Source organism: Moraxella nonliquefaciens (genome assembly GCF_001679005.1).
Lineage (GTDB): Bacteria > Pseudomonadota > Gammaproteobacteria > Pseudomonadales > Moraxellaceae > Moraxella > Moraxella nonliquefaciens.
Genome location: NZ_LXTW01000035.1, coordinates 1 through 51,388, shown reverse-complemented (window position 1 = coordinate 51,388; position 51,388 = coordinate 1). Strand labels below are relative to the sequence as shown.

Sequence of the window (51,388 nt, the reverse complement as noted above, 5' to 3'; positions counted from 1 at the left end):
CAGAGATGGTAGGGGGTTTGATTTGGAATGTTAAAGTTACTGGCAAACAGATTTAATGCCATTACCAAACCTGTTATAATAGTACACACTTACCTAACAATTTGGGCTAAGGCTTTTTATCCTCCGTTGCCGTAAACCTGCGACTTTGGGCGGTGGATATAAGGCAATTGTTAAATGCGATAAGTTTTGCTATACTCATCTCACTATATTCAATGTCTTACATTCCACAGTTAAGTTAAGACTAAATTGCGAGTACGCAGTAACTTAACTGGTAAGACGTTTTTAAACACACACTTAAGCTAATTTGTGTCTATGACAATCCTAACAGTAGGATTAGCTTAAAATAAGAACCTAAGATGTACGGTGTGTCGTACGGGCGGTTGCCACTATCTTAGGCTTGCGGTCGGGCTTGACCGTCTTGTAGAAGAAATCCCCAAACGATAGGGCGGGGAGGAAGTCAAATTAACCAGTTATTAAGGAACTTAATATGTGCGGTATCGTCGGAGCGATTTGTACTCATGCCAATGTGGTAGATTTTTTAACAGATGGTCTAAAACGCCTAGAATATCGTGGCTATGATTCATCGGGCATTGCAGTGTATAGCGAGAGTGAGCAAAAAATTAAGCGGGTTCGCCGTGTGGGGCGTGTGGCTCTCATGGAAGAAGCGGTCAAACAACAAGCACTAACAGGTCATGTTGGTATCGGACATACCCGCTGGGCAACGCATGGCGGTGTTACCGAACCAAATGCCCACCCTCACATCTCAGGCGGTTTGATTTCAGTGGTGCATAATGGCATCATTGAAAACTTTGAAGTAGAACGTACCCGTCTAGAAGCATTGGGTTATGATTTTGAGTCTCAGACTGATACCGAGGTCATCGCTCACAGCATTCACCATGAATACGAAAATAACGGTAAGGATTTGTATCGTGCGGTACAAACAGCGTGCAGTCGTTTTCATGGGGCATTTGCCATTGCCGTCATATGTCAGGATGACCCTGCCCATATGGTTGTCTCTCGCATGGGTTGTCCACTGCTTGTGGCTTTTGGCGATGAAGAGGTGTTTATTGCATCCGATGTATCGGCGGTCATTGCCTTTACTCGCCGTGTTGCTTATTTAGAAGATGGTGATATTGCCTTATTGTCTGCCAATGGTATTGAAGTTTTGCTTGATAAAAATGGTAATCAAACCGACCGTGCCATAAAATTGTCCGAATTATCATTGGCAAGTTTGGAGCTGGGTGGGTATAGCCACTTTATGCAAAAAGAAATTTATGAACAGCCAAAAGCAGTGGCAGACACAGCAGAGATTTTTTTAGATGGTGGTTTTGTACCAGATAATTTTGGTCAAAATGCCCCAAATATTTTATCAAAAACCAAAAGCATCAAAATCCTAGCGTGTGGCACGTCTTATTATTCAGCACTTACAGGTAAATATTGGCTTGAATCTATTGCCAAAATTCGCACCGATGTGGAGATAGCCAGTGAGTATCGTTACCGTGATGTCATCGCTGATGCTGATGAGCTAATCATTGCCATCAGTCAGTCAGGTGAGACACTAGATACGATGGAGGCCTTAAAATATGCCCAAGCCCAAGGGCATAAGTATAGTCTGTCTATTTGCAATGTGTTAGAATCCGCCCTACCTAGAACCAGTACCCTTGCCATTTATACCAGAGCGGGGGCGGAGATTGGCGTAGCAAGCACCAAAGCCTTTACCACTCAGCTTGTCATTTTGTTTGGGCTGGCGGTAACACTTGGTAGGATGCGTGGACATGTATCCGATGATGAGCTAAGTGCCTATGCTGATGATTTGCGTCAACTGCCAGGGAGCATACAGCACGCACTTAACTTAGAACCACAACTTGCGGTATGGGCAAAAGAGTTTGCAACCAAGCCATCAGCGTTATATTTGGGTCGTGGCATTCATTATCCGATTGCGTTGGAGGGGGCATTAAAACTCAAAGAACTCACCTACATCCATGCTGAGGCTTATCCTGCTGGTGAGTTGAAGCATGGCCCTTTGGCACTGGTTGATGAAAACATGCCCGTGGTGGTCATCGCTCCCAATGACAAATTGCTTGATAAAGTCAAAGCCAATATGCAAGAAGTTGGTGCAAGAGGTGGAGAGTTATTTGTCTTATCCGACCTTGACAGTGATTTTACCGAGACAGATGGTGTGCACATCATTCGTACGCCACGTCATATTGGGGTATTATCACCGATTGTTCACACCATTGCCGTGCAACTGCTCTCATACCATGTTGCCTTGGTACGTGGCACGGACGTGGATAAGCCTCGCAATCTTGCCAAATCGGTAACGGTAGAATAACGCTTGATTTTTATTGGTCTTTTTATTATAATGGGCTGTTTTATGTGTCCGTGTGGCTCGGACATGGATTGAACTTTTCAATCTGATGATGATATGATATGCGACCTTTTAGCCATGTAAAAAGGTATGAGCCTATGTCATTTATTGGAGTATTCCATGAGTAACAAACACCCCCTAGTTCAACAAATTGAACAATCTCAACTAAAAGAACATCCTTCATTCGCCCCTGGCGACACTGTTGTGGTTAAAGTTCGTGTCCAAGAGGGCGATAAAGAGCGTCTGCAAGCCTTTGAAGGTGTAGTTATCGCCAAGCGTAACCGTGGTCTTAACTCATCTTTCACCGTACGTAAAATTTCAAGCGGTGTGGGTGTTGAACGTGCATTCCAATTACATTCACCAATCATCGGTAGTATTGAGGTGAAACGTCGTGGTGATGTCCGTCGTGCCAAACTTTACTACCTGCGTGAGCGTTCTGGTAAGTCTGCTCGTATCAAAGAAAAATTGGGTGTCAGAGGCGCAAAAAAAGACGCCTAATGCCTTAATGATAAAAACCCTGCTCATGTGGCAGGGTTTTTTATGTGGTTTTGATTTTTTCGTGTTGGGTGGATGGTAGTTGGGTGATGGTAGAGAGGTTTAAAATACACCCAATTTGCTTTAATATACCCAACTTATTTATTTGTGGTTGTAGATACGTTGGTAAACTGCTTTTGGATTTTATGGTCAATTTGGTAAGCCATAAAAAACACCCAATCAAAGTTGGGTGTCTGAAAATATGGTGGCGTGGGGCAGGATCGAACTGCCGACACACGGATTTTCAATCCGTTGCTCTCCCGACTGAGCTACCGCGCCGTGTCTAGCTTTATTGGCTAAGTGGTGCGTATTATATATGATTTTATAAACTTTGCAAGCATTTTTATATATTTTTTTAAAATTTTTTTAAAATTTATGATTTCTACCCAAAATTCATGCGTTTTGGGGTATGATAGCATTTTTGATATGGGGCGGACATGAACAGATTAAATATCAATGATTTAAACAGTATACAGCACTTTACCAAAACTTGGCTGATGGCAGATTTTGATGTGTTGTTTGACACTGCCAATTTGCCATCTCCTTTGGGTGAGGCATCTCGTTATGTCATTTCCAATGGCGGTAAACGGGTACGCCCTTTGCTTGTGCTTACGACCTTTTTGGCGGTTGGTGGGCGTGTTGATATGCCTGCCTTTGGGGCGGTACGCCGTGCCATGCTTGCCATAGAATGCGTACATGGCTATTCGCTTGTGCATGATGACCTGCCATCTATGGACGATGATGAACTACGCCGTGGCAAGCCGACTTGTCATGTCATTTATGGTGAGGATGTGGCGATACTGACAGGCGATGTATTGCAATCGCTTGCTTTTGATGTGTTGGGTGCAGATTATGAATTTGGAATGGTTAGCAGCGATGTCGTGGTTCAACTTCTTGACATACTTGCCCCCAGTGCCAGACGTATGGTGGTAGGGCAACAGGCAGATTTGAACGGTGAACAAAAAAAACTTACCCAAGACGAATTAGAAGCCATTCACAAGGATAAGACAGGGGCATTGATAGAAGCAAGCGTGCTTATGGGTGCGGTGTGTGGCGGTGTGTGTGATGAGCGTATGGCAAGGCTTGGCAAGTACGCACAGCTCATCGGTCTTGCCTATCAGGTACAAGATGATGTATTGGATGTGGTGGCGGACACCCAAACACTTGGCAAAATGGCAGGCAGTGATGAAAAATTAGACAAATCTACCTATGTCAAACTGCTTGGTGTGGACAATGCTCGTGCTTATGCTGATGAGTTATTTGATAAGGCAAGGGAGCAAGTGAGCGAATTTGGTGATGATAATCTTTTGCTACAAATGGTGGATTGGCTACAAAAAAGAGGATACTAAATCTATCCCAACAATTTCTCCATCGCCTTTGGTACGCCCAATCCATCATGGTCTTTTTGCCAGACAAAATCAGCACAGATGGCAGTTAGGGCATGATTGATGTTATTATAAAGCACATTATCAATATTGACATGAATTAATGACAAATGCCAGTGAAAGTGCGTAAGTGTGTGTTTAATGGTTTTGGAGCGGTTGATGGCGATATTTGGCAAATTATCCAAAACTTGATGCTCAGCAAGATTTGGGCTGTGGGCATGTTTGCGATTCATGGTTTTGGCGTGGCATAAATCATGTGGCAGATTGTCATGTGATGACCCAACCAGTTTATCATCTATCATCAGCATGGGCATAACAAACAATCCATCCCAAATGCCCATTCCTGTCTTGCTTTGGCGTTTTATCCATAAGAGTTTATCATCATACACTAAGGCAAAAACAAGCGAATGGCGGTGTGGTTTGACCGTCTTTTTGGCTTTGACAGGGTAGGCGGTGGGATTGCCATTTTTATGGGCAGTGCAATCATCTGATAGCGGACACATGCCACAAGCAGGACGAGTGCGAGTACAGATGGTTGCCCCCAAATCCATCATCGCTTGGGCGAACTTACCGCTATCATGTTTGGGGGTGAGTGTGTCGGCAAGCTCCCACAGCACTTTGTCGGTGGCGGATTTGGTGATGTCGCCATCTATCCTTGCCCAGCGTGTCAGCACTCGCTTAACGTTGCCATCGCATATTACGCCACGTCCACGTACTCCCATTGCCACAATTGCCCCAGCGGTGGAACGCCCTACGCCACGCACATTTTGCCACTCATCCATCGTTTGTGGGAAATGTCCATGTAGGGCGATGTAATCTGCCACTTGTTTTGCCCCTTGATGTAGGTTTCTTGCCCGAGCATAGTAGCCAAGCCCTGCCCAGCTAATCGCCACATCGTCCCATTGAGCATCTGCCAAATCTTGCACGGTGGGAAATTTTTCCATGAATCGTCTAAAATATCCCAAAACAGTCGCCACCTGCGTCTGTTGTAACATAATCTCCGAGAGCCACACCGCATAAATGTCTGATGTTTGTTCGTGGTGATACTGCCAAGGCAAATCATGACGACCGTGGACATTAAACCAGCTAAGCAAACGTGGAGCAAAAGTGATGATGTTCATGCCTAAGAAGATATCGGTTACCAAACTATAAACCAAAAATAATGAGGGTAACATGATAAATTTCTAGGTGATACGTTGATAAAAAGCACACCAAATGATGATTTGATGAATCTTTAACACCCTTGACCATCAAAATCGGCTATAATGATGAGGTTTTGCCATTAGAGCTTGTTATGTATTTATCCCCATCATCCTCATCAAGTTGCACCAAAAGATGGCTCATCTTGCCATTACTGCTGTTATGCTGTTTTGTCAGTATGGGGGCAACACATGGCGAGCAAGAGATTTTTTTGGGTCAAAGTAATCAGGCAAATGCCCAAAATCTTGCCAGCTGTTCTGAGCATTTTCATGCCAACACTGTCCCACAGTTGGTTGGCAGTAAGGGACAAAAACTGGCACGCCAAAGCCATGAACTGTGTTTTCATGGCTTTGCTGTGCTCTACTCAGGCGTCTCACGCACCCCCATCTATGCCGCCCAACATCTGACACGTGAACGCATTCATCAGGCACGTTCATTGACCCGAAAAGATAACTTTCATGAAGAGACACGCTTGCCTACACATGTGCAAGCAAAACTTAACGACTATCGCCGTTCAGGTTATGATAGAGGTCATCTTGCCCCCAATGGCGATATGGCGAATCTTTCACAACAATTTGACAGTTTTAGCCTTGCCAACATTGCCCCCCAAAATGGCACACACAACCGTGGATTATGGCAGCAAATAGAGCGTGATACACGCAACTTAGCATTAAAATACGGTGAATTATATGTTATAACAGGTGTGGCATTCCAAGGTCGTCAAATCGCCCAAATCGGAGATGGTGTGTTGGTACCAAGTCACTTTTTTAAGGTGGTCTATGTTCCCAGTATCAACCGTGCAGGCGTATACTATACGCCCAATGATGATTCGGGCACAATTGAGCATATCAGCCTTAGCGAACTGTCCACACGTACAGGCATTAACGCCATGCCATCATTATCGCCACAGGAGCAATCCACAGCTTTTAACATGCCTGCTTCATCTGACCCACAGCAGGCAAATAATGATGGTTGGGACAATGGTTGGATGAGACTGATTGTGATGATTTTAGAATTTTTAATTGGTCTGTTAAGATGACCTAAAAACAACCTAATAGGAGCGATGATGGATATCTTTGACAATGACAGCGAAGTGCTACAAATTGGGGCATTGACCATAGAAAATGGCATGGATGCTATCGTGATAAGTGGTGATGTAGAGATTAGCAAAACACAGGAGGGCAGAGTGCAAGCACAGGCGTTATTTGACTTTGCACAAGCACTTTGTGGGGCATTTGATGAGCCAGACAGTCAAGATTTGCCCGCCACAGCTGTTACAGAACCATCCAAAGTGATGATGATAAACAACCCTTTTGAGTAAATACAAATATTTTTACCATAAAATTACAAAAAAGCAAATGGCTTACAAAGTTAATGTTTGCAATTTAAAAAATCCCTGTTTATAATGGGTAAACATTTGTCAGTACGAATGTACAAGTACCAAATGGTTATCAGCTGTGATTACAAAATAATAGGAGTAAGCCATGAAATTGACCAAATTACTGACCATCGGTTTTAGTGTGGGTCTTAGTATGATGGCATCTGCCAGTGCATTGGCCGATGATGCCATCGTTGGTAACTGGAAAATGAGTGAAAAAGGCGAAGCCAAAGCCATTTTACAAATCAGCAAATCAGGTGATGGCTATCAAGCTGTGATGGTTCAAGGCTTGACTGAGAAAGCCAAAAAGCGTGAAGGCACGACCGTCATCAGACAAATCAAATCCCAAGGTGATGGCAAATATGCAGGCAAAGGCAAGCATCCAACTTTGCCCATCTCAGGCACTGCCAACATCACATTAAATGGTAATAACATCACCATCAAGAGCCGTGCTGGTACTCAAACGGGCGTCAGACAGTAAGCACAGATTGATGGTCAAGAACACAAAATCTCACTTTTGGTGAGATTTTTTATCCATCACCGCCGTAAACCTGCGACTTTGGGCGGTGGATATAAGGCGGTAAATCTAACTTTTTAATCTCTTGGCTTAATAAAATGGTACAATAAACCCATGAAAACACTCAAGCTGCGCATCAAAGATAAGCACGCCACACAGCTTAACCGCCTAAGCGGTTCGGTTAATTTCGTGTGGAATTATGTCAATGACTTGGGTTATAAATATTTACAGTGCACAGGTAAATTCTTATCTGCCTACGACCTAAACGAATATACCAAAGGTAGCGGTGAATTACTGGGCTTACATTCTCAAACCATTCAAGCCATCAATGAAACCCACACCAAAAGCCGAAAGCAGTTTAAAAAAGCCAAACTCAACTGGCGAACCAACAACCCAAATTCAAAACGTAAATCACTGGGCTGGATACCCTTTAAGAAATCAGCCATTAAACACCCAGCCACACGACAAAGCGGTAAAAAAGCACTGAAATCAACCTTGCAACTATCCCTAGCCAAAGGACAAAAACTAATCCTTGACCTATGGGACAGTTACAATCTTAGCCTATATCAAATCAACACTTGCGAGTTAGTACAAGGCAGCCGTAATCGATGGTATGCGTGTATCACTGTCAAGAACTATCCAAAACAAACTTGTGGCACAGGTTCGGTTGGCATTGGTTTGGGTTTAAAAGACAGTGCCACCACCTCAAACGGTAATAAACTACAAATCAAACAAACACTCAAATACGCCAAAGACTTAGCCATCGCCCAAAGAGCCAAAAACAAACAACGTGTCAAGGCAATCCATGCCAAAATCAAAAATACAAGGTTAGACTTAATCCATAAATTCACCACCCAATTAGTTAGGGATAATGCCTTAATTGTTGTTGGTGATGTTAAATCCAATCAATTTAACAGCAAAAAAGGCAAACTGGCTAAAAGCGTCTATGATGCTGGTTGGTTTGAATTAAAGCGACAACTGGAATACAAATGCAAGCATGCAGGTTGCCGTTTAGAAATCGTAAATGAACGATACACTACCCAAACTTGCTCATGTTGCCGTCAAATTGACAGCAACAGTCCGAAAGGTAGAGCAGGTTTGCGAATCAGAGAATGGGCTTGTGCTGAGTGTGGCACATGGCATGATAGAGACATCAATGCCGCTAAGAACATTCTTGCGGTCGGGCTTGACCGTCTTGCAGAAGAAATCCCCGAACGATAGGGAGGGGAGGAAGTCAAAGGGCATGCTCATCCGTCTCACCTGTACGAATGCGAATGACTTGTTCAAGCGGGGCAACAAAAATCTTACCATCGCCAATCTTACCCGTCCCTGCGGTGTCAATAATAGCACCGATGATACCATCAACCACATCATCAGCACAGGCGATTTCTAGTTTAATCTTTGGTAAAAAATCCACTACGTATTCTGCCCCACGATACATCTCGGTATGTCCTTTTTGGCGACCAAAACCCTTGACCTCGGTGATGGTAATGCCGTTTACACCAATCTCGGACAAGGCTTCACGGACATCATCCAGTTTAAAGGGTTTGATAATGGCGGTAACAAGTTTCATAAAAATCCTTATTGGCAAATGGCTTTTATCATTATATGACAATTTTGACGAAAATCCAACAACACCCATGCCAATTCTGATAAAATGATGGCATTTGCAATTTAAAAAAGGGCATTCTTATGGCAAGTTATACGGTCATCGGTCTGGGCAACTCTGGATTGTCTGCGGTTCATTTTTTGGTCAATCAAGGGCATACAGTTGCTGTAACAGACGCCAATTTTCCATCACTGGCGAGCAAACTGCCAAATGGCGTGGCAACTTATTTTGGTGGCATTGATGCCAATGTGCTAATTGCTTCGGATAAAGTTGTTATTAGCCCTGGGGTTGACCCTGCCACGCCTGCCATCTCTTGGGTCATAGAACAGGGCGTGAGTGTGGTCAGTGATGTACAACTGTTTATTGAGAGTTTAAAGGAGCGAGATGCTAAAAATGGCACGCACACGCCCATCATTGCCATCACAGGTTCAAACGCCAAATCCACAGTAACCACGCTTGTTGGACTGATGGCACAACAATCAGCAAAAACGGTAGGGGTAGGCGGTAATATCGGTACTCCTGCTCTTGATTTGTTAAAAATTGATGGCATGGACATGGTGGTACTTGAATTGTCAAGTTTTCAGCTTGAAATGATGGATGGGCTTGGAGCGGACGTGGCGACCATTTTGAATTTATCTGCCGATCATTTGGACCGTCATGGCGATATGACAGGATATCTTGCCCAAAAATTACGCATTTTTGATAATGCCAAAAATGCACTGGTGTGGTTAGATGATAAAGAACTTGCCCGTGCCTGTATCGCTCATTTGCCCAAACACGCCCAAATGATAAGCACGTCAGGGGAGATTGGTGAAGGCTTTTCGGCGGATTTTTGTCTAAAAGGCGAGCGTGATGACAATAGTGAGAATGGCGAAACTATTTGGCTATGTCATAATGGCGAAAAGCTCATCTCATCTGATGAAATCTTGATTAAAGGCAAGCATAATCTATTGAACGCCTTATCCGCCTTAGCCTTGGGCAGTGCGGTGGGGCTTGATATGAGTGCCATGCTTGATGTATTACGCACGTTTGGGGGCTTGCCACACCGCTGTGAATATGTGGCGGACGTGAATGGTAAGGTGTATTTTAACGACTCAAAAGGCACCAACATCGGAGCGACACTCTCCGCCATTGATGGGCTTGGGGCGGTGTATGGTAAAAATTCATTGGCTTTGATTTTGGGCGGTCAAGGCAAGGGGCAGGATTTTGCCGAGCTTATCCCTTTTGCCGAGCAGTTTGCCCATAGTATTTATCTTATCGGACAAGACGCCGATTTGATACAAAAAACGTTGGCAAACAGTCCTATTTTGGCAAGCAAAATGACACAAGCAGGCACACTTGAAAAGGCGGTAAATCTTGCCAGTCAAAGCTCTGCCAAAGTCGTACTACTGTCGCCTGCATGTGCAAGCCTTGACCAATTTAAAAGCTATAATGAGCGTGGCGAGCGGTTTGTGACATGTGTCACAGCGTTGGCATGACTGGGTAGTATTTGGTGGTATGATTCATCGGTTATGCCTTTCTAATTTCCCCAAATTTTTGCTAAATAATCAAGCATTTAGCAGGGATTTGGTTTATAATACGCCCTTAAATTTTTCAAATATCGCCCTGTCATGAGCTTTTTTAACATTCCTACAACGATAGCCACATCGCCCTATGTGCCGTCTGCTCGGACGGTGTTGATGACGAGTTTATTTTTATTGCTGTCTATGAGTCTGTTGATGATAGCATCAGCATCGGTGCCATTTGCGATGACCAAAGGCTTATCACCCATGACCTTTTTTTATTCGCAAGCGACTTATATCATCATCAGTTTGGTGGCAGGTATGATTGTCTATCGCTTGCCACTAAAATGGTATTTTGAATTTGGGCTGTTGGCATTGGCGTGGGGCGTGTTGTTGGGGCTGTTGATATTGACTTTGGCGATAGGAACGGTTACCAATGGCTCACAGCGTTGGCTAAATTTTGGGGTGTTTAATTTTCAGACGTCTGAATTTGTCAAGTTGTTGATGGTGCTGGTCATCGCTGATTATGTGGTCAGACGCTCAGCAGAGGTGCGAGGCAGTCTTATGGCAGGATGGCGACTGACAGTGTGGTATTTGCCTATGATTGGTCTGATTTTGTGGCAACCTGATTATGGTTCGGTAGCGGTGATTATTGCCACAGCGAGTGTCATCTTATTTGTCAGTGGCGTGCCATTACCGCATTATGCAGCACTGGTATTGGCAGTATTTTTGCCTGCTTTGATTTATGGGTTGCTGTCATCGGATTATCGTAAAGAGCGAATCATGTCATTTTTAAATCCCTTTGATGATGTGCAGGATACCGATTATCAATTGTCTCGCAGTCTGATAGCTTTTGGGCGTGGCGAATTTAATGGGGTAGGTTATGGCAACAGCGTACAAAAGTTGTCGCATCTGCCTGAGGCTCATACTGACTTTATTTTGGCCATCACAGGCGAAGAGTTGGGTTTTTTGGGTGTGGCATTCGTGTTGTTGCTTGAAGTGTTGATTGTGGCGATGATTATGAAAATTAGCCATACCACTCTAAAACGCCGTCAGTTACGTCTTAGCTATATGGTGTTTGGTTTTGGCGTGGTGATTTTTGGACAGGTATTGATTAATGCAGGCATGAACATGGGGCTTATGCCACCCAAAGGCTTAACCTTACCATTTTATAGTTTTGGCGGTTCATCCATGTTGATGGTGTTTATCATGATTGCCATGATTTTAAAGGCAGACAAAGAAAGCGAACGTATTTATTTGGAAAATAAAAACAGAGAGTACTGATCTAAACAACCCCAAGCGTTGCCCCTTGTAATGGCTTATTATGCCAATGATGGATTGCCCACATGAGTATCGTGTTGGGCGACTCTTTTTGTAAGTCTTTTGGAGGGTTTTGCCTAAGCAATGTTAAGGCGGTAAAGAGCAAATCACTGACCTTATCAGGTGTGGTGGTGTCTATGGGTGTGGCAAGATTTTGCTTAGAGAGTTTTTGCCCATCATCATTGACAAGCAGTGGCAGATGATAAAAGTAATCAGGTGTGGGCAGTTGGCATGCCTTAGCGATAAAAAGCTGGGCAACTGTCATGGGCATGATGTCAAGTCCACGCATGAGATGCGTTATGCCTTGCAAGCTGTCATCAATGGTGCAGGCGAGTATGTAATTTATCATGCCATTTTGGCGTTTTATGATAACATCTCCCAGACTTTTGGCAGGATTGTCCCATATCACCCCTTGTATGCCATCAAAAAAGGTCGTCAGTACGTTGGGCAGACATAGGCGGATTTTGTTATCCGTTAGGTTTTTATGCAGGCACAGACGAGGGTAGATGGGAGCAAGGTTTAAATCTTTGATATTAACATCATAAAAGCCAATGGCAGGTATGGATAGGGTGGATAAGTCCTTGCGAGAGCAGGTGCAATGATAAGTTAGACTTGATAAGCTGTTAAGATATTCATCATAAATCTTTATCCGTTTGGATTGGAATACTGTCTCACCATCTGCGTGCAGTCCCAAATTTTTCAAATCGTTCAAGATGGATGCGGCATACTCAGGCTTACACCGTTCAAAATCCACATCTTCAATGCGTACAAGCCAACGACCACCCAATGACTTAATGTGGCAGTAACTTGCCAAAGCACTACACACAGACCCCAAATGTAAAGCCCCCGTTGGAGATGGGGCAAAGCGACCAATGATGGGGCGTTGATTCATGGGTGATTAGTGTCCGTGATTTTGTTTTTCTTTCATCTCGGACATGGTCTTGCAGTCAATGCACTGCGTGGCAGTGGGGCGAGCTTCTAAGCGTTTTAAGCCAATCTCGGTGCCACAGGTTTCACAAAAACCATAGTCGCCCATCTCAATCTCAGCCAATGATTTATCAATCTTGCGTACCAATTTACGTTCACGGTCACGGGTGCGTAAAGCCAGTGCAAATTCTTCTTCTTGGGTGGCACGGTCATTAATGTCCGCCATCGCTCCTGTTTCTTCATTAATGTAGTCTTTGGTGCGTTCGGCTTCGTTGAGCAGTTCGGTTTTCCAGTTTTTCAAAATCGTACGAAAATGCTCCATTTGAGCATCCGACATGTATTCTTCATCTTTGGCAGGGGTGTAGGGGGTAAAAGTGGCGTTTGCCATGCGTATGTCCTTGTATGGTGGTTGATTTAACCAAGCATGAAAATTAACACTCAAAAAGTTGCACCCTAAATGGAGATGTATTTGACTTTTTCAAGTAATTTTACAAAAAACTAAGCAATAAATTTTGTTTTAGGTGTTTAAGGTTCATCATTCAATCTTTTAACCCATGTATTTGGCTTATGATTGTCATGTAGTTGTAATAAACGAAAACCACTTGCTGTCTTATCAATATCAAAATCATCTTGATGTGGGCTAAATTGCACAGATGTGGCAGGGCAGGTGTAGAGTGTTGCATTGTCATGTTGCAACAGATGGGCTTGATGAACGTGTCCACAGACGACATGAAGATGATGGATGGTATCACTGGCATAAGTGGCTTGATTGATAAAATTAAGGGTTGCCCAAAACTCATCACTGTTTTGTAACATGTGCTTATCTATCCATGCTGAGCCAACAGGAATGGGGTGATGGTGTAGGGCGATAAGGGTGGGTAGGTTGTATGCAAGATGGGTTTTTAAAAAGGCAAGTTTATCATCATCAAGTCGCCCGTGGATTTGTCCGTTTATGGCAGAATTGACCGCCAAAATTTGCCAGGTGGTGTGAGGCAATTCTATGATAAGGCGATGGGCATCAATAAGTCTATCATCTTTGGTGATGGGTAAAAATTGACGCTCATCAAAAGGCAGGTCATGCCCCAACTCATGCGTTAGGTCATGGTTGCCAGCAAGGCACAAATAGGCAATGCGTGTTTTATCCAGTGTATCAAATAGCCAATTGTATAAATTTGCCTTACCGTCATTGACCAAATCACCTGTCAGTAACAGCAAATTGGGCTCATAAGTCAAAGCAATATCTAATACCTTTAAGAATTTATCAGCATTGGCAGGGATGTGTGTGGATAAATGCAAATCGCTAAGTTGGGCGATGATAAAATCAGATGAGACACGTAGGTGAGTGGGGTGGGTCATTTTATTACAATCCCAATGCTAGGTACGTTCTAATACTCGTCCCACGCCAAATACCACAAAAAATCCAATCGCCAATGTCATGACGATGGCAAGCCCTGTTTGCACATCAAGCCACACACTGCCCCACACGCCAGTGGTTACAGCGATTTGGGCGATTATCATGGCAAAGATGACCATCTGTCTGGGTGAGCAGGCGAGTAGACGAGCGATGAGAGCAGGTAAGATGAGCAGTCCTGTGATGAGCAGGCTTCCAACGGCTTGAATGGCAACCGCACAAAATCCTGATAATAATCCCATAAAAAATACTTGTTCTCTATTAGGATTAATGCCTGCAATGGATGCCAGAGCTTCTGATGTGGCAAGTTTAACCTGTTTTTGCCAAATCCATGCCAAAAAAACAAGACCCACCCCAACCATGACTGCCAAATGTGGCAAATCACCCCAATCCATGTCAAGCAGACTGCCAAATAAAAAGCCTAATACGTTGGCTTGTTGTTGGGTGAGCTGGGTGAGCGTTAAAAGTCCCAAGCATAACAAAGATACGGCAAGCACTGACAGCGTGGCATCATTTGGCAGTCGTTTGTCTTGTAAGAACATGAGTGTGATGACCACAAAGACACTGACCACACCCACGCCAATGTCAGCAGGAACAGACAGCCACGCCCCAACTGCCACCCCAAGCAGTGCCCCATGAGCGAGTGTATCGGCAAAAAATGCCATACGCCGCCACAGCACCAAACAACCAAGCGGAGCAGAAAGTAGGGCAAGTAGTGAGCCTGCAAGCCACGCAGGTGCGATAATTGGTAGCCAATCGTTCATGATTAGTGAGTATGCCAACAGTGGTTATGATGATGAATGTAGGGGGTTTGGTGAGTGCTGTGGTATTGCCCAAATAAAGCGACAAATTCAGGCAAATGGGCGATGTCAGATGGTACGCCCTGACAGCAGATGTGTTTATTTAGGCAGACCACACGCCGAGTGCCTTTCATGACCCAATGTAAATCGTGCGATACAACCAACATGGCACACGCCAAAAAAGGAGGCATGCTGTCTATAAAGTCATAAAGCATCTCTTCGCTGTCAGGGTCTAATCCTTGCATGGGTTCGTCTAGGATGAGCAAGTCAGGCTTATCAAGCAGTGCCCTTGCCATGAGTACACGCTGGGTCTCGCCCCCTGATAGGTGGTGCATTTGGCGGTTTAGTAGGGGGGTAAGCGATAGTTTTTGTAGGATGAAATCACGCTCATCGCCTGCTAAGCGTTTACTGTTGGCCTGGGCGAGCAAATCCTTGACACGCAAGGGCAAAATCGTTGGTACGCTAAACTTTTGGGGGACGTAGCTTATCACGATTTTTTGCTTAATGATGTTGCCTGATGTGGGTTTGTTTAAACCTAAAATGAGCTTGACGAGTGTGGATTTGCCTGCCCCATTTGGACCGATGAGACTGACCATTTCGCCTTTGGATAAGCTTAGGGATATGTTCGTTAGAATCTTATGTTGACCAACATGAAAACTGACCTCATCTAGGCGAAATAACTCGTTATTATTGGCAGGCACGGCACACGCCTTTTAGTTCAATGACGGTGCGTTCTATGTTAAATCCTGCATCATCTTTGGCAAAATTAACAATGGCATCCACAGGCATGTTAGAGCATTCCTCAACACTTTGACATGTTTGGCAAATCAAAAAAGCAGCAGCGTGCCAAGAACGTGGATGGCAACATGGCACATAGGCATTGATGGAACTGAGTTGATGAATCAATCCCTCACCAAGCAAAAATTCTAGCGAGCGATAGATGGTTGGTGGTGCGATGTTTTTGTTTTTTGCATCCGATGAGCGACGAGCGGACTGTAAGGCACTGATGAGGTCGTATGCTCCAATTGGCTTTTCTGCTTTTAAAATCAGCTCATACACTTGTTCACGTAAAGGTGTAAAACGCACACCACGAGCTTGGCAGTGAGCTTTGGCATCTAGCATACGTTGTTTGGGGTTGTGATGTTCGTGGACATTGTGGTGGTGATCACAGTGGCAAGCGGTCATGATGTGCTCTTTTTTGGTTTTTGTTATTTGTCAAGTTTGGTATCAAACATTTAAGGCATACGTCATTTTATCATAAACCAAGCTATTTTAATAACATATCATCAAAAATAAAGAGTGCTTAGTATGGGTGATTTTTTGAACAATGCCGATGATTTATCAATTTAGATACATTATAACAAAAATCCATGATTTGTGATATAATATTGCAAAATTTTGCCCATTTGCCATGAAAATATCCATCCAAAAATAGAGTAATGGTCTTTTTACAGACATGGGTAAAAACCATTGGGTCATCATCATTTTTGTAAATATGTTTTAGAAGCAGGCATGCCCTAAATTTTCATCAAATGTATAAATATCTAACTATCAAAGATGTTCATTTGTCCAGTTAATTTATTTAAAAGGTTGTTCATGAGATTTTTTAAATTTTCCCTTGTCAAATTTAGTCTGCCTGCCCAGGTTATCTTATGGTCTGCCACTTGTCATGCAGGTACGGTAACGGTGAGTAATTATCCGCTGCTGCTACTGTCTAATGCTGTAACACAAGGAGCAGAACCTGCCCAAATGCTACTGTCGGCGGGCGATGTTGGTCATCATGGCAGTTTATCACCCAGCAAAGCTAAGCTTGTGGGCGACAGCGATTATGTGGTGTGGTTCGGTCGTGAGCTTGAACAAAATTTGGTCAAGACCTTAGATACCGCCCCCAACGCCATCTCCTTATTTAGGATGAATGCGTTTTATCGGCTGCCCATAAGACAGCTTGATGGTACGCCACGAGCAGATACCTTTGACCCACACATTTGGCTTGACCCAGAGAACGCCAAAGCCATCGTACGGGCATTGGCGGTGGTGCATTCGCATGCAAATCCTAAGCATAAGGCGTTATATGCCAATAATGCCAAAGCGTTTCACGAAGCCATGGATAAAGCGGTGGCACAGGTACAAAAACAGCGACAGCGGACATACTGGGCATATCATGATTCGTTTGCCTATTTAGAACGTTCGGCAAATCTAAAATTTGCAGGGGCATTGACCCCCGATCACCACTTATCACCCAAGGCAAGTCAATTTCGCCTGTTAAATAATGACCGTCCGTCGCCTTATATGTGCCTATTATCACAAGGAGCTGTCTCAGATGGCATCAAAAATAAACTCGGTCATGTCAGCACACTCATCAAACAAGAAGACATGTCAGATGGCACAGATTTTGTGAGGGTGTGGCAAACGACTGTCAATGACATTTATGCCTGCATTGACCAAAAGTAGGATTTTATTGCTAAGACGGTGTAGAGCATGATATTTATCATAAAAATCAATGATAACATTACTTTTTACTGATGAAAAAATCATGATAAAATCTTGTAAGTTTTCTAAAAAATTTTTATAATACAAAATCTTACGGTTTTTCCCTTTATTTTTGAGAATATTATGAGTCAGCCCGCCCAGCGTCATCAGCAAGCCCGTGTGTATCGCTTGCAATTTCGCCAAGTATGGGCGTTGTTGATACTTATTGGCACAGGTTTTGCTCTTGAAAAGTTGGGAGCGACTCACGCTACTAAAAGCATGGCACTGGGTGGGCTGCTTAGCTACATTGCACAGTGTGTGTTTACGCTGATGGCTTACCGCACAACAGGAGCAAGAGCAGGGCGTGTTATCATGCTTAACATGTATGTAGGACAGATGATAAAATGGGTCATGGTCTTGATTGGCTTTGCTCTGATTTTTATCTTTGTCAAACCCATACAGGCGTTTTTGGTGATTTTGGGTTATTTTATCCTGCAAGTTGTGCATGTGGTGGTGATGTGGCGTATTTAGACTGCCAATCACTTCTTAAAGATGATTAAATTCTTTGAGTTTACATTCATTTTTTCAAAAATTGAAAATATTCTGTAAGAGAAATCACATTTACCCTTTACAAGAACTACCAAAATAGGGTATTATAGTTCGGATTGCTTACAAACATCTTAATAAATTTTTCATAAGTTTACAAGCATCTTATTTTCAGTGATTGATATAAAATGATTGAAAATAATGTGCTTTCAATGATTTAAAATCTTTGATTAACATTTATAGAATCATCCAAATCAGTGATTTTATTGTGTTGTTTTAGAGCGTGTTGAGAATCAACACCTTGCAAATTGATGGATTGTGTGATGTATTTTCACACGTTCTGATTAACCAAGTTAAAAATAAGAGCGTATTATGGCAGCGGATTCTTCAGAATATATTGCTCACCATTTGACCAACTGGACGTATGGTTATCATCCAAAAGATGGCTGGAAAATGGCACATACTGCCGCAGAAGCCGCAGAGATGGGCTTTAAAGCCATTCATTTGGATTCCATGCTTTGGTCAGTTGGTTTGGGTGCTTTGTTTTGCTGGCTTTTTTGGCTGGTAGGACGCAAGGCAACATCAGGCATTCCTACAAAACTGCAAGCCTTTATTGAACTGATTGTGGATTTTGTGGATAACAGTGTCCGTGAATCTTATAAAGGCCCATCAAAACTGATCGCACCTTTGTCATTGACAATTTTTGTGTGGATTTTTTTGATGAACCTGATGGATTTAATTCCTGTTGATTTCATCCCCGGCACTGCACAGTGGATTGGCAGTCTGATGGGTCATGATCCGCACCATGTTTATTTTAAGATTGTACCAAGTACCGACCCGAACATTACTCTTGGTATGGCATTTTGTGTGCTGCTACTCATTATTGGCTTTGGTCTAAAATATAAAGGCGTGAGTGGATTTGTCGGTGAGTTTACCTTGCATCCATTTAGTTCAAAAAATCCAATTTTACAAGCCGTCTTAATCCCGATTAATTTGGTACTTGAAATTGTTACCTTGCTTGCAAAACCAATCTCATTGGGTTTGCGACTGTTTGGTAATATGTATGCTGGGGAACTTATCTTTATTTTGATTGCACTGATGTATATGTCTGAGAGTTTGTTTGTTAAAGGTTTGGGCGTACCGCTACATTTGGCTTGGGCAATCTTTCATATTCTAGTTATCACTTTACAGGCGTTCGTATTTATGATGTTGACGATTGTGTATCTGTCGTTAATCTCAGCAGAATCCGAACATTAATTTGAATCTTTTTATAACCCTTAATGTTAAGTCTAAGGAGACATCATGGATCCATTAATTGCTCAGTACACGCTTCTTGCTGTGGCTCTTCTAATCGGTGCAGGCGCTTTGGCAACTGGTATTGGCTTTGCCATCTTAGGCGGTAAGTTCTTAGAAAGTACTGCTCGTCAGCCTGAGCTTGGCTCACAACTTCAAACCAAAATGTTCATCGTGGCAGGTCTTCTTGATGCTGTACCGATGATTGGTGTTGGTATTGCCATGCTTTTACTATTCGCCAACCCATTCGCATAAGTTAAAGCGGTCAGTTTGGGTCATTCTTGTCGGTAATTTACTTACCGACAGCGATTGGTCATCACCTGACTTTCACTAACAAATGAGGTGATTGGATGAATATTAATGCCACCATTATCGGTCAGATGATTGCGTTTGCGTTTTTTGTATGGTTTACCATGAAATTCGTATGGCCGCCATTCATCGGAGCGATTAACGAGCGTCAACGTAAAATTGAAGAAGGCTTAAATGCTGCTGAAAAAGCAAAAGCTGACCTTGCATCTGCTGAATCACAAGTTCAAGAAGAATTTGCAAGTGCCAAAGCTCAGGCTGCTTCTATTATTGAGCGTGCCAACAAAACCGCCAATCAAATGATTGAAGATGCCAAAGTAACAGCTCGTCTTGAAAGCGAGCGTATTATTGGTGCAGCCCAGCAAACGGTTGACCAGCAAATTGCACAAAGCCGCGAACAGTTGCGTTCACAAGTTGCAACGCTTGCAGTACTTGGTGCTGAAAAAATTCTAGAAGAAAAAGTTGATGAACAAAAACATGCCAGCATGCTAGCACAACTGGCAACCAAGCTGTAATCAGAGGATACCATGGCTGAATTATCTACCTTAGCAAGACCTTACGCAAAGGCTGCGTTTGACCATGCTAAAGAGCAAAATGCGATTAACGAATGGGAAGACTTCTTGTTGATGGCATCAGATATTGTGCGTGATGACGCATTTATTGGTTTGCTACACAATCCAGCTATTGTCGCCAGTCAAAAAACGTCGGTACTGATGGATGTCTATACCAGCCAAAGACCGAATAATTCAACACTTGCCCAAACGTTGCAAACAGCGGCATCGCAGGGTGTGGATGTGAGTGCAGCAGCACAAGTATTGGCAGGAAGCAAACATCTGACAGCAAATAAAGCGTTATCAAACTTTATCAGTCAGCTGTCTGATAATAACAGACTGTCTTTACTTCCTGAGATTTATGCTCATTACAGCAAGCTAAAATCACAAGAGCTAAAACAGATTGATGCTTACATAACATCAGCCTATCCACTAACTGAACCCCAACGCAAATCCCTACAAGAATCTTTGGCGATCTCAACAGGTTCTATTGTGATTTTACATGAATCTGTTGACCCAAGTTTATTAGGTGGTGCTACAATCAAAGTGGGCGATAAGTTTACTGATGGCTCGGTGCGTGGCAAGTTAAAACAATTAAAGACTCAGCTAACAGCATAAACTGTGGCTGTCTAAATTATAGGAAATAAGGCAATGCAACAATTGAATCCAGCTGAAATCAGCAATCTGATTAAGCAACGTATTCAAGACCTTGACGTAAGCACAACTGCTAAAACCGAAGGTGTTATCGTTAGTGTCTCTGATGGTATTGTAAAAATTCATGGTCTAGAAGAAGCCATGTATGGTGAGATGATTGAGTTTGAGGGTAATGTCTATGGTATGGCACTAAACTTAGAACAAGACTCAGTCGGTGCGGTTGTTTTGGGCGACTATTTACCCCTACAAGAAGGACAAAAAGCATACTGCACAGGTCGTATCCTAGAAGTGCCCGTAGGCCCTGAACTGCTTGGTCGTGTGGTTGATGCTTTGGGTAATCCTATTGATGGTAAAGGCCCTGTTAATGCCAAGCTGACCGATAAAGTTGAAAAAATCGCCCCTGGTGTTATCGCTCGTCAATCGGTTGATGAGCCTGTCATGACAGGTTATAAAGCAGTTGACACCATGATTCCAATCGGACGTGGTCAGCGTGAGCTCATCATTGGCGACCGCCAAACAGGTAAGACCGCCATGGCAATCGACGCCATCATCGCCCAAAAAGACTCTGGCATCAAATGTGTGTATGTCGCCATCGGTCAAAAACGCTCAACCATCGCTAACGTGGTGCGTAAATTAGAAGAATCAGGTGCATTGGCTTATACCACAGTTGTGGTTGCATCAGCATCAGAGCCTGCGGCACTACAATACATCGCCCCATATTCTGGCTGTACCATGGGTGAGTATTTCCGTGATCGTGGTGAAGATGCCTTGATTGTTTATGATGACCTATCAAAACAAGCTGTCGCTTATCGTCAGATTTCCTTGCTATTACGCCGTCCACCAGGGCGTGAAGCATACCCTGGCGATGTATTTTATCTACACTCACGCCTGTTAGAGCGTGCGTCTCGTGTCAATGCTGACTATGTAGAAGCGTTTACGGGTGGCGAAGTTAAAGGTAAAACTGGTTCATTGACTGCCCTGCCCATCATTGAGACCCAAGCTGGGGATGTATCAGCGTTCGTACCTACTAATGTGATCTCAATTACCGATGGTCAGATTTTCTTAGAGTCTAATTTATTTAACTCAGGTATTCGCCCTGCGGTAAATGCTGGTATCTCAGTATCTCGTGTGGGTGGTGCAGCTCAGACCAAAATCATCAAAAAGCTCTCGGGCGGTATCCGTACAGCACTTGCTCAGTATCGTGAACTTGCTGCGTTTGCCCAGTTTGCCTCTGATTTGGATGATGCAACTAAACAACAGTTGGAGCATGGTGAGCGTGTTACTGAACTGATGAAGCAAAAGCAATATGCTCCTATGTCAATCGCTGACCAAGCGGCGGTCATATTTGCTTCTAATGAAGGCTATTTGACAGATGTGCCAGTAGATAAAATTGGTGCTTTTGAAACTGCTTATTTACGATACATGAATGATGAGCATGCACAATTTATGCAAGAGATTAATGACACTGCCAATTATAATGATGAAATAGCCAATAAGTTTAAAGCAAGTTTAGATGCCTTTAAACAAAGTCACAGCTATTAATCTTATGCCATCAATCAGCTTAAAAAAACGAGTTTAAGGTATTGGGCCATCTCAATGCCTTAATTATCAGAGTAATCATCATCAGGATGCTGGTTATTAGCATGATAGAGATAATATAGAGTAAACAATTTTAAATTATCATCTGATGTTAGCTGATGTGATACTAAGCTAAAACAAACCATAAGGCTTAATGTAGCAGATGATTTTGTTTGACTGTGTAAAAAGTAATAGAAGTGATAAATCATACGGTTAACTTTTTTACATCACCCATTTATTTGTTTTGGAATATCTATGGCAAGTTTAAAAGAAATACGTGCTAAAGTAGTGAGCATTAAAAGCACACAAAAAATCACTCGTGCCATGCAAATGGTTGCTGCCAGTAAGATGCGTCGTGCCCAAGAACGCATGGACATGGGTCGCCCTTATGCTAAAAATATGCATCGTGTGATTTCACATCTTGTACAGGCACAGTCCGATTATAAGCATCCGTATATGATAAGTCGCCCTGTGAACCGTGTGGGTTTTATTGTGGTTACCTCTGATCGTGGTTTGGCAGGTGGTTTAAATATCAACTTATTTAAAAGTTTATTAAAATCGGTCAAAACTTACCAAGAGCAGTCTGTTGAGGTTGAATTTGCAGCCATTGGTTCAAAAGGTGTCAGCTTTTTTAAAAACTTTGGGGGCAATGTTACATCAGTGGTTACTGATTACGGCGATGGCCCAAGCTATGAACATATCAGCAGTCCTGTGCAGACCATGCTTGATGATTATCAAAATGGTAAACTAGATAGAATTTATTTGGTATATAATCGGTTCATTAATGCCATGACTCAAAAACCATCAATCACACAGCTTGTACCCTTACCTGAGGGCACTTTGTCTGATGATGAGAGCATCAGTCATGGTTGGGATTACATTTATGAGCCTGATACAAAGACTTTGATTGACAGTCTGATGGTACGCTATATTGAATCATTGGTTTATCAATCTGTTCTTGAAAACATTGCATCAGAGCAATCTGCTCGTATGGTGGCGATGAAGGCAGCAACAGATAATGCTGGTAACTTAATTAAAGAATTACAATTGGTTTATAATAAGCTCAGACAGGCAGCGATTACACGAGAAATCTCAGAAATCGTTGGTGGTGCTGCTGCTGTTTCATAAGAATGGTACTAAGGAGTTTAATGTGTTAAATAATCATATCCGCTTTGCTGCTACTGCTTTGTTGGCTGCATTTTTGGTAACAGGTTGTGTGTCTGCTGGTAATGTTGCAATGAAAGAGCAAAACCAACAAACCATTGAGCAGACCATCATTAAGGGCAAGACCAATAAGCAAGAGATTTCTAGTAGATTTGGTTCTGCTGATGGCGTCTCTTTTACTGACAGTGGTAATGAAATTTGGACATACCGCCACACTCGCTCCAAACCGATGGCAAGAAATTTTATCCCTTATAATTTCTTTTCTTTGGGTGAAAATATACAGACCAAAGAACTTGTCATTTTATTTGACAGCAAAGGCATAGTTTCAAATTATACTTTTAGAGAAACCGCCAACCAATCCAAAGCCGGTTTGGCAGAATAAAAAACAAGATAAGCAAGCAGGAGAACGCAATGAGCGGTCGTATTGTACAGATTATTGGTGCGGTAATTGATGTTGAGTTTAGCCGTGGCGATGTCCCCCAAATCTTTGATGCGCTTCATGTTGATGGTACCCAAACCACTCTTGAAGTCCAACAACAGTTAGGTGATGGTGTGGTACGTACCATTGCCATGGGTTCAACCGAGGGTCTAAAACGTGGTTTGCCTGTTTTAAATACAGGTGCACCCATTTCTGTGCCTGTGGGTACAGCAACACTGGGTCGCATTATGGATGTCCTAGGTCGCCCAATCGATGAAGCAGGCCCGGTAAATGCTGAACAAAAATGGTCCATTCATCGTGAAGCACCAAGTTATGATGAACAGTCAAATAGTACAGAACTGTTAGAAACAGGCATTAAAGTGATTGATTTGCTTTGTCCATTTGCCAAAGGTGGTAAAGTCGGTCTGTTCGGTGGTGCTGGTGTTGGTAAGACCGTTAACATGATGGAGCTTATCAATAATATCGCCCTAAAACACTCAGGTCTGTCGGTTTTTGCTGGTGTGGGTGAGCGTACTCGTGAGGGTAATGACTTCTACCATGAAATGCAAGAAGCAGGCGTTGTTAATACCGAAGATTTTACTCAGTCAAAAGTTGCCATGGTTTATGGTCAGATGAATGAGCCACCAGGAAACCGTCTGCGTGTTGCCTTAACTGGTTTGACCATGGCAGAGTATTTCCGTGATGAAAAAGACGAAGCAACGGGCAAAGGTCGTGATGTTCTGCTGTTCGTTGATAATATTTATCGTTACACATTGGCAGGTACTGAGGTATCAGCACTTTTAGGTCGTATGCCATCTGCGGTAGGTTATCAACCGACTTTGGCCGAAGAGATGGGCTTGTTACAAGAGCGTATCACCTCCACCCAATCAGGCTCAATTACATCTGTGCAGGCGGTTTATGTGCCAGCAGATGACTTGACTGACCCATCACCTGCAACGACATTTGCACACTTAGATGCAACGGTTGTACTAAGCCGTGATATTGCATCACAAGGCATTTACCCTGCGGTTGACCCACTAGACTCAACATCTCGTCAGTTAGACCCACAGGTTATTGGTGAGGAGCATTACAGCGTAGCGCGTGGCGTGCAAGAGGTGCTACAACGCTACAAAGAGCTAAAAGACATCATCGCCATCTTGGGTATGGATGAATTGTCAGAAGAGGATAAACTGGTGGTTTATCGTGCTCGTAAAATCCAGCGTTTCTTGTCTCAGCCATTCCATGTGGCAGAAGTGTTCACAGGGGCACCTGGTAAATATGTGGCACTTCGTGATACCATCGCTGGCTTTAAAGCGATCATCAGTGGTGAATATGACCATTTACCAGAACAAGCCTTTTATATGGTCGGTGGTATTGATGAAGTGCTTGCAAAAGCTGATAAACTAAACGCTGCTTAATCACTGATAAAAAGATGATATAAATAAGATAGGAGTCATCATGGCAACATTTACATGCCGAGTGGTCAGTGCCAGAGAAGATCTTTACTCAGGCGATATTAGCGTGCTTGTGGCTTCGGGTATTGATGGTGAACTTGGTATTTTGGCAGGCCACACACCAATCATCACCTTACTAAAACCTGGTCCTTTGTACTTAAAGTCAGCCGATGGCACAGATGAGGTGATTTATGTGCAAGGTGGCGTGTTGGAGGTTCAACCTAAGGTTGTGACCGTGCTTGCTGATGCAGCAGAGCGTGCAAGTAATCTTGATGAAGCAAAAATCGCCGAAGCTCGTCGCAATGCTGAACAAGCTTTGGCAAACCAAAGTGCCAACATTGACACAACCGCTGCCCTAACCGCATTGGCAGAATCATTGGCACAGTTACAAACCATTCAAAAATACAAAAATCGTGCTTAATGACCGATTAAAAATCGTGCTTATTATCACAAAATTTGATAAAATAAGTATGTCTATTAAGCAAGTTCACTTGATTGATGACATTGTTTGATGCTGATGTGTCTTTTGATGTATTCAAGGATAATATATGACAACGACAACCCCAGAAAAAGAAGACATTCCCCGAATTCTGATTGTTGAAGATGACGAACGCCTTGCCATGCTAACGCAGGATTATCTTAGACGTAATGGTTTGGATGTGGCGATTGAAACTGATGGCACTCGTGCGATTCGTCGCATTATCAGTGAGCAGCCTGATTTAGTGGTACTCGATGTCATGTTGCCAGGCAGTGATGGCTTGACGGTGTGCCGTGAAGTACGTCCACATTATACTCATCCCATTTTGATGTTAACAGCACGCACCGAAGACATGGATCAGGTGTTGGGTCTTGAAATGGGGGCAGATGATTATGTGGCAAAACCTGCCCAACCACGAGTATTGTTGGCTCGCATTCGTGCTTTGTTACGCCGCTCTGATACTGTACCAACAGATGATACACCACAACGTTTAGAATTTGGTGATTTGGTTATTGATAACGGCGGTCGTTCGGTAACACTCAACGACGAACTGATAGACTTTACCAGTGCTGAATATGATTTGTTGTGGTTACTGGCATCAAATGCAGGCCGCATTTTATCTCGTGAAGATATTTTTGAAAGACTTCGTGGTATTGAATATGATGGTCAAGACCGTTCCATTGATGTGCGTATTTCTCGCATTCGCCCCAAAATTGGCGATGACCCAGAAAACCCAAAACGCATCAAAACCGTACGCAGTAAAGGTTATTTGTTTGTTAAAGAAGGCAATTAATTGTATCTTGCCATTAACTAAATAACAAGCCATGCTACAATAAGGCCAGCCATACCGCTGGCTTTTTGTTTTTACTCATGACAAATCAAATAATATGACAATCTTATCCATTACCGAACGCAGTATCTTTTTTCGTATTTATGCAGGTCTTTTACTTGTTTGCTTTTTGGTTGCTTTTTTTGGGTATTTTCTCATGCAAGCGATTAATCAGCAACGTCTGCAATCTTACCGAGAATCTATTGCCACGGTTGCTTTTTATTTGGGAACAGCATCTTATGATAGACGTTCTATGGCAGAAAAAGAACCTTGGCTTTTGGCGGTCGGTCGTGAATTTGGTTCAGAATTTTATATCGTGCCTATGGATGGTCTTGAACTCAAAGGGCGTGAGTTAAAAAGACTAAAAGAGGGTAAGTCGGTAGTTCGTTATGATGAAATTTCACGCCATTCAATAGTGTATCACGCCATTGACAATAATGGCAGTGTGCTATCTGCTGAACTTGACCGTGTTAATGAACGGCAAATCCGTGCTGTCATGGGTTTTTTGTTGGATGAGTTGCGGTATTATCCATCGTTGGCGGATAAGCAAGCACATCTTGCTTACCTAAGTCAAAAATTTGGCTATTCTATGACGTTATCGTCTTTACCAACTTTGAGTTTGGATAGAGAACAATTTGAGCGACTAAGTGCAGGTAAGCCTGTACTTAATTTTGACAATGAAAATCAAAGACCACACTTGTCGGTCATGATGGCATCAGCCATTCCCAATGAAGTGTTGGTGGTAACCATCCCTTTATTTAATTTCTTTTCATTGGATGTTATCATCAGCATCATTCTCATCTGCTTGCTGCTGGTAAGCTTTGGTGTATACGCTTTGATTTTTCCGTTGGAGCGACGTTTGCAACTGCTACAAATGGGGGTAAATAAGGTTTCAGAAGGGAAGCTAGATACCATGGTGCAGGTGGCAGGATATGATGACATTGCCCGCTTATCATCAACTTTTAACACCATGACCCGTCATATTAAAAGACTCATTGAGTCCCAACGTGAGCTAACCCGTGCTGTCTCGCATGAGTTAAGAACGCCTGTGGCACGCATTCGTTTTGCAGTGGACATGCTTGCTGATGATGATGATTACGATTCTCGTCAAATGCAAAAACAGTATATTGATGAAGACATTGCCTCTTTAAATGAGCTTATTGATGAAATTTTAACCTATGCCAAACTAGAAGAGGGTTCACCAAAGATGGATTGGGAAATGGTGTGCCTAAAAGAGTTGCTAGAACAAATTGAGCGTGAGACCAATGCCTTGGGCAAACCCATTACCATACAAATCAAACCGCCTCATCAAAAAGTGGTGGCGATGGCGGATAGGCGTTATTTGCATCGTGTGGTACAAAATCTGGCAGGCAATGCCTTACGTTATGCTAAAAGCACGATCATCATCAGTGCAGGCGTTAAAAAAGGCATGGCATTTGTTACAGTTGAGGATGATGGGCATGGCATTGCCGAAGCTGACCGTGAAAAGGTATTCATTGCTTTTGCTCGCCTTGATGACAGTCGCACTCGTGCATCAGGTGGTTATGGGCTTGGGTTGTCTATTGTTTCACGCATCGCATTCTGGTTTGGTGGTAACATGAGTGTGGATGAAAGTCCAGATTTGCAGGGAGCCAGGTTTACCATGCAGTGGCCAGTCAAGCAAATTGGCATAGGTCATCGTGGCACAAAAACCAATAAAGGCAACACTTAGATAAAAATGATTGGATTTTTATTACAGCTTAGCAAAGTTATGTTAAAATAAATCATACATAATTGTTAGGATATGAATATGCCTTATCTTTTTGGATTGTTGGTACTTGCCAACGCAGCTCTTTTGGGTTATTTCTTGTTAATGCCCAACAATGATAAAAATGTTGAGCGAGCCAAAGCCAGTCTTGTTGCTCCTGTTGGCTTTGTTGATACAACCAATCAATTACCCCCTGAGATTGGAGCGAAGTGATGGTGCTGGGTGTTGTCATTATGAGTATCTTATTTGTGATTAGTTTTATCACTCATGGTGCATGCACATCATCTACCAAAGGAATATGCACAAGAACTTCTAATCCGCCGTCGTCATGATTGCAAGCGATGACCTTGCCTTGGTGTAAGTGGGCGATACGACTGACGATGGCAAGACCCAGTCCACTGCCTTGGGTTGTCCTTGCTGTCTCCCCACGTTCAAAGGGTTGCATGATGCGTTGTAAATCATCCTCTGCCACACCCTCACCCTCATCATGCACCTTGATGGTGAGTATTTTTTGTTTTGGGGTGTTATGAGTGGTCAAATCATGAGATGCGTGATGACCAATCACAGCCCCCAAATGAATGGGTTCACGCCCATAACGTACCGCATTATTGACCAGATTAACAATCAAGCGTTTTATGGATAAAGGACGTACCATGATATTTTCAGAGACACGATTGTCATAGATAAAGTGCACATCATTAAATTGCACGCTAATTTCATGAAAAATCAACTCCAAATTGGTCTCTCGCACGACCTCATCTGAGCCATCTTTCATAAATGACATGAATTGTTCCAAAATAGCATCCATATCCTCAATGTCGTAGACAAGCCCTTCTCTAAAAAATTCATCAGGCAACATCTCGGCGGTCAGTCGCATGCGTGTTAGGGGTGTGCGTAAGTCATGGCTGATGCCAGCGAGCATGATGGTACGTTCTTTTTGGGTTTGGTGTAGGGTATGAAACAGGCGATTAAAGGCGGTGTTAACCTTACGAATCTCATTTGAGCCAATCTCAGGCAATACAGTTGCCCGCCCCAGATGAATGTAATCATTGGCGGTGCGTTCTAATTTTTTAAGTGGGCGATTTAGGCGACGCACTAAAATCAGACTGACCAAAATGGTCAAAATCGGCAAACCAAACACAAAGCCAACCATCAGCCCCACACTGTACTGCGAATAATGAATGACAGGTTCACGCAACCAAACATTAGGATGTTTACTGTCCCAAATCCACAGTTTTGGTGTGGGTTTAAATTTAAAATAAACCCGAACCTCACGCCCAAGTTCTTGGCTGACTTGTTCGGCAAAAATATCGGTAAAAAAATCAGCCACTATTTTGTCATTGACCACAGGAAATTCATTTGGGTTACTGATGATTTGTATATGACTGTTATCTTGTATCCATTTTAGCATGGCAGGGTCATTTATAAAACTTTGATGGGCGTTATCAATAAAGGTCAGTTCACTTGCTAAATAACTGGCATGATTTTTAATCTCAGGTAAATATAAGCTCCGCCAAATCAGCCAAATTGATAAGGCGATGCTGGTAAAGACGATAAAAACCACCATGCTTGTGGTCTGCCATGTGTTAGAGTTTAGCGTGTGTCTGATTTTAAGTTGCCAATATTTATAGTTTTTTTTCATAAAAATGGGGTAAAAATGCGATACACTCTATTGTAACACAGGTTTTATGTGTGGTCATATCATTAAAAAAGTTGGTGCGTATTCTTTATCAAGCCAATGAGCCAGACTCTTGTTAGTGATAACACATGATATGATAATTTTAAAAAATTACTTTGAAAATGGCATAAAAATTGGTATAATTAGGGTCTTTTTAAATCTGGTTTTGCCATCGGCTCATCCTCACATTATTTGGCGACCAGTTTTTCTTGCAAATATTTTGTCATTTATTGAATTTAAGAGAGAATTATCATGGTTGTTATTCGTCTGGCTCGTGGCGGCTCAAAAAAACGCCCATTTTACCAAATCGTTGTTGCTGATAAGCGTGCATCTCGTGATGGTCGCCATATTGAACGTATTGGTTTTTTTAATCCGTTGGCTCGTGGTCAAGAAGAAGCATTTCGTATTGACCAAGACGCTTATAATGCGTGGATTGGTAAAGGGGCTCAGCCTTCTGACCGTGTTGCTCAACTGGTTAAGGCTAATAACAAAGCCTAATCGCTGACATTTTGTGTCGGTTTGTGTGTCTCTTGTCATTGGTTGATGAGTGCCATGCAGACCGATTTTTATTTTATCAATTTATCTAAATCCTCATGACAACATCACCCAATCCTGACACGCTCATCCACATCGCTACCCTAAAAAAACCTTATGGCATTAAGGGCTGGTTGTGGGTATTTAGTTTGACCGATAACCGCTCGGATATCTTTGAGATGCCTCATTGGTATATGAAAACAGCATTGGGTTTTCGCCCTTTGACAGTCAGCCATTGGCGAGAGCAGGGGGCAGGGCTTGTGGCAAGTTTTAAACAAGTGCCTGACCGTAATGTGGCAGAGACGATGAATGGTGTAACGATATGGGTGGACAAATCAAATCTGCCCACACCAGATGATGATGAGTATTATTGGTCGGATTTGGTGGGGCTGACGGTTGTCAATGAAGCTTGTGAAAATTTAGGCGTGGTAAAAGAAATGTTTGAAACCTCCGCCCATGCCATCATCTCCGTTAAGCCAACAGCACAGAGCGTGGATGATGAGGACAGACTCATCCCATGGCATAGCGATATTGTGTTAAATGTGGATTTGGATGCCAAAACCATGCTTGTGGCATGGGGCAAGGATTACTAAGCATGGCTCTAAAAATCACCACCGACTGCATCAATTGCGATGTGTGTGAACCTGTCTGTCCCAATGAAGCCATATCAGCAGGCGATGATATCTATGTCATCAATCCCAACTTATGTACCGAGTGTGTGGGGCATTACGATACGCCTCAATGTGTGGATATCTGTCCTGTGGACTGCATCCCCAAAGACCCCGATTATGACGAGAGCTTCGATGAGCTACTTAACAAATATCATAGAATTATCAACACTTAGATAAAAGCGATGATTATTTATCGCTTTTTGTTGTGATAAAATTATAAAGCAGGAATAGTTACCCATGATGAAAACCCTAAGACATTTTTATTTTGATATCTTTTTTACCATTGTTTGCTTGATGGGGGCGGCGTATTGGGGGTTTACCCATGGTGGTGTAACAGCCATGCTCTCAGCACTGTTTATCACACTGGTATTGGCACTCATGGAGATTTCATTGTCCTTTGATAATGCGGTTGTCAATGCCTCTGTGTTAAAACATTGGGATAAATTTTGGAAAACGATTTTCTTGACAGTGGGCATGCTCATTGCTGTGTTTGGCATGCGACTGGTGTTCCCCATTGTCATTGTGGCAGTAACGGCAGATATGGGCATGAGAGAGGTTGTGGATTTGGCACTTAATAACCCCAAAGAATATTCTGCCAAACTCATGGCACACCATGCCGAGATTGCCGCTTTTGGGGGTATGTTTTTATTGCTTGTATTTTTAAATTTTGTGTTTGATGATAAAGACATTCATTGGTTTGGCTGGCTTGAAAAACGTCTTGCCAAATTTGGCAAAGTAGATGCCATGAGTGTATTTGTGGCAATCATTGCTTTGATGATATCATTGTCGTGGGTGGATGATGTTCATGAACCTGCGGTGCTGATGGCAGGTGTGTGGGGCATTCTTATTTATATGGCTGTCAATGTACTCTCTGCCTTTTTGGAGAGCGATGATGGTGAAGCGGTAGATGGCAATGAAGTGGCGGGGGCGATTGCTAAGGGTGGCATCGCAGGATTTTTATACTTAGAGGTGCTGGATGCGTCATTTAGTTTTGATGGCGTGATTGGGGCATTTGCCATCACCAATGACGTGGTTATTATCATGACAGGTCTTGCCATTGGAGCGATGTTTGTACGTTCAATGACGATTTTTTTGGTAGAAAAAGGTACGCTTGATGAGTTTGTATATCTAGAACATGGGGCTCATTATGCCATTGGTGCATTGGCGATTATTATGCTTATATCTATGAGATTTCACGTACCTGAGATTATCACAGGGCTTATTGGGGTTGCCTTCATCGTAGCATCTGTGATTGCGTCTATCCGCCATCGTAAACATAATTCACCCAATGCCACAGATGGCTAGTTTTGTCTGTGCCAAAATAATGCTCCAATGATAATCAATGACAAATCTGATTAAAGTTCAAATCATGCCATAAAACCGCTTGTACTCTGCACCGTTCATTGTTAAGATACGCTTATTTTATCATAAGGAATTATCATGACCATCTCCCAGTCTTCCCAAACTGCCCAAATGTGGGGCGGTCGTTTTAGTGAAGCCACTGACCGTTTTGTGGCTGAATTTACAGCTTCGGTCAATTTTGACAAACGCATGGCAAACCAAGACATACAAGGTTCTATTGCTCATGCCACCATGCTCGGTGCTTGTGGTATTATCACCATAGATGAAAGTCGTCAAATCGTGGATGGACTTAATCAAATCAAAGGTGAGATTGAGCGTGGTGAATTTGAGTGGCGTGTAGAGTTAGAAGATGTTCATATGAATGTGGAGAGTCGCCTAACTGCTCTTATCGGTGATGTTGGCAAAAAACTGCACACAGGGCGTAGCCGTAATGATCAGGTAGCAACCGACATTCGTCTGTACCTAAGAGATGAGACAGATAAAATCATCGCTCTGATTGGCAAATTACAAAATGGTCTGCTTGATTTGGCGACTGGCCACACCCAGACCATCATGCCAGGCTTTACGCATTTACAGACCGCCCAACCTGTCAGCTTTGCCCATCATGTCATGGCGTGGTTTGAGATGCTTTGCCGTGATAGTGAGCGTTTTGCCCAGACTTACACTCGCATTAATCAAATGCCACTGGGTTCAGCTGCTTTGGCAGGGACAACCTATCCCATTGACCGCACGATGACCGCTCGCCTGCTTGGATTTGATGGCATTTGTGAGAACTCATTAGATGCCGTGTCTGACCGTGATTTTGCCATTGAATTTGTTGCCAACGCCAGCATTTTGATGATGCACCTATCTCGCATGAGTGAAGAGCTGATTTTGTGGATGTCAGCACAATTTGACTTTATTCATATCCCTGACCGCTTTTGCACAGGGTCATCCATCATGCCCCAAAAGAAAAATCCTGATGTGCCAGAGTTGGTACGAGGTAAGAGTGCTCGTGTGTTCGGACAGCTGACAACCCTGCTGACACTCATGAAAAACCAGCCTTTGGCGTATAATAAGGACAACCAAGAAGACAAAGAACCACTCTTTGACTGTGTGGATACGCTGACAGGCTCACTCATTGCTTTTGCTGACATGCTACCAAATATCATCCCAAATGTGGATAATATGCGTACTGCCACGATGAAAGGCTATGCCACAGCGACCGATTTGGCGGATTATCTTGTCAAAAAGGGTTTGCCATTTCGTGATGCACATGAGGCAGTCGGCACAGTGGTGGCACTTGGTGTGACAAAAGGTGTGGATTTGAGTGAACTTAGCCTTCATGAATTAAAGGCAGTCAGTCCGCTTATCGGCGATGATGTCTTTGACTGTCTGACTTTGGAGGGTTCACTAAATGCCCGTGACCATATCGGTGGCACTGCCCCAGAGCAGGTGTTAGAGGCGATTGAACGTGGGCGTGGGCGGATTAGAGGCTTGTAATATCTTAGTCCAATTTTAGTCCAATTTGGCATATCATCATAAAAATATGTGTGCAAGTTGGACAGTCATGTGCAAATGATGGGTTGATAACTTAGCATTCATCCCCACATTTGCCATCATATTCTTTTTAATTTTGGAGGTGTTATGCAAATCTTTAATCCCAAGGCCAATTTGGTTTTTTGTCGCAAATATCAACAAAACCTACCCAAAATGCCAAATCCCCCATTTCCTAATGCCAAAGGTCAAGAATTACAAAATACAGTTTCGCAAAAAGCGTGGAATGAATGGCTAGAATTACAAACCATGCTCATTAACGAAAAACACCTAAGTATGATGGATAAAGATGCCAAAAAATTCATCGCCCAGCAACGTGAGTTATTTTTGGATAATGGCGACTATGAACGCCCAGCAGGATTTAAGCCCAAAGACAGCTGATTGATACTTAGACATAAAAATCGGACGTGATGTCCGATTTTTTGTGTTTTTGGGCAAATCAATGACATACCAATTGGCACATTAACCACAAAGATACTGATTTAACTTTTATGAGCATATTTGGGGTCACAGGCGGCGGTAAAGAGTACATCTGTGGATGAGTTAAGGGCGGTCTCAGCTGAGTCTTGCACCACACCGATGATGAAACCGATGGCAACCACTTGCATGGCTATGTCGTTAGAGATATTAAACAGTCCACACGCCAACGGAATGAGCAACAGCGAGCCACCTGCCACACCTGATGCACCGCAAGCACTGACCGCCCCAACGATGGCAAGAAGCAAGGCTTGAAAAAAGCTGACTTCCACACCAAGGGTATGGACGGCAGCTAAGGTTAGAATGTTGATGGTGATGGCAGCTCCCGCCATGTTGATGGTTGCCCCCAGTGGAATGGTGAGCGAGTAAGTATCTTCGTTAAGTCCCAGTTTTTTGGCAAGATTCATATTGACAGGAATATTGGCAGCAGATGAGCGAGTAAAAAATGCTGTTACCCCTGATTCACGCAGACAGGCGATGACCAATGGGTAGGGGTTTTTACGAGTTTTGATAAAAACGATGATGGGATTGACCACCAAAGCAATGAACAACATGGCCCCAACCAATATCATAAGCAGTTTGGCATAGCTTGCCAGACCATCCAGACCTGTCTCTGCCACGGTCTTAGAGACCAGCCCCAAGATGCCAAAAGGAGCTATCGCCACAATCCATTTTACCACTGCTGAGACGGCATTTGAGATGTCATGCACGACGGTTTTTGTTGTCTCTGTGGCATAACGTAGCCCAAGACCGATTAGCACCGACCATGTTAAGATGCCCAAATAATTGGCATTGCTAAGGGCGGTTATGGGATTGGCAACCAGATTCATGAGTAGATTTTTTAGAACATCACGCAAGGATTGTGGTGCGGATTGCTCTACTGCTTGTATGTCAGTTAAACCCACAAGTTCAATAGGAAAAGCAAAACTTGCCAATACAGCTGTCAAGGCGGCACTAAATGTGCCAACCACGTACAATAACATGACAGGTCTCACCTTAGCATCACTGCTACTTTTAAACCCTGCCACAGCAGAGAGCACCAAGGCGAACACCAATATCGGGGCGACCGCCTTTAATGCCCCAACAAACACATCACCCAGCACCCCAAGCGACATACCAATATTGTTGCTAACACCGCCAATGAGTACACCCAGTACCAAAGCAATCAAAATAAGTGGCACAAGCCCCATACGCATGTATGCATTCACAAGTTGACGCATGAATCATTCCTTATTAAACATTTATCAAATCACAAGTAAGACTACAAAATGTGATAACTATACCATTTTTTGTAATAAAAGTGTTAATAAATCTTCATGTTGCTAATAATTATCAAAGACCCAATAAAAAAGCAACCACTTACAGATGATTGCTTTGTTATTGGGTGATGGGCTGTTAGGACTGGTCTGTTTGACTCACCAGGTAACGCATGAGCATGGGGACGGGGCGACCGCTTGCTCCTTTGTTATCGCCACCTGACCATGCTGTGCCTGCGATGTCTAAGTGAGCCCATGCTTGACCTTCTTTGATAAAGCGTTGCAAGAAACACGCTGCCGTGATAGAACCGCCTTCACGTCCGCCGATGTTTTGGACATCTGCAAAGGTGGATTTTAGCTGTTCATCATAGGCATCATCTAGGGGCATTTGCCATACTAGGTCGCCTGTGTACTCGCCTGCTTCTTCTAGGGCGAACAGCGTGTCTTCATCATTACAATACAGTCCTGAACGCACCGAACCCAAGGCAATCACGCACGCTCCTGTCAAGGTCGCCGCATCGATGATGGTGCGTGGCTTATAATTATCTTGAACATAGCACAAAGCATCGCACAATACAAGACGACCTTCGGCATCGGTGTTTAGAATCTCAACACTCATGCCATTCATGGCGGTTACGATGTCTGATGGGCGAGTGGCTTTGCCCGATGGCATGTTCTCAGCACAGGCAAGTATTACCACCATGTCCAGTGGCAGGCGAGCTTCACATACCGCCTTGATGGTGCCAAGCATGGCAGCTGCCCCACCCATGTCATACTTCATCTCCTCCATGCCTGCTGATGGTTTAAGTGAGATACCGCCTGTGTCAAAGGTAATGCCTTTGCCAACCAAGGCGATGGGGTCTTTTAATTTGTCTTTTTTCTTGCCTGTTTTACCGTGGTATTCGATGACTGCCAACTTGCCCTCATTATCTGAGCCTTGTGAGACCGCCAAAAAACAGCCCATGCCCAGTTTTTTCATCTCTTTTTCACCAAGCACATTCACGCTGACCACGTCTTTGTAGTCTTTGCCCAGTTTTTCGGCAGCTTTGGCAAGATTTGCAGGGGTCATGATATTTGGGGCATCATTGGCAACATCACGAGCCAGACTTTGTCCAATGTGTGTGGCAGTGGCGATGGCTAAGGCATTTTCATAATCGGCTTTGGCATCTTTGGTGTTGATAAATTCAACAGCAGATAGGGCGATTTTGTCGTCTTTTTTGGACTTGTAGGGTTCAAAACGATATTTGGCATGTAGCAGAGCATTGACAAACTGCCCAAAGTGCTTTTGGCAAATGACATCACCCCATGCCACGAGTGCAGATTTGCTGTTTTTGATGGTGTTAAAAGTGGTCTTACCCAGTTTTGGCATTTGATTGGCAAGTTTATCTGGTGAGCCTGTACCGATTACGCTGATAATTTGACCGTTATCAATACCATAATCAGTAACGCTCTCGCCGACCGAGCCTTTAAAGCCACTGACCTTGATGAGTGCATTGGCACGGTCTAAGTGAACACCATCAAGATTGCCCAAGATATTGGCATCGCTATCAGCAAAGATGACCAAATGTAAAGGGGTTTTGGTTTTTTTGGAGCTAAACTTGTCGCTGATGCTTAGGTCTAGATTTAAAGGGGATGCAGGCATAAAAACTCCTTGTTTGTGGATGAAAAAGGGTTGTTCAAATGCTAAATTCTAACATACTTTTATGGGTTTAGACACAGGCTTGATGAGTGATTACAAAAAATTAATAAAAGAGAGTGGATTTTGGGCGATTGCTAAGGAAGTGATAAGGTTACGGCAGGTAAGGGGTGTTTTGATTTTGGATGCTTATCAGCATAAGGCATCAAAAGTTTAAATTTTTAGCATAAAGTGTTATAATACAATACAATTTTCTTAAAATATGATTTATGTCTAAATTTACATTTATTGATTTGTTTGCAGGCGTTGGTGGTTTTCATTTTGCAATGCAAGCTGTTGGTGGCGAATGTATTTTTGCCAGTGAGTGGGATTTAAATGCTAAAAAAAACTTATTTTGCCAGTGTTGTGCCTATCATCAAACAGTGAATATTCTTTAAAGTGAATATTGTTTAATATGGTTAAAAAATAAAATATGAGATATAATCTTAGTAAAATAAACATGAATACTATGAATTATTAAATCGGATGGGATATGGACTGTCAAAATTTAATCATGAATTCATTAAACAGTTTGACTGTAAAAATAAAGAGCAATTTTATCAGTATTTTGTAGATTTTGGCATTGTAAAAACCAAGAGTGTGGTCAAAAATCGCCAAGATTTATTTGACCCTTATTTTGATAATGGTAGATTGGGCTGGTGGCAAAAAAAGGAAGTCTATGAACATCGAAAATTATTGATTGATGGTTTGTTTGGTGCTGAAAATGTGGTTAATTATGCCAATATTATTAAATTGATTTTGAAAAATGATTATAAAATCTCTGATTTTATTGTTGAAAACACCAGCATTGAACCAATCACACAATCAAAATTTAAAAAAATGCAAGAAACTGGTTTAGAGGATAAATTGTATTTTATGAATAATTATCAAAATATTGAATTATTTGTTAATGGGGTTTTACAAGATGCAAGATTATTTGGCGATTGTTATGATTTTCAAATTGTAACCAATTCAAACAATTATTTGGCAGAAGTAAAAGGCATTCGTCAAAATAAGGGAAAATCTGTTTAACAGAAAATGAGTATATAAAAGCCTGTGAATACAAGCACGATTATATTTTAACATTGGTTTTAAATTTAAATGAAGTGCCAAGATTTTTAGTTATAGAAAATCCAGTTAATGAATTAAGTTTTAAAGAAGTAATTTTTCAGTCAAAACCTGTAAAAGAGTATCATTTGGAGCGTAATATATGCTAAATTTTCAAAAATTATAAGGCAGAATTTGGCAGTTATGAGAATTTTATCCATCATGTGTAAAAAGTCTTTGCATGAATTTTAGCAAAACCCATGAATATTTGCTATAATAGCCAGTTTTATCATCAGCCTAGCACCGTGATTTTACGCACTTATATGATACGCCAAGTTGCCACGACGACCGCCCTTGTTTTGGGGTTTTTGGTGGTCATGCTTTTGGGTGGTCGCCTGATACGTTATTTTGGCATGGCTGCCGAAGGGGGTCTTGATGTTGGGGTGCTGTGGACGCTTATCGGTTATAACTTGCCTTATTTTTTAGAATTGATTTTTCCTTTGTCCTTTTTTATCGGTCTTATGTTGGTATTTGGGCGACTGTATGCCGACCATGAGATGGCGGTGTTAAACGCAGGGGGAATAAGTCGTGGGATGGTATCAAGGTGGATTTTGCCGTTAGTGGTGGTGGTATTTATCATGCAGGGTTTCATCACACTTATCGCTAAGCCATGGGGTGTTGCAAAAGCAACCAATATTTGGCAAGAGCAGTCGGTGATGGAGATTTTTGATTTGATTCGCACCAAAGAGTTCATCAGCAGTGGCGATTATCATCTGTATGTGGGCGAGGTGGGTGATGAACGTGAATTTTTAAAAGATGTCATCGTCATTCAGATGAATGATGACAAACAAGCAGAGCATGCCCATACACCAACCACACATTCCACGACAGAACAGAGCGACCCTTTACATGCTGATAACCCAGATGCGACCAAGAGTTCAAATCAGTTGTTCTCTGGCAAAGATGTCATTATCTTTGCCAAATCCGCCACACAAGTACCGACCGCCACACATGATGGTTCGGTGGTGCTTGACTTGCATGAGGGACGACGTTATGAAGTAGATGCTACCAGTCGTCAGTACAGTCAAGTGAGTTTTGGGCGTTACCGCATTCATCTGACAGGTAAGAACCAAAACCAAGGACGTCCGATAAAAATAGAGGGCATCAGTACAGGGGAGTTGTTGGGTTTACGTGGGGTGCAAGGCAATATCACGCTAAAAAACAACATATTTAGTCCACATCAGGTATATGCTGAGCTGGGTTATCGGTTGACTTTGCCATTTTTAATCATAATCGCCGTGCTGCTTGCCACACCGCTTGCAAGGGTACAACCTCGTCAAGGCAGATGGCTTAAACTCATTCCTGCAATTTTCATTTTCGTGGCGAATGTGCTGATTTTAATTTCCCTAAAAGAAAGCATTGCCAAGGGTAAGATTGGCGTATTTATTTATCCTTTGGTGTTGGTGCTGTGCATCGCTTTTGCTTTGTATCTTAATTATCATGACACCATTATGGCACGGTTTTACAAAAATCACATTAGCCGCCAAAATCATCAGCAATCAGGGCAAGGAGTGTCATGAAAACATGGATTTTGCCACGTTATGTCATTCGTTCGGCACTGTTTGCCATGACAGGAGCAGTGGCAGGATTGTGGTTATTACAAATCATCTTTGCTTATCTGTCTGAGCTTGAAAATTTATCACAGACTTATACTTATCTTGATGCTTTGCGTTTTATTTTGTACCGCTCACCTTATTTTTTGGTGGAGTTTATTCCCACAGGGGCATTGCTTGGGGCGGTGATAGGGCTTGGACTGCTGGCAGCTAACAGTGAGCTTGTGGTCATGCGAGCATCTGGTGTGAGCATATATGGCATTATCGGTCATGCGATGTTGCCAGCTTTTTTGTTTGTTGTCATCTCATTGGCACTAAACCAGTTCATTCTACCAATAACCAACCAAAAAGCATCACAGATAGCCACGCACACCGCCACAAATGATAGACTATTTACGGTTAATGGCTACTGGGCAGTGAACGAAACCGAGCAAGGTCAACAGATTGTTTATATCAGTTATGCCAACTCAGATGGTAAGTTGGGATTGACCAAACGCTACCATTTGGATAAAAGAGCAAATCTTACAGGGCTAACCTATGCAGGCAGTGGCGTGTTTCAAGGGCAAACAGATGATGATTATGAGTGGCAATTAAACGACGTGGTACAGTTAACCATAGACAAGATGGGTGTATCTGATGGTTTTCATGCACATAAGATTCTATCACTGCCTCTTGCCCCAAGCGATGTCCATCTTTTGACCAAAGAAGCCGAAGATTTATCTTTGACTGACTTATATGCTCATCATAAGCTCATGCACCATCAAGGCAGGCGCTCTTTACGTCATGAAGTTGTCTTTTGGCAAAAACTGTTGTCCCCCTTTGCTGTGCTGTCTTTGGTGCTGGTGGCATCTTCTTTTGTATTTGGTTCGTTGCGGTCGCAGGGGCTGGGCTTGCGAATTGTTATGGCATTATTGGCAGGACTTTTATTTAGCTACTTGACTGATTTGACAGGGTTTGTGGCGTTGGCAACAGGGTTTTCACCATTTTTTATGGCGTTATTGCCAATCATCATCAGTGCAGGCGTGGGTGTTTATTTATTGCAAAGACGACAATGAGAAAGCCAAATACTGCCCATTTTATGACCGTTTTTAAGGTGGATTCATCAAAAGAAATTCACTCATTCTACACATTTTTCCAAAATAACGATTGATTGACCAGTCTTATTTTGACGAATGGGTGATTTTATTATTATAAAATATCAAACCGCTATCAGGAAAATCTAGTTGGGTTAGGCGTTTTAATTCACCAAATGCACGATTGTCTTTATCTACCATCACCCCTTGTTCTTTGGTTTGATAAACAGACACCACATCTGCCAAGACAAATTTACCATCGGTTTGCATGCTGACGTTGATAATGGGGGCAATGCCACTTAGCCCACGTATATTAAACGCCCCATACGTATTAAAATTACCCAAACTATAAGCAATAAAGCGGTCTTTATAAACTTCTACCGCTCGGGTTACATGGGGGCCATGACCGATGACAATATCCGCTCCTACATCGATGAGACTGTGCGAAAATTCGTAAACGTTACCACGATTTTCATCAAGATACATTTCGGTGGTTTTGGGGACACGTACATGATTTGCTCCTTCGGCACCGCCATGAAACGAGACGATGACAATGTCCACTTTTTTATCCAGCTCTTTGACATAACGTTTGGCAGTCTCTAAATCATTGATGGAGAGTGTTCCGATATTTGGCGAAAAAGCAACCATGCCGTACTTTACTCCATTTTTGACAAATGTGGTTGTGGGCTTAGAGGTCAGTCCTGCATAATAAATGCCAACATCCGCCAGTGTGTTCTTGGTGCTGATACGTCCGACATCACCAAAGTCGCCTATGTGATTATTGGCAAGGCTTAGTAGATTAAATCCTGCATCTTTGATGATTTTGCCATAGCGTGTTGGCATGCCAAAGGCATGACATTTTATGGGTTTGGGCTGATCTGTTTTAGGGTCAATGGCAGGCGTGCCCGAGCATTTGGTTGAGTTGCCATTATCCAGCAGTGCCCCCTCTAAGTTGCCAAATACCACATCGCCTTTTAGATGGGGCTTGACATATTTAAAGCTGTCACGACCGTCATTGGGTGGCAAAAAATTGGTGTTAGGAAAAAATGACCCTATCATAATGTCACCCACTGCCACAATGTTAATAAGCCTATTGTTATGCACTGTGGCGGTATTATTGAATGATAAATCATCATTTTCTATCACAGCATCATCACTGACGATGATGGTTGTGTCTTGATTGGGGTCGTATTCAAAATCATTAAATTTATGGGGGATATGTCTGACCACATCATTTTTATAATTGATGATGGCATGGGTAAGTGCGTCGCCAAAATCATCAATTTTTTGTAAAAGGTGTGTCTGAGTTGTATTATTGCGCGATTGGCATAAGATGCTTAGTGTGATAAAACAAAGCAGTGAGGATTTTGTCATAAAAATACTCCTTAGTATGTACTAACCAAAACACACCACACCCAGCACCACATCTTTGTTCGCCCCTGTTATGGCAGGTAAGTTAGCTGTTTGCATGAGTATATTTTGGCGAGCCAGCCAAGCAAAAGCCACCGCTTCCACCCAAGTGGGGCTGATACCTACCGCATCAGTTGTGTGTATGTCAAAGGTAGGCAGGTAATGAGCAAGTCGTGTTAGTAGATGAGTGTTATACGCCCCACCGCCACAGACGTATAACGTGTTATTGGTTTTGGCAAATTTGGCAATCTCAATACTTGCCGATAAGGCACTAAATTCGCACAAAGTTGCCTGCACATCCACAGGCTCTATGTTCATGTTCATCAACACCCCATCTAGCCATGCCATGTTAAACGCTTCTCTTCCTGTGGATTTGGGGGCAGATTGCATTAAAAAAGGATGATTCATCAGTTTGTCAAGCAGAGCAAAATCCACCGCCCCTGACTTTGCCCAGTTGCCATATTTGTCATGGCTGGCCCCTTGATGACGATTTATCCAACCATCCATGAGTAGGTTTGCCACACCTGTATCATAGCCTGCCACATTGTCATCCAAAGCATCGTTTAGCACGGTAATGTTGGCAATGCCACCTAAGTTTAAAATAACAATTTGGCTGTCGCTTTTGTCATTTGCTTGCCCAAACATTGCCTGATGAAAGGCAGGCACCAAAGGGGCCCCTTGACCACCCACCGCCATGTCTCGTCTGCGAAAATCTGACACCACCGTCACGCCTGTGCGTTCAGCCAGAATATTGGGGTCAAGCAGTTGTAGACTAAACCGCCAATTTGGGCGGTGTCGCACCGTTTGTCCATGACAGCCAATGGCAGTGATGTCATCGCTTGTTAGGTCTGTTTTGGCAATGAGTTCATTGACAATCTCACTGGCAAATTCACCATACAGACGGCTTGCCAAACCCCAAAAATCAAGCTCGCTAAATCGGTCAAACTCCCCCACCGCAAGGGGTGCTGTGCCATTGGGTGTGCATAAGGCAAGCAAAATCGCCCGCAATTTGTTACAAAAGGGCTTACTGTGAGTGGCAATAATTTTGGGCGTATCACCGTCAAAGTCGCACAGCACAGCATCTAGGGCATCAAGACTTGTTCCGCTCATCATGCCAATATAGTAGCGGTCTGCCAAATCCACGTCAAAGGCGGTATTACAGATCATGTTTATCCTTAGGTTGAACTGATTATTTGGTTAACATGGGTTGTAAAATATCCATCATACCAAACTTTAAAGTATGTGATTGGGTTTTAAAATGTAACAAAATATGTCAAAAACGATAAAATTCATTGAATAGACGCTAAAAAAGCAATGATGTTATCAAATTTTTAACAATTCTTTACTATTATAATGTATTATTCTAAATGAGCTGATGATATATTAATGCAATCAACTTAGGACACCTAACATCTAAGGTGATTTTATTAGACACTTTTCATTTTCCAAGGAGAAATCATGAAATTTTTAAAGGCTCTTGTTCCTGCCCTAGCATTGGTTGCTACTGTTTCGCACGCAAGTGATATCTTAGACCACAAACAAGCCGTCAGAGATACCACAAAAGTGCGTCAAGTAAATTATACCTGTGCCACAGGTGGTAGATTGACAGTCAAATATGGCTTTAATGAGCAAAGCCAACCAACTTATGCTGAGGCAGTTGTTGGTGGCAAAAATCGCTTCATGCCCATCAATCTTGCCCGTTCAGACGTGTCAGGTACTTTCTTTGGTCAAGAAGACAGCTACACACTCGGTGTGGATGCTCTGACGCTTGGTAATTACCACAGAGTAGGTTTGGCAAGCATTCAAGACCCTGCCAGCGAGATCATGCACAAAGATTGCCGAGTGGTTAGCATCAAAAAAATCAAAGGTTAATATCTTTATATTAGACTTCTTGTAAAACCCTAAATTAAAGAAGATCATTCGCTCTGAGCTAAGTTGAACCATAACGGTTTTCTGCCATCTTTCGACAAGCTCAGGGCGAACGGATTACTAGAGTCTGTTGAACATTCATATCTTAATCCATTGATAAGCAAAGGCTAGAGCCACATTATTTTCAAAGTTTCTTTTTAGCTTATCAAAGCGTGTGGCAATCGCTCGATAATCTTTAATTGTGAATCATAGCCTTTATCAGCACTTAGCATGACAACATTGATTAAATCAACTTTATCTACCAAGTCTTTTGCCATTTTGATGTCATGGGTTGTGCCATCAGTGATGATAAAGGTAATTGGATTACCATGAACATCAACGGCTAAATGTATTTTAGTTGTATTACCCCACAACTTTTAGCAATCGCTTGGTCTTTAGGGTTTGCTCCACTGTTATGTTGATGGGCTTTGATGTAGCTACCATCAATAAAGGCCCATTCCATGCTTGGTTGGTCTATTACTTTGTTAAACAGTAAAATGAGCTTGTTATTGGCTGACCAACGGTTGAAAGCTTTGTAAACTGTATTGTGTTTCCCAAAATATTTGGGTAGGTCTCGCCATGGTAAGCCTACTTTCATTCGATACAATACACCTTCTACAGTCTTTCGTAAGTTGGGTTTGTCATATAATCCAATTTCAAAAGGAACTAAATAGATGAAAAAGACCATTTTTAACATTGCCAAAATGGACTGCCCGTCCGAAGAGCAGCTCATTCGCATGCGTTTAAAAGATGTGTCTGATATTTATGAATTACAGTTTGATATTGCTGGGCGGTGCTTAACCGTCTATCACGATAATCAAGATACAACGATTTTACAAGTACTTGAACCGCTTAATTTTGATAGTCATATCATTTCCACCGAAGTGATTGTTGATAAGATAGTGTTTAATAAGCCTGATGAGCGCTTAGAAAAAAGATTATTATATCAAGTGCTCATGATTAACTTTGTGTTTTTTATCATAGAGTGTTCGGTTGGTATTTTTGCTAATTCTATGGGGCTGATTGCTGATAGTCTAGATATGCTGGCGGACAGCTTTGTCTATATATTGGCGCTATCAGCCATTGGTATGACGCTGGCGTATAAAAAACGTGTGGCATTTTTGGCGGGGATAACGCAGATAATATTGGCGTTATTTGGGGTGATAGAAGTGATTAGGCGTTTTATCGGTGCTGAGCAGCTGCCCAATTATCAACTGATGATTGGCACGGCATTTTTGGCATTGATTGCAAACTGGCTGTGCTTATATCTACTGAGCAAAAATCAAAATAAAGAAATCCATATCAAAGCCAGCATGATTTTTACATCCAATGACATTATCATCAATATCGGTGTGATAGCGGCGGGAGCATTGACGTTATTGACTCATTCTAGCTATCCTGATTTAATCATTGGCATGATTATCTTTGTCATTGTACTATTTGGTGCCAGAAATATTTTAAAATTGGCAAAATAATTCCTTTCACCAGCAAAGGAGTTTTTATGCAAATATCGGTCAAAGCTACCTACATACGTGGCAGTACTTCCAAAAACTTGATTTTTTAAAATGTGGTTAATGCGAGTTTGTTTATCTGGTATTTGATTTTTTAAGCCTTTATCCAAGCGTTTGACAATTTCACGCAAAAATACCCCAGATTTACACACAGGGTCTAAGAATGTCGCCTTTGGATTTGACCATAATTCATTTGGCAATAAATCCAGCATTTGATTGGCAAGTTTTGGCGATGTAAACACTTCATCATTAGACAGACTGGATAAACAATCCAGCACATCAGGGTTATAGCCCAATTCAAATAGCGATAATTGACCTTGTTGAATGGCATCTAGGTCTTTTGTGATGTTGCTGTCTATTTGAAAGTTTGAATTTTCCATTTATAAATTACCTTTATTTATGGTTACATCAAAACCGATATTACAGCTTTCATTTATTATCTAATTTTTTAAAATATGATTAATACGAGTTTTTCTATCAGGGATTTGTCTTTCTAATCCCTTATCCAGTCTTTTAATTACTTCACTCATAAATATTTGAGATTTACAATTATTATCCAAAAACTTGATATTCGGATTAGACCAAATATCACTAGAAAACAAATCCAAGACCCTGTTGATTACTTCTTTTGTTAAATTGTCATCACTATTTAACATATCAAGACAATCTAACACATTATCATTATATAAACTTTCAAATAAATTTAGATTTCTTTCTAAATTCACATCTTTAATGACATCAAATTTCATTTTCTTGCTCACTTATTTCCAAAAAATAGATTTCTGGATAATCAGGTGGAATAGGTTTGGCAATAAAACCTTTATCAATAGAAGAAGCATTGTCTAGTTTTTCCACCAAATTTTCATAGACATAATCATGCCTTTGGATAAGCGTTTTGCTGATGAGCTTCCATTTGCTAAATACAATGGGATTTCCATTTAAATCTTTTAGCGTTAACGCATTGCCACCCACGATATTTTTTTGATAATAAAAACTTTGCCGTGTCAATAACAGCAGGGTCTGTTTGTTTAAAATAGACCTCTTTCCAAACTACCCCAGCTCAAAATTATAAATCGCAGAAATTAGATTCACCCTTAATCCAAATCTTTTTCTGCGATTGCGGTAGCGACATGATAAGATTTTAAAACACTTGAGTTTCCCAATGACATGTTCATTGGTTACTCGCTTGGATGATAACTTGCGATTTGCTTTTTTATCTGCTTTGGTTAAAGGTTTAAGTTTTGTCTTTTTCTTTGGTAGTTGGCTATTTGCATGAGTTTGTTGTATGCCTTGATAGCCTGAATCTACTTAAATCAAAATACTTTGTTTGATGGTTATTTTTGATGATTGGTAGAGTTTAAAGTCATGCATGCCTCCTCTACCAACATGGGTGCATAGTATTCTCTTACTCTTTTTATCAACAACAATTTGTGCTTTTAAGGTATGACGTTTCTTTTTGCCTGAGTACTGTCGCCTTTGCTTTTTTTAGGTCTCTCTATGGGGATTTCTGTGGCATCAATGAGTACAGTTTCAAGGTTGTTGTCTTGCCATAAGGCTTTTTTACCTGGCAAGGCAAAGTCTTTGTGATTGATGAGTATACCTTCCACCCATTTAATTGCCTTGCACACAGCACTTTTAGTAATACCAAAGTCTTGGGCTATGTGAAATTGACTGCGGTATTCTCTGTAGTAGTTTAAGGTTATGACAAGTTTACTCTCTGGGCTAATTTTGGCTTTTCTACCGCCTTTTTTATGTTGTTCATTGTAGGCTTCTTGTAGTATTGTAAGCATGTGTTGATAAGTAGTTCTTTTTATACCAAAGTATCGTTTAAACTCACTGTCGTTTAGTTTTTCAGCTTGCTTGGGTGTCATGTCTTGGTTTTTTAAGGTTAAATGGGTATTATAACATGATGTGTTGTTGGTTTGGAAAGGGGTCTATTGTTGAGATAGAGACACCCAGCCGTTTTGCAGCTTCGTTAATACCAATCAATCTATTCATAATTACACATTATAGAGTAGATTTAGGTAGATTTCAAGTAGCTGTTTTTTGCCCTAGTTTTGAAGGAAATTTATTATCACATATCAGACAAAAAATAGCTCCAATTCGGGGCTATTTTTTGTTTTTAAAATGGGGGTAAATTTGCTATACTAACACAATTTTTCTTTATATGACAAAGGTGTCCCATGTCAAATTTTTTACCCCCTGCCGAACAACTTGAACTTCTAAAACGTGGCGTGGTGGAGATTTATTCCGAAGAAGATTTGTTAAAAAAACTCGCCAAAGGTCGCCCTTTGCGTATCAAACTTGGCATGGACCCCACTGCCCCTGACTTACATTTTGGTCATACGGTCGTGCTTAACAAACTGCGTGCTTTTCAAGAATTGGGGCATGAAGTGCTGTTTTTGATTGGCGATTACACCGCTCGCATTGGCGATCCGTCTGGCAAAAACGCCACTCGTCCGCCCCTGTCCGAAGAGCAGGTCAAGGCAAATGCCGAAACCTACGCCAAGCAAGTCTTTAAAATCCTAGACAAAGACAAAACCACCATTATGTTCAACTCCGACTGGTTTGGCAAAATGAGTGCAGGGGACATGATACAGCTCGCCAGTCAGCTTACCGTGTCTCGTATGTTAGAGCGTGATGATTTTTCAAAACGCTATAACAGTCAAACCCCCATCGCCATTCACGAATTTTTATATCCACTTGTGCAAGGTTATGACAGTATTGCCATGGATGCTGATGTGGAACTGGGCGGAACTGACCAAACCTTTAATTTGTTGATGGGGCGTACCCTACAAGCTCGCTATGGCAAAGAACCACAGGTATGTATTACCATGCCAATCTTAGAAGGCTTGGATGGTGTGCAAAAAATGAGCAAATCTTTGGGTAATTATATTGGTATTGATGAACCCGCTGGGGTTATGTACCAAAAAATCCTATCCATGCCTGACACGCTCATCGCTCGCTACTTTGAACTTTTAAGCTTTAAGCCAATGAGTGAGGTTAATGCGTTGCTTGATGACATGAAAAATGGGCGTAATCCCCAAGAGTTGAAGAAAATCCTAGCCCTAGAACTCATTGAGCGTTTTCATGATAAAGATGCTGCTGATAATGCCCATAAATCAGCAGGTAATCGCTTGGCAGATGGCGAGTTGCCTGTGGATTTGCCAGAGGTCAGTTTATCTTTAAATGGTCAAGAAAAATTATTCATCACCCAAATCTTAAACCAAGCAGGTCTTGCCAAAAATTCCGCCCAAGCCAAAGACATGCTATCTCGTGGGGCGGTCAAAGTGGATGGGCAAGTCGTAGATGCAAGTTTTGCCCTAAGCGTGGGGCAAACGGTTGTGGTACAGGCAGGGAAGAAGGCATTTGCTAGGGTGAGTGTGGCGTAATCAAGGATAAAAAAATGAAAGTTGTTTCTCTAAAAACAGGTCAAGAGATTTATGGGGTTATTTATAAAAATAACCCTAGTCAAATCCAAGAGATTTTAAATAAACCAAAAGTTTTACAAGGTGGACATGCTACAGCTGAAGAAGCTCAGAAGTATATTCAGCCATTTTTAATTACTTTCAATTTTTGCTATTTCCAAAAAAGTGATATGGAAAATGATGAGTATTCTTATTTATTTGATAAGCTATCAATCAATCATTTTGTAGTAGGGGTATTTAATGAAATAGGTGGTAAAAATCACATTTACATACTGCGAGATACCAATAATGACATAATTGCCTTGAATAAGAATATTTTAGAAGGTGAAATTAAAGATATTACTGTGAGAAATTTTATTGAGAATTTTTTGTTAATTAACTAAACATTATTATGAAATCATCAGAAATTATCGATTTGTTGTTACAAGCACAATTTTATGCTGAAAAAAGTCATGGAATTTCAAATATTTTGCAACCAGGCATTATAAAAGAATTGATCATGGCTGAGATATTAGGTCATCAGCTTATACCACAAAAAGATCTTCCTGACGCTAAAGATGAGAGCGGTAATTTTTATGAATATTTGGCTAGCATTAGAAGAGTTAATACAAAAACAAATAAAGGTTGTAGTTTTCAAATGGATAGGATTACAAAAAGCAATCTATCAAGAATAACTAGAAATCATACATTTTATTTCGGTATTTTTAAAAATCATTTGGAGATTGAGCAAATATGGGTTGTTGAAATACCATTAGTATTATCTGAAGTTGAAAGACAGTTAAAAAAATGCAAAAATGATATAGCTCATGTAAATTTTCTATTAAAATGGCTTGAGACTAATGGCAAGTTAATCTATCAAGTGCAGAATTATGAATGACGTAAATTTAAAAACAGGCATCTACCGCCATTACAAAGGTAACCTTTATCAAGTGCTACACACCGCCTGCCACTCCGAGACCGAAGAGACCCTTGTCGTCTATCGTGCCTTATATGGCGATTATAGGGTGTGGGTACGCCCTTTGACGATATTTTGTGAAAGTGTAACGATTGATGGCAAGGCTTTGCCCCGTTTTGAGCTTGTTAAGGAGCTATCATGAGCAAATTTGAAATTATTGACCTTGTCATCGGCACAGGCAAAATATGCGAGCGTGGGGCGTTAATCATGGCTCACTACACAGGTGCACTAACGGACGGCAGTGAGTTTGACTCATCGCACAGCCGTGGACAAGCCTTTGAGACTGTCATCGGTATAGGGCGTGTGATTAAGGGTTGGGATTTGGGCGTATTGGGGAGCGAGATTGGCGAAAAACTGCTTGCCAAATGGGGTATAAGCGTGGATTTGCCAGCGTGCGAGCCGATGAGAGTTGGTGGAAAAAGACGGCTTATCGTTCCTGCTTTTTTGGGCTATGGCGAGCGTTCGGTGGGTAAGATTCCGCCCAATTCGGATTTGGTGTTTGAGATTGAGCTGATTGATGTCAAAACAAGAGATTAAATATTTATAAAAATCAATAACTTATAAATATTTTTAAAAAATTACCACAAAAAGACTTTACAACCCAAAACTATCCTGTATAATACGCACCACCCAGGCAGACAAGCTAATCAAAAGCTTGTTTACTTTCAATAATTTAAAGTTAATAAAAAGGTGTTAAAACAACATCATAAAAAACTTTAAAAATTTTGAAAAAAATGCTTGACATTAAATTTTAAAAGCGTATAATACGTACTCATTCGCTGGACGACAGACGAATCACTATTTAAAAACATACTA

Annotated in this window: 57 protein-coding genes, 1 tRNA gene and 2 pseudogenes; 41 read left to right on the top strand and 19 right to left on the bottom strand. The window is 42.0% G+C overall.

What is annotated here, in order from left to right:
* Positions 1-487: 487 nt before the first annotated feature.
* Positions 488-2,332 (top strand): glutamine--fructose-6-phosphate transaminase (isomerizing), encoded by a 1,845-nt coding sequence (glmS, locus tag A7456_RS10410; RefSeq protein WP_067010419.1) that lies wholly within the window; start codon positions 488-490, stop codon positions 2,330-2,332.
* Between the two features lie 156 nt (positions 2,333-2,488).
* Positions 2,489-2,866 carry a 50S ribosomal protein L19 gene (gene rplS / locus A7456_RS10405; protein WP_066886867.1) on the top strand — a complete coding sequence of 126 codons (378 nt, stop codon included), beginning with the start codon at positions 2,489-2,491 and terminating at the stop codon, positions 2,864-2,866.
* Positions 2,867-3,105: 239 nt separating this feature from the next.
* On the opposite strand, the gene A7456_RS10400 is transcribed toward rplS, so the two are convergent.
* Positions 3,106-3,181 (bottom strand) — tRNA-Phe (locus tag A7456_RS10400).
* 158 nt (positions 3,182-3,339) lie between these two features.
* On the opposite strand from A7456_RS10400, the gene A7456_RS10395 reads away from it, so the two are divergent.
* Positions 3,340-4,251 carry a polyprenyl synthetase family protein gene (locus tag A7456_RS10395; protein WP_067010416.1) on the top strand — a complete coding sequence of 304 codons (912 nt, stop codon included), beginning with the start codon at positions 3,340-3,342 and terminating at the stop codon, positions 4,249-4,251.
* A 2-nt stretch (positions 4,252-4,253) separates the two neighbouring features.
* On the opposite strand, the gene mutY is transcribed toward A7456_RS10395, so the two are convergent.
* On the bottom strand, positions 4,254-5,462 hold the full coding sequence (gene mutY, locus A7456_RS10390) for an A/G-specific adenine glycosylase (RefSeq protein WP_082995574.1): 1,209 nt from the start codon (positions 5,460-5,462) through the stop codon (positions 4,254-4,256).
* A 68-nt stretch (positions 5,463-5,530) separates the two neighbouring features.
* Between mutY and A7456_RS10385 the strand changes: the two genes are divergently transcribed.
* From A7456_RS10385 to A7456_RS10370, 4 genes are all read left to right on the top strand, one after another.
* Positions 5,531-6,526 carry a DNA/RNA non-specific endonuclease gene (locus A7456_RS10385; protein WP_197940288.1) on the top strand — a complete coding sequence of 332 codons (996 nt, stop codon included), beginning with the start codon at positions 5,531-5,533 and terminating at the stop codon, positions 6,524-6,526.
* A 27-nt stretch (positions 6,527-6,553) separates the two neighbouring features.
* The gene (locus A7456_RS10380; protein WP_066886869.1) at positions 6,554-6,808 is read left to right on the top strand and encodes a hypothetical protein; all 255 of its coding nucleotides are present in this window, start codon (positions 6,554-6,556) and stop codon (positions 6,806-6,808) included.
* Between the two features lie 163 nt (positions 6,809-6,971).
* A complete protein-coding gene (locus A7456_RS10375; protein WP_067010413.1) occupies positions 6,972-7,346 on the top strand; it encodes a hypothetical protein in 375 nt (124 codons plus the stop codon).
* Between the two features lie 150 nt (positions 7,347-7,496).
* Positions 7,497-8,603 carry an RNA-guided endonuclease InsQ/TnpB family protein gene (locus tag A7456_RS10370; protein ID WP_067010410.1) on the top strand — a complete coding sequence of 369 codons (1,107 nt, stop codon included), beginning with the start codon at positions 7,497-7,499 and terminating at the stop codon, positions 8,601-8,603.
* A gap of 13 nt (positions 8,604-8,616) precedes the next feature.
* On the opposite strand, the gene glnK is transcribed toward A7456_RS10370, so the two are convergent.
* Positions 8,617-8,955, bottom strand: a complete 339-nt coding sequence (gene glnK / locus A7456_RS10365) for a P-II family nitrogen regulator (RefSeq protein ID WP_066886873.1) — start codon at positions 8,953-8,955, stop codon at positions 8,617-8,619.
* Between the two features lie 119 nt (positions 8,956-9,074).
* On the opposite strand from glnK, the gene murD reads away from it, so the two are divergent.
* Positions 9,075-10,469: a UDP-N-acetylmuramoyl-L-alanine--D-glutamate ligase gene (murD, locus tag A7456_RS10360; RefSeq protein ID WP_067010407.1), complete on the top strand. Its 1,395-nt coding sequence runs from the start codon at positions 9,075-9,077 to the stop codon at positions 10,467-10,469.
* A 132-nt stretch (positions 10,470-10,601) separates the two neighbouring features.
* Positions 10,602-11,777 (top strand): FtsW/RodA/SpoVE family cell cycle protein, encoded by a 1,176-nt coding sequence (locus A7456_RS10355; RefSeq protein WP_082995573.1) that lies wholly within the window; start codon positions 10,602-10,604, stop codon positions 11,775-11,777.
* 1 nt (position 11,778) lies between these two features.
* Here the strand turns inward: A7456_RS10355 and gluQRS are convergent, their stop codons facing one another.
* From gluQRS to A7456_RS10325, 6 genes are all read right to left on the bottom strand, one after another.
* Positions 11,779-12,705: a tRNA glutamyl-Q(34) synthetase GluQRS gene (gene gluQRS, locus A7456_RS10350; RefSeq protein WP_067010404.1), complete on the bottom strand. Its 927-nt coding sequence runs from the start codon at positions 12,703-12,705 to the stop codon at positions 11,779-11,781.
* A gap of 6 nt (positions 12,706-12,711) precedes the next feature.
* Positions 12,712-13,128, bottom strand: coding sequence for an RNA polymerase-binding protein DksA (gene dksA / locus A7456_RS10345; protein WP_066886883.1), 417 nt, complete (start codon positions 13,126-13,128; stop codon positions 12,712-12,714).
* 137 nt (positions 13,129-13,265) lie between these two features.
* Entirely contained in the window at positions 13,266-14,096 is an 831-nt protein-coding gene (locus A7456_RS10340; RefSeq protein ID WP_067010401.1) for a metallophosphoesterase, read from the bottom strand.
* A gap of 18 nt (positions 14,097-14,114) precedes the next feature.
* Positions 14,115-14,915, bottom strand: coding sequence for a metal ABC transporter permease (locus tag A7456_RS10335; protein WP_066892468.1), 801 nt, complete (start codon positions 14,913-14,915; stop codon positions 14,115-14,117).
* A gap of 2 nt (positions 14,916-14,917) precedes the next feature.
* Positions 14,918-15,652 carry a metal ABC transporter ATP-binding protein gene (locus A7456_RS10330; RefSeq protein WP_067010398.1) on the bottom strand — a complete coding sequence of 245 codons (735 nt, stop codon included), beginning with the start codon at positions 15,650-15,652 and terminating at the stop codon, positions 14,918-14,920.
* The gene (locus A7456_RS10325) at positions 15,639-16,136 is read right to left on the bottom strand and encodes a Fur family transcriptional regulator (RefSeq protein WP_066886893.1); all 498 of its coding nucleotides are present in this window, start codon (positions 16,134-16,136) and stop codon (positions 15,639-15,641) included. Before A7456_RS10325 ends, A7456_RS10330 begins: the two co-directional genes overlap by 14 nt.
* A 411-nt stretch (positions 16,137-16,547) precedes the next feature.
* Between A7456_RS10325 and A7456_RS10320 the strand changes: the two genes are divergently transcribed.
* From A7456_RS10320 to A7456_RS11500, 14 genes are all read left to right on the top strand, one after another.
* Positions 16,548-17,402 carry a metal ABC transporter substrate-binding protein gene (locus A7456_RS10320; protein WP_067010395.1) on the top strand — a complete coding sequence of 285 codons (855 nt, stop codon included), beginning with the start codon at positions 16,548-16,550 and terminating at the stop codon, positions 17,400-17,402.
* Positions 17,403-17,564: 162 nt separating this feature from the next.
* A complete protein-coding gene (locus A7456_RS10315) occupies positions 17,565-17,951 on the top strand; it encodes an ATP synthase subunit I (RefSeq protein WP_082995572.1) in 387 nt (128 codons plus the stop codon).
* A gap of 387 nt (positions 17,952-18,338) precedes the next feature.
* Positions 18,339-19,223, top strand: coding sequence for a F0F1 ATP synthase subunit A (atpB, locus tag A7456_RS10310; protein WP_067010392.1), 885 nt, complete (start codon positions 18,339-18,341; stop codon positions 19,221-19,223).
* A gap of 45 nt (positions 19,224-19,268) precedes the next feature.
* On the top strand, positions 19,269-19,514 hold the full coding sequence (gene atpE, locus A7456_RS10305; protein WP_066886903.1) for a F0F1 ATP synthase subunit C: 246 nt from the start codon (positions 19,269-19,271) through the stop codon (positions 19,512-19,514).
* A 95-nt stretch (positions 19,515-19,609) separates the two neighbouring features.
* Positions 19,610-20,080, top strand: a complete 471-nt coding sequence (locus tag A7456_RS10300) for a F0F1 ATP synthase subunit B (RefSeq protein WP_066886906.1) — start codon at positions 19,610-19,612, stop codon at positions 20,078-20,080.
* A gap of 12 nt (positions 20,081-20,092) precedes the next feature.
* On the top strand, positions 20,093-20,734 hold the full coding sequence (locus A7456_RS10295; protein ID WP_066892474.1) for a F0F1 ATP synthase subunit delta: 642 nt from the start codon (positions 20,093-20,095) through the stop codon (positions 20,732-20,734).
* Positions 20,735-20,767: 33 nt separating this feature from the next.
* Positions 20,768-22,312 carry a F0F1 ATP synthase subunit alpha gene (atpA, locus tag A7456_RS10290; RefSeq protein WP_067010389.1) on the top strand — a complete coding sequence of 515 codons (1,545 nt, stop codon included), beginning with the start codon at positions 20,768-20,770 and terminating at the stop codon, positions 22,310-22,312.
* 291 nt (positions 22,313-22,603) lie between these two features.
* A complete protein-coding gene (gene atpG / locus A7456_RS10285) occupies positions 22,604-23,476 on the top strand; it encodes a F0F1 ATP synthase subunit gamma (protein ID WP_066886914.1) in 873 nt (290 codons plus the stop codon).
* 22 nt (positions 23,477-23,498) lie between these two features.
* Positions 23,499-23,894 (top strand): hypothetical protein, encoded by a 396-nt coding sequence (locus tag A7456_RS10280; RefSeq protein WP_066886917.1) that lies wholly within the window; start codon positions 23,499-23,501, stop codon positions 23,892-23,894.
* A 29-nt stretch (positions 23,895-23,923) separates the two neighbouring features.
* The gene (gene atpD / locus A7456_RS10275; RefSeq protein ID WP_066886920.1) at positions 23,924-25,348 is read left to right on the top strand and encodes a F0F1 ATP synthase subunit beta; all 1,425 of its coding nucleotides are present in this window, start codon (positions 23,924-23,926) and stop codon (positions 25,346-25,348) included.
* Positions 25,349-25,388: 40 nt separating this feature from the next.
* The gene (locus A7456_RS10270) at positions 25,389-25,805 is read left to right on the top strand and encodes a F0F1 ATP synthase subunit epsilon (RefSeq protein ID WP_066886923.1); all 417 of its coding nucleotides are present in this window, start codon (positions 25,389-25,391) and stop codon (positions 25,803-25,805) included.
* 127 nt (positions 25,806-25,932) lie between these two features.
* Complete coding sequence (locus A7456_RS10265) at positions 25,933-26,655, top strand: response regulator (RefSeq protein ID WP_066886926.1); 723 nt, start codon at positions 25,933-25,935, stop codon at positions 26,653-26,655.
* A gap of 94 nt (positions 26,656-26,749) precedes the next feature.
* Positions 26,750-28,402, top strand: a complete 1,653-nt coding sequence (locus tag A7456_RS10260) for an ATP-binding protein (RefSeq protein ID WP_067010386.1) — start codon at positions 26,750-26,752, stop codon at positions 28,400-28,402.
* A gap of 78 nt (positions 28,403-28,480) precedes the next feature.
* Complete coding sequence (locus tag A7456_RS11500; RefSeq protein WP_156623375.1) at positions 28,481-28,651, top strand: hypothetical protein; 171 nt, start codon at positions 28,481-28,483, stop codon at positions 28,649-28,651.
* 52 nt (positions 28,652-28,703) lie between these two features.
* On the opposite strand, the gene A7456_RS10255 is transcribed toward A7456_RS11500, so the two are convergent.
* Positions 28,704-30,080 (bottom strand): ATP-binding protein, encoded by a 1,377-nt coding sequence (locus A7456_RS10255; RefSeq protein ID WP_067010383.1) that lies wholly within the window; start codon positions 30,078-30,080, stop codon positions 28,704-28,706.
* A 288-nt stretch (positions 30,081-30,368) separates the two neighbouring features.
* Here A7456_RS10255 and rpsP point away from each other — a divergent pair, with 288 nt between their 5' ends.
* From rpsP to A7456_RS10225, 6 genes are all read left to right on the top strand, one after another.
* Entirely contained in the window at positions 30,369-30,614 is a 246-nt protein-coding gene (gene rpsP / locus A7456_RS10250) for a 30S ribosomal protein S16 (protein WP_066888337.1), read from the top strand.
* Between the two features lie 95 nt (positions 30,615-30,709).
* Positions 30,710-31,243 carry a ribosome maturation factor RimM gene (rimM, locus tag A7456_RS10245; RefSeq protein ID WP_066888335.1) on the top strand — a complete coding sequence of 178 codons (534 nt, stop codon included), beginning with the start codon at positions 30,710-30,712 and terminating at the stop codon, positions 31,241-31,243.
* Between the two features lie 2 nt (positions 31,244-31,245).
* Positions 31,246-31,494, top strand: coding sequence for a YfhL family 4Fe-4S dicluster ferredoxin (locus A7456_RS10240; protein WP_067010380.1), 249 nt, complete (start codon positions 31,246-31,248; stop codon positions 31,492-31,494).
* Between the two features lie 67 nt (positions 31,495-31,561).
* Positions 31,562-32,626, top strand: a complete 1,065-nt coding sequence (locus A7456_RS10235) for a DUF475 domain-containing protein (protein ID WP_066894049.1) — start codon at positions 31,562-31,564, stop codon at positions 32,624-32,626.
* Positions 32,627-32,794: 168 nt separating this feature from the next.
* A complete protein-coding gene (argH, locus tag A7456_RS10230; protein WP_197940329.1) occupies positions 32,795-34,165 on the top strand; it encodes an argininosuccinate lyase in 1,371 nt (456 codons plus the stop codon).
* Positions 34,166-34,309: 144 nt separating this feature from the next.
* The gene (locus A7456_RS10225; RefSeq protein ID WP_067010373.1) at positions 34,310-34,600 is read left to right on the top strand and encodes an oxidative damage protection protein; all 291 of its coding nucleotides are present in this window, start codon (positions 34,310-34,312) and stop codon (positions 34,598-34,600) included.
* 101 nt (positions 34,601-34,701) lie between these two features.
* On the opposite strand, the gene sstT is transcribed toward A7456_RS10225, so the two are convergent.
* Both sstT and A7456_RS10215 read right to left on the bottom strand, forming a co-directional pair.
* The gene (gene sstT / locus A7456_RS10220; protein ID WP_066894027.1) at positions 34,702-35,916 is read right to left on the bottom strand and encodes a serine/threonine transporter SstT; all 1,215 of its coding nucleotides are present in this window, start codon (positions 35,914-35,916) and stop codon (positions 34,702-34,704) included.
* A gap of 175 nt (positions 35,917-36,091) precedes the next feature.
* Positions 36,092-37,594: a leucyl aminopeptidase gene (locus A7456_RS10215; protein WP_067010371.1), complete on the bottom strand. Its 1,503-nt coding sequence runs from the start codon at positions 37,592-37,594 to the stop codon at positions 36,092-36,094.
* A gap of 263 nt (positions 37,595-37,857) precedes the next feature.
* Between A7456_RS10215 and A7456_RS11030 the strand changes: the two genes are divergently transcribed.
* The 5 genes from A7456_RS11030 to lptG all read left to right on the top strand — a co-directional run bounded on the left by A7456_RS11030 (position 37,858) and on the right by lptG (position 41,342).
* The gene (locus A7456_RS11030) at positions 37,858-38,025 is read left to right on the top strand and encodes a DNA cytosine methyltransferase (protein WP_082995571.1); all 168 of its coding nucleotides are present in this window, start codon (positions 37,858-37,860) and stop codon (positions 38,023-38,025) included.
* An 88-nt stretch (positions 38,026-38,113) separates the two neighbouring features.
* Positions 38,114-38,659 carry a hypothetical protein gene (locus tag A7456_RS10210; RefSeq protein WP_227713281.1) on the top strand — a complete coding sequence of 182 codons (546 nt, stop codon included), beginning with the start codon at positions 38,114-38,116 and terminating at the stop codon, positions 38,657-38,659.
* On the top strand, positions 38,650-38,844 hold the full coding sequence (locus A7456_RS11990) for a DUF3883 domain-containing protein (protein WP_227713301.1): 195 nt from the start codon (positions 38,650-38,652) through the stop codon (positions 38,842-38,844). Before A7456_RS10210 ends, A7456_RS11990 begins: the two co-directional genes overlap by 10 nt.
* 90 nt (positions 38,845-38,934) lie before the next feature.
* Complete coding sequence (locus A7456_RS10205) at positions 38,935-40,254, top strand: LPS export ABC transporter permease LptF (protein ID WP_067010368.1); 1,320 nt, start codon at positions 38,935-38,937, stop codon at positions 40,252-40,254.
* Positions 40,251-41,342 carry an LPS export ABC transporter permease LptG gene (gene lptG, locus A7456_RS10200; RefSeq protein WP_067010366.1) on the top strand — a complete coding sequence of 364 codons (1,092 nt, stop codon included), beginning with the start codon at positions 40,251-40,253 and terminating at the stop codon, positions 41,340-41,342. Before A7456_RS10205 ends, lptG begins: the two co-directional genes overlap by 4 nt.
* Positions 41,343-41,447: 105 nt before the next feature.
* On the opposite strand, the gene A7456_RS10195 is transcribed toward lptG, so the two are convergent.
* The gene (locus A7456_RS10195) at positions 41,448-42,734 is read right to left on the bottom strand and encodes a CapA family protein (protein ID WP_067010364.1); all 1,287 of its coding nucleotides are present in this window, start codon (positions 42,732-42,734) and stop codon (positions 41,448-41,450) included.
* 21 nt (positions 42,735-42,755) lie between these two features.
* Entirely contained in the window at positions 42,756-43,937 is a 1,182-nt protein-coding gene (locus A7456_RS10190) for an anhydro-N-acetylmuramic acid kinase (RefSeq protein ID WP_067010362.1), read from the bottom strand.
* Positions 43,938-44,228: 291 nt separating this feature from the next.
* On the opposite strand from A7456_RS10190, the gene A7456_RS10185 reads away from it, so the two are divergent.
* On the top strand, positions 44,229-44,642 hold the full coding sequence (locus A7456_RS10185) for an ACP-like domain-containing protein (RefSeq protein WP_067010360.1): 414 nt from the start codon (positions 44,229-44,231) through the stop codon (positions 44,640-44,642).
* 135 nt (positions 44,643-44,777) lie between these two features.
* Here the strand turns inward: A7456_RS10185 and A7456_RS10180 are convergent.
* A pseudogene (locus tag A7456_RS10180) lies at positions 44,778-45,375 on the bottom strand (IS5 family transposase).
* On the opposite strand from A7456_RS10180, the gene A7456_RS10175 reads away from it, so the two are divergent.
* Complete coding sequence (locus A7456_RS10175; protein WP_064602420.1) at positions 45,353-46,153, top strand: cation transporter; 801 nt, start codon at positions 45,353-45,355, stop codon at positions 46,151-46,153. The pseudogene A7456_RS10180 and the gene A7456_RS10175 overlap by 23 nt on opposite strands.
* On the opposite strand, the gene A7456_RS10170 is transcribed toward A7456_RS10175, so the two are convergent.
* The 4 genes and pseudogenes from A7456_RS10170 to A7456_RS11025 form a co-directional block, all read right to left on the bottom strand.
* The gene (locus A7456_RS10170; protein WP_067010358.1) at positions 46,072-46,569 is read right to left on the bottom strand and encodes a hypothetical protein; all 498 of its coding nucleotides are present in this window, start codon (positions 46,567-46,569) and stop codon (positions 46,072-46,074) included. The two genes, A7456_RS10175 and A7456_RS10170, sit on opposite strands and share 82 nt — an antisense overlap.
* Before the next feature lie 60 nt (positions 46,570-46,629).
* Entirely contained in the window at positions 46,630-46,938 is a 309-nt protein-coding gene (locus tag A7456_RS10165; RefSeq protein WP_067010355.1) for a hypothetical protein, read from the bottom strand.
* Positions 46,928-47,161, bottom strand: a complete 234-nt coding sequence (locus tag A7456_RS10160) for a hypothetical protein (protein ID WP_227713282.1) — start codon at positions 47,159-47,161, stop codon at positions 46,928-46,930. Before A7456_RS10160 ends, A7456_RS10165 begins: the two co-directional genes overlap by 11 nt.
* Positions 47,162-47,239: 78 nt before the next feature.
* Positions 47,240-48,060, bottom strand: a pseudogene (locus A7456_RS11025) (IS5 family transposase).
* 312 nt (positions 48,061-48,372) lie between these two features.
* On the opposite strand from A7456_RS11025, the gene tyrS reads away from it, so the two are divergent.
* The 5 genes from tyrS to A7456_RS10130 are packed head-to-tail and all read left to right on the top strand — an operon-like array spanning position 48,373 to position 51,109.
* Positions 48,373-49,581, top strand: a complete 1,209-nt coding sequence (gene tyrS, locus A7456_RS10150) for a tyrosine--tRNA ligase (RefSeq protein WP_067010348.1) — start codon at positions 48,373-48,375, stop codon at positions 49,579-49,581.
* Between the two features lie 14 nt (positions 49,582-49,595).
* Entirely contained in the window at positions 49,596-50,000 is a 405-nt protein-coding gene (locus A7456_RS10145) for a hypothetical protein (protein ID WP_067010345.1), read from the top strand.
* A gap of 8 nt (positions 50,001-50,008) precedes the next feature.
* A complete protein-coding gene (locus A7456_RS10140) occupies positions 50,009-50,494 on the top strand; it encodes a PDDEXK family nuclease (protein ID WP_067010341.1) in 486 nt (161 codons plus the stop codon).
* A complete protein-coding gene (locus A7456_RS10135) occupies positions 50,487-50,714 on the top strand; it encodes a DUF1653 domain-containing protein (RefSeq protein WP_067010338.1) in 228 nt (75 codons plus the stop codon). Before A7456_RS10140 ends, A7456_RS10135 begins: the two co-directional genes overlap by 8 nt.
* Positions 50,708-51,109 (top strand): FKBP-type peptidyl-prolyl cis-trans isomerase, encoded by a 402-nt coding sequence (locus tag A7456_RS10130; protein ID WP_082995570.1) that lies wholly within the window; start codon positions 50,708-50,710, stop codon positions 51,107-51,109. The genes A7456_RS10135 and A7456_RS10130 overlap by 7 nt, the downstream gene beginning before the upstream one ends.
* The last annotated feature ends 279 nt before the right edge of the window (positions 51,110-51,388 follow it).

Bases quoted from the DNA above. Each gene is read 5' to 3' on its own strand.
- A7456_RS10325 (WP_066886893.1), bottom strand. From the start codon at position 16,136: ATGACCGCTTGCCACTGTGATCACCACCACAATGTCCACGAACATCAC.
- dksA (WP_066886883.1), bottom strand. From the start codon at position 13,128: ATGGCAAACGCCACTTTTACCCCCTACACCCCTGCCAAAGATGAAGAA.
- argH (WP_197940329.1), top strand. From the start codon at position 32,795: ATGTGGGGCGGTCGTTTTAGTGAAGCCACTGACCGTTTTGTGGCTGAA.
- atpE (WP_066886903.1), top strand. From the start codon at position 19,269: ATGGATCCATTAATTGCTCAGTACACGCTTCTTGCTGTGGCTCTTCTA.
- A7456_RS10395 (WP_067010416.1), top strand. From the start codon at position 3,340: ATGAACAGATTAAATATCAATGATTTAAACAGTATACAGCACTTTACC.
- A7456_RS10300 (WP_066886906.1), top strand. From the start codon at position 19,610: ATGAATATTAATGCCACCATTATCGGTCAGATGATTGCGTTTGCGTTT.
- A7456_RS10170 (WP_067010358.1), bottom strand. From the start codon at position 46,569: ATGGAAAATTCAAACTTTCAAATAGACAGCAACATCACAAAAGACCTA.
- atpG (WP_066886914.1), top strand. From the start codon at position 22,604: ATGGCAAGTTTAAAAGAAATACGTGCTAAAGTAGTGAGCATTAAAAGC.
- A7456_RS11500 (WP_156623375.1), top strand. From the start codon at position 28,481: ATGCCTTATCTTTTTGGATTGTTGGTACTTGCCAACGCAGCTCTTTTG.
- A7456_RS10270 (WP_066886923.1), top strand. From the start codon at position 25,389: ATGGCAACATTTACATGCCGAGTGGTCAGTGCCAGAGAAGATCTTTAC.
- A7456_RS10210 (WP_227713281.1), top strand. From the start codon at position 38,114: ATGGGATATGGACTGTCAAAATTTAATCATGAATTCATTAAACAGTTT.
- A7456_RS11030 (WP_082995571.1), top strand. From the start codon at position 37,858: ATGTCTAAATTTACATTTATTGATTTGTTTGCAGGCGTTGGTGGTTTT.
- A7456_RS10340 (WP_067010401.1), bottom strand. From the start codon at position 14,096: ATGACCCACCCCACTCACCTACGTGTCTCATCTGATTTTATCATCGCC.
- A7456_RS10135 (WP_067010338.1), top strand. From the start codon at position 50,487: ATGAATGACGTAAATTTAAAAACAGGCATCTACCGCCATTACAAAGGT.
- atpB (WP_067010392.1), top strand. From the start codon at position 18,339: ATGGCAGCGGATTCTTCAGAATATATTGCTCACCATTTGACCAACTGG.
- atpA (WP_067010389.1), top strand. From the start codon at position 20,768: ATGCAACAATTGAATCCAGCTGAAATCAGCAATCTGATTAAGCAACGT.
- A7456_RS10215 (WP_067010371.1), bottom strand. From the start codon at position 37,594: ATGCCTGCATCCCCTTTAAATCTAGACCTAAGCATCAGCGACAAGTTT.
- glnK (WP_066886873.1), bottom strand. From the start codon at position 8,955: ATGAAACTTGTTACCGCCATTATCAAACCCTTTAAACTGGATGATGTC.
- A7456_RS10205 (WP_067010368.1), top strand. From the start codon at position 38,935: ATGAATATTTGCTATAATAGCCAGTTTTATCATCAGCCTAGCACCGTG.
- A7456_RS10165 (WP_067010355.1), bottom strand. From the start codon at position 46,938: ATGAAATTTGATGTCATTAAAGATGTGAATTTAGAAAGAAATCTAAAT.
- lptG (WP_067010366.1), top strand. From the start codon at position 40,251: ATGAAAACATGGATTTTGCCACGTTATGTCATTCGTTCGGCACTGTTT.
- A7456_RS10260 (WP_067010386.1), top strand. From the start codon at position 26,750: ATGACAATCTTATCCATTACCGAACGCAGTATCTTTTTTCGTATTTAT.
- sstT (WP_066894027.1), bottom strand. From the start codon at position 35,916: ATGCGTCAACTTGTGAATGCATACATGCGTATGGGGCTTGTGCCACTT.
- glmS (WP_067010419.1), top strand. From the start codon at position 488: ATGTGCGGTATCGTCGGAGCGATTTGTACTCATGCCAATGTGGTAGAT.
- tyrS (WP_067010348.1), top strand. From the start codon at position 48,373: ATGTCAAATTTTTTACCCCCTGCCGAACAACTTGAACTTCTAAAACGT.
- A7456_RS10225 (WP_067010373.1), top strand. From the start codon at position 34,310: ATGCAAATCTTTAATCCCAAGGCCAATTTGGTTTTTTGTCGCAAATAT.
- rpsP (WP_066888337.1), top strand. From the start codon at position 30,369: ATGGTTGTTATTCGTCTGGCTCGTGGCGGCTCAAAAAAACGCCCATTT.
- murD (WP_067010407.1), top strand. From the start codon at position 9,075: ATGGCAAGTTATACGGTCATCGGTCTGGGCAACTCTGGATTGTCTGCG.
- A7456_RS10190 (WP_067010362.1), bottom strand. From the start codon at position 43,937: ATGATCTGTAATACCGCCTTTGACGTGGATTTGGCAGACCGCTACTAT.
- A7456_RS10295 (WP_066892474.1), top strand. From the start codon at position 20,093: ATGGCTGAATTATCTACCTTAGCAAGACCTTACGCAAAGGCTGCGTTT.
- A7456_RS10235 (WP_066894049.1), top strand. From the start codon at position 31,562: ATGAAAACCCTAAGACATTTTTATTTTGATATCTTTTTTACCATTGTT.
- A7456_RS10145 (WP_067010345.1), top strand. From the start codon at position 49,596: ATGAAAGTTGTTTCTCTAAAAACAGGTCAAGAGATTTATGGGGTTATT.
- A7456_RS10380 (WP_066886869.1), top strand. From the start codon at position 6,554: ATGGATATCTTTGACAATGACAGCGAAGTGCTACAAATTGGGGCATTG.
- A7456_RS10185 (WP_067010360.1), top strand. From the start codon at position 44,229: ATGAAATTTTTAAAGGCTCTTGTTCCTGCCCTAGCATTGGTTGCTACT.
- A7456_RS10335 (WP_066892468.1), bottom strand. From the start codon at position 14,915: ATGAACGATTGGCTACCAATTATCGCACCTGCGTGGCTTGCAGGCTCA.
- A7456_RS10320 (WP_067010395.1), top strand. From the start codon at position 16,548: ATGAGATTTTTTAAATTTTCCCTTGTCAAATTTAGTCTGCCTGCCCAG.
- atpD (WP_066886920.1), top strand. From the start codon at position 23,924: ATGAGCGGTCGTATTGTACAGATTATTGGTGCGGTAATTGATGTTGAG.
- A7456_RS10240 (WP_067010380.1), top strand. From the start codon at position 31,246: ATGGCTCTAAAAATCACCACCGACTGCATCAATTGCGATGTGTGTGAA.
- rimM (WP_066888335.1), top strand. From the start codon at position 30,710: ATGACAACATCACCCAATCCTGACACGCTCATCCACATCGCTACCCTA.
- gluQRS (WP_067010404.1), bottom strand. From the start codon at position 12,705: ATGAATCAACGCCCCATCATTGGTCGCTTTGCCCCATCTCCAACGGGG.
- A7456_RS10265 (WP_066886926.1), top strand. From the start codon at position 25,933: ATGACAACGACAACCCCAGAAAAAGAAGACATTCCCCGAATTCTGATT.
- mutY (WP_082995574.1), bottom strand. From the start codon at position 5,462: ATGTTACCCTCATTATTTTTGGTTTATAGTTTGGTAACCGATATCTTC.
- A7456_RS10255 (WP_067010383.1), bottom strand. From the start codon at position 30,080: ATGAAAAAAAACTATAAATATTGGCAACTTAAAATCAGACACACGCTA.
- A7456_RS10140 (WP_067010341.1), top strand. From the start codon at position 50,009: ATGAAATCATCAGAAATTATCGATTTGTTGTTACAAGCACAATTTTAT.
- A7456_RS10370 (WP_067010410.1), top strand. From the start codon at position 7,497: ATGAAAACACTCAAGCTGCGCATCAAAGATAAGCACGCCACACAGCTT.
- A7456_RS10195 (WP_067010364.1), bottom strand. From the start codon at position 42,734: ATGACAAAATCCTCACTGCTTTGTTTTATCACACTAAGCATCTTATGC.
- A7456_RS10315 (WP_082995572.1), top strand. From the start codon at position 17,565: ATGAGTCAGCCCGCCCAGCGTCATCAGCAAGCCCGTGTGTATCGCTTG.
- A7456_RS10355 (WP_082995573.1), top strand. From the start codon at position 10,602: ATGAGCTTTTTTAACATTCCTACAACGATAGCCACATCGCCCTATGTG.
- rplS (WP_066886867.1), top strand. From the start codon at position 2,489: ATGAGTAACAAACACCCCCTAGTTCAACAAATTGAACAATCTCAACTA.
- A7456_RS10175 (WP_064602420.1), top strand. From the start codon at position 45,353: ATGAAAAAGACCATTTTTAACATTGCCAAAATGGACTGCCCGTCCGAA.
- A7456_RS10375 (WP_067010413.1), top strand. From the start codon at position 6,972: ATGAAATTGACCAAATTACTGACCATCGGTTTTAGTGTGGGTCTTAGT.